The sequence below is a fragment of the Kribbella sp. NPDC050241 genome (assembly GCF_044459685.1).
Classification (GTDB): Bacteria; Actinomycetota; Actinomycetes; order Propionibacteriales; family Kribbellaceae; genus Kribbella.
The window spans coordinates 1,059,587-1,115,458 of sequence record NZ_JBITJE010000003.1; the positions used below are offsets into that span (position 1 = coordinate 1,059,587).

51 protein-coding genes, 1 tRNA gene and 3 pseudogenes (1 of these 55 running past the window's edge) are annotated in these 55,872 nt (G+C 67.6%); 31 read left to right on the plus strand and 24 right to left on the minus strand.

The genetic code is table 11. The features are described from left to right. The 7 genes from ACIBG5_RS19965 to kdpF form a co-directional block, all read right to left on the minus strand. On the minus strand, positions 1–682 hold the 5' portion of the coding sequence (locus ACIBG5_RS19965; RefSeq protein WP_396392951.1) for a hypothetical protein. It extends 161 nt beyond the left edge of the window; the window shows 682 of its 843 coding nt (coding positions 1–682); the start codon lies at positions 680–682; its stop codon lies beyond the left edge, outside the window. A gap of 84 nt (positions 683–766) precedes the next feature. Continuing rightward, positions 767–1,444, minus strand: a complete 678-nt coding sequence (locus tag ACIBG5_RS19970; protein ID WP_396392952.1) for a response regulator — start codon at positions 1,442–1,444, stop codon at positions 767–769. Continuing rightward, the gene (locus ACIBG5_RS19975) at positions 1,441–4,014 is read right to left on the minus strand and encodes a DUF4118 domain-containing protein (protein WP_396392953.1); all 2,574 of its coding nucleotides are present in this window, start codon (positions 4,012–4,014) and stop codon (positions 1,441–1,443) included. The genes ACIBG5_RS19970 and ACIBG5_RS19975 overlap by 4 nt, the downstream gene beginning before the upstream one ends. Before the next feature lie 17 nt (positions 4,015–4,031). After that, positions 4,032–4,679 (minus strand): K(+)-transporting ATPase subunit C, encoded by a 648-nt coding sequence (kdpC, locus tag ACIBG5_RS19980; protein ID WP_396392954.1) that lies wholly within the window; start codon positions 4,677–4,679, stop codon positions 4,032–4,034. A 13-nt stretch (positions 4,680–4,692) separates the two neighbouring features. Beyond that, the gene (kdpB, locus tag ACIBG5_RS19985) at positions 4,693–6,690 is read right to left on the minus strand and encodes a potassium-transporting ATPase subunit KdpB (RefSeq protein WP_396393013.1); all 1,998 of its coding nucleotides are present in this window, start codon (positions 6,688–6,690) and stop codon (positions 4,693–4,695) included. A 77-nt stretch (positions 6,691–6,767) separates the two neighbouring features. Next, the gene (kdpA, locus tag ACIBG5_RS19990) at positions 6,768–8,429 is read right to left on the minus strand and encodes a potassium-transporting ATPase subunit KdpA (RefSeq protein WP_396392955.1); all 1,662 of its coding nucleotides are present in this window, start codon (positions 8,427–8,429) and stop codon (positions 6,768–6,770) included. Next, positions 8,429–8,518 carry a K(+)-transporting ATPase subunit F gene (kdpF, locus tag ACIBG5_RS19995; protein WP_130442715.1) on the minus strand — a complete coding sequence of 30 codons (90 nt, stop codon included), beginning with the start codon at positions 8,516–8,518 and terminating at the stop codon, positions 8,429–8,431. The genes kdpA and kdpF overlap by 1 nt, the downstream gene beginning before the upstream one ends. Positions 8,519–8,828: 310 nt before the next feature. Here kdpF and ACIBG5_RS20000 point away from each other — a divergent pair, with 310 nt between their 5' ends. Further along, on the plus strand, positions 8,829–9,449 hold the full coding sequence (locus ACIBG5_RS20000; protein ID WP_396392956.1) for a hypothetical protein: 621 nt from the start codon (positions 8,829–8,831) through the stop codon (positions 9,447–9,449). Between the two features lie 45 nt (positions 9,450–9,494). Here ACIBG5_RS20000 and ACIBG5_RS20005 read toward each other — a convergent pair whose 3' ends face one another. After that, a complete protein-coding gene (locus ACIBG5_RS20005; protein WP_238164468.1) occupies positions 9,495–9,890 on the minus strand; it encodes a RidA family protein in 396 nt (131 codons plus the stop codon). 118 nt (positions 9,891–10,008) lie between these two features. On the opposite strand from ACIBG5_RS20005, the gene ACIBG5_RS20010 reads away from it, so the two are divergent. Beyond that, positions 10,009–11,121 carry a TIGR03118 family protein gene (locus ACIBG5_RS20010; protein ID WP_396392957.1) on the plus strand — a complete coding sequence of 371 codons (1,113 nt, stop codon included), beginning with the start codon at positions 10,009–10,011 and terminating at the stop codon, positions 11,119–11,121. A gap of 40 nt (positions 11,122–11,161) precedes the next feature. On the opposite strand, the gene ACIBG5_RS20015 is transcribed toward ACIBG5_RS20010, so the two are convergent. From ACIBG5_RS20015 to ACIBG5_RS20025, 3 genes are read right to left on the minus strand one after another with little or no spacing between them, the layout of a single operon-like run. Beyond that, positions 11,162–12,040, minus strand: coding sequence for a GNAT family N-acetyltransferase (locus ACIBG5_RS20015; RefSeq protein WP_396392958.1), 879 nt, complete (start codon positions 12,038–12,040; stop codon positions 11,162–11,164). 28 nt (positions 12,041–12,068) lie between these two features. Then, positions 12,069–12,632: a cysteine dioxygenase gene (locus ACIBG5_RS20020; RefSeq protein ID WP_393385213.1), complete on the minus strand. Its 564-nt coding sequence runs from the start codon at positions 12,630–12,632 to the stop codon at positions 12,069–12,071. Beyond that, the gene (locus ACIBG5_RS20025) at positions 12,629–13,546 is read right to left on the minus strand and encodes an amidohydrolase family protein (RefSeq protein WP_396392959.1); all 918 of its coding nucleotides are present in this window, start codon (positions 13,544–13,546) and stop codon (positions 12,629–12,631) included. The genes ACIBG5_RS20020 and ACIBG5_RS20025 overlap by 4 nt, the downstream gene beginning before the upstream one ends. A 115-nt stretch (positions 13,547–13,661) precedes the next feature. Between ACIBG5_RS20025 and ACIBG5_RS20030 the strand changes: the two genes are divergently transcribed. Continuing rightward, positions 13,662–14,669: a LacI family DNA-binding transcriptional regulator gene (locus ACIBG5_RS20030; RefSeq protein ID WP_393385217.1), complete on the plus strand. Its 1,008-nt coding sequence runs from the start codon at positions 13,662–13,664 to the stop codon at positions 14,667–14,669. Positions 14,670–14,738: 69 nt separating this feature from the next. Here ACIBG5_RS20030 and ACIBG5_RS20035 read toward each other — a convergent pair whose 3' ends face one another. Beyond that, positions 14,739–15,569, minus strand: a complete 831-nt coding sequence (locus ACIBG5_RS20035; RefSeq protein ID WP_396392960.1) for an SDR family NAD(P)-dependent oxidoreductase — start codon at positions 15,567–15,569, stop codon at positions 14,739–14,741. Then, entirely contained in the window at positions 15,566–16,396 is an 831-nt protein-coding gene (locus ACIBG5_RS20040) for an SDR family NAD(P)-dependent oxidoreductase (RefSeq protein WP_396392961.1), read from the minus strand. The genes ACIBG5_RS20035 and ACIBG5_RS20040 overlap by 4 nt, the downstream gene beginning before the upstream one ends. A 116-nt stretch (positions 16,397–16,512) precedes the next feature. Between ACIBG5_RS20040 and ACIBG5_RS20045 the strand changes: the two genes are divergently transcribed. After that, positions 16,513–17,055, plus strand: a complete 543-nt coding sequence (locus ACIBG5_RS20045) for a helix-turn-helix transcriptional regulator (protein WP_393385223.1) — start codon at positions 16,513–16,515, stop codon at positions 17,053–17,055. A 57-nt stretch (positions 17,056–17,112) separates the two neighbouring features. On the opposite strand, the gene ACIBG5_RS20050 is transcribed toward ACIBG5_RS20045, so the two are convergent. From ACIBG5_RS20050 to ACIBG5_RS20060, 3 genes are all read right to left on the minus strand, one after another. Continuing rightward, positions 17,113–19,974: a M36 family metallopeptidase gene (locus ACIBG5_RS20050; RefSeq protein ID WP_396392962.1), complete on the minus strand. Its 2,862-nt coding sequence runs from the start codon at positions 19,972–19,974 to the stop codon at positions 17,113–17,115. A gap of 162 nt (positions 19,975–20,136) precedes the next feature. Beyond that, positions 20,137–20,859 (minus strand): hypothetical protein, encoded by a 723-nt coding sequence (locus ACIBG5_RS20055; protein ID WP_396392963.1) that lies wholly within the window; start codon positions 20,857–20,859, stop codon positions 20,137–20,139. 37 nt (positions 20,860–20,896) lie between these two features. After that, positions 20,897–22,096: a hypothetical protein gene (locus tag ACIBG5_RS20060; protein ID WP_396392964.1), complete on the minus strand. Its 1,200-nt coding sequence runs from the start codon at positions 22,094–22,096 to the stop codon at positions 20,897–20,899. A gap of 303 nt (positions 22,097–22,399) precedes the next feature. Here ACIBG5_RS20060 and ACIBG5_RS20065 point away from each other — a divergent pair, with 303 nt between their 5' ends. The 8 genes from ACIBG5_RS20065 (at position 22,400) to ACIBG5_RS20100 (ending at position 33,807) form a co-directional block, all read left to right on the plus strand. Then, positions 22,400–23,695, plus strand: coding sequence for an ABC transporter substrate-binding protein (locus ACIBG5_RS20065; RefSeq protein ID WP_396392965.1), 1,296 nt, complete (start codon positions 22,400–22,402; stop codon positions 23,693–23,695). Next, on the plus strand, positions 23,692–24,558 hold the full coding sequence (locus ACIBG5_RS20070) for a carbohydrate ABC transporter permease (RefSeq protein WP_396392966.1): 867 nt from the start codon (positions 23,692–23,694) through the stop codon (positions 24,556–24,558). Before ACIBG5_RS20065 ends, ACIBG5_RS20070 begins: the two co-directional genes overlap by 4 nt. Continuing rightward, entirely contained in the window at positions 24,543–25,367 is an 825-nt protein-coding gene (locus ACIBG5_RS20075) for a carbohydrate ABC transporter permease (protein ID WP_396392967.1), read from the plus strand. Before ACIBG5_RS20070 ends, ACIBG5_RS20075 begins: the two co-directional genes overlap by 16 nt. Continuing rightward, positions 25,364–25,996, plus strand: coding sequence for a hypothetical protein (locus ACIBG5_RS20080; RefSeq protein WP_396392968.1), 633 nt, complete (start codon positions 25,364–25,366; stop codon positions 25,994–25,996). Before ACIBG5_RS20075 ends, ACIBG5_RS20080 begins: the two co-directional genes overlap by 4 nt. After that, complete coding sequence (locus ACIBG5_RS20085) at positions 25,980–28,463, plus strand: GH116 family glycosyl-hydrolase (protein WP_396392969.1); 2,484 nt, start codon at positions 25,980–25,982, stop codon at positions 28,461–28,463. Before ACIBG5_RS20080 ends, ACIBG5_RS20085 begins: the two co-directional genes overlap by 17 nt. Before the next feature lie 201 nt (positions 28,464–28,664). After that, the gene (locus ACIBG5_RS20090; protein ID WP_396392970.1) at positions 28,665–29,150 is read left to right on the plus strand and encodes a hypothetical protein; all 486 of its coding nucleotides are present in this window, start codon (positions 28,665–28,667) and stop codon (positions 29,148–29,150) included. 335 nt (positions 29,151–29,485) lie between these two features. Then, on the plus strand, positions 29,486–32,575 hold the full coding sequence (locus tag ACIBG5_RS20095; protein WP_396392971.1) for an AAA family ATPase: 3,090 nt from the start codon (positions 29,486–29,488) through the stop codon (positions 32,573–32,575). After that, positions 32,575–33,807, plus strand: a complete 1,233-nt coding sequence (locus tag ACIBG5_RS20100; RefSeq protein ID WP_396392972.1) for an McrC family protein — start codon at positions 32,575–32,577, stop codon at positions 33,805–33,807. The genes ACIBG5_RS20095 and ACIBG5_RS20100 overlap by 1 nt, the downstream gene beginning before the upstream one ends. A 57-nt stretch (positions 33,808–33,864) precedes the next feature. Here ACIBG5_RS20100 and ACIBG5_RS20105 read toward each other — a convergent pair. Then, positions 33,865–33,945 (minus strand): annotated as a pseudogene (locus ACIBG5_RS20105) (DUF779 domain-containing protein); the annotation flags it as partial. Between the two features lie 45 nt (positions 33,946–33,990). Continuing rightward, positions 33,991–34,211, minus strand: a pseudogene (locus ACIBG5_RS20110) (aldehyde dehydrogenase family protein); the annotation flags it as partial. A 71-nt stretch (positions 34,212–34,282) separates the two neighbouring features. On the opposite strand from ACIBG5_RS20110, the gene ACIBG5_RS20115 reads away from it, so the two are divergent. The 5 genes from ACIBG5_RS20115 (at position 34,283) to ACIBG5_RS20135 (ending at position 40,107) form a co-directional block, all read left to right on the plus strand. Continuing rightward, entirely contained in the window at positions 34,283–34,414 is a 132-nt protein-coding gene (locus tag ACIBG5_RS20115; protein ID WP_396393020.1) for a hypothetical protein, read from the plus strand. A 103-nt stretch (positions 34,415–34,517) separates the two neighbouring features. Next, positions 34,518–36,665: a (Fe-S)-binding protein gene (locus ACIBG5_RS20120; RefSeq protein ID WP_396392973.1), complete on the plus strand. Its 2,148-nt coding sequence runs from the start codon at positions 34,518–34,520 to the stop codon at positions 36,663–36,665. Between the two features lie 86 nt (positions 36,666–36,751). Beyond that, entirely contained in the window at positions 36,752–37,552 is an 801-nt protein-coding gene (locus ACIBG5_RS20125; protein WP_396392974.1) for a hypothetical protein, read from the plus strand. A gap of 120 nt (positions 37,553–37,672) precedes the next feature. Then, positions 37,673–39,256, plus strand: coding sequence for an alkaline phosphatase D family protein (locus ACIBG5_RS20130; protein WP_396392975.1), 1,584 nt, complete (start codon positions 37,673–37,675; stop codon positions 39,254–39,256). Beyond that, positions 39,253–40,107, plus strand: coding sequence for a discoidin domain-containing protein (locus ACIBG5_RS20135; RefSeq protein ID WP_396392976.1), 855 nt, complete (start codon positions 39,253–39,255; stop codon positions 40,105–40,107). Before ACIBG5_RS20130 ends, ACIBG5_RS20135 begins: the two co-directional genes overlap by 4 nt. Here the strand turns inward: ACIBG5_RS20135 and ACIBG5_RS20140 are convergent. Beyond that, a complete protein-coding gene (locus ACIBG5_RS20140; RefSeq protein ID WP_396392977.1) occupies positions 40,104–40,898 on the minus strand; it encodes an SDR family NAD(P)-dependent oxidoreductase in 795 nt (264 codons plus the stop codon). The genes ACIBG5_RS20135 and ACIBG5_RS20140 overlap by 4 nt on opposite strands. A gap of 111 nt (positions 40,899–41,009) precedes the next feature. Between ACIBG5_RS20140 and ACIBG5_RS20145 the strand changes: the two genes are divergently transcribed. The 4 genes from ACIBG5_RS20145 to ACIBG5_RS20160 all read left to right on the plus strand — a co-directional run bounded on the left by ACIBG5_RS20145 (position 41,010) and on the right by ACIBG5_RS20160 (position 44,558). Beyond that, complete coding sequence (locus ACIBG5_RS20145) at positions 41,010–41,756, plus strand: hypothetical protein (protein ID WP_396392978.1); 747 nt, start codon at positions 41,010–41,012, stop codon at positions 41,754–41,756. Further along, a complete protein-coding gene (locus ACIBG5_RS20150) occupies positions 41,753–42,583 on the plus strand; it encodes a DUF4097 family beta strand repeat-containing protein (RefSeq protein WP_396392979.1) in 831 nt (276 codons plus the stop codon). Before ACIBG5_RS20145 ends, ACIBG5_RS20150 begins: the two co-directional genes overlap by 4 nt. 88 nt (positions 42,584–42,671) lie before the next feature. After that, positions 42,672–42,914 carry a hypothetical protein gene (locus ACIBG5_RS20155; protein ID WP_396392980.1) on the plus strand — a complete coding sequence of 81 codons (243 nt, stop codon included), beginning with the start codon at positions 42,672–42,674 and terminating at the stop codon, positions 42,912–42,914. 138 nt (positions 42,915–43,052) lie between these two features. Further along, complete coding sequence (locus tag ACIBG5_RS20160; RefSeq protein ID WP_396392981.1) at positions 43,053–44,558, plus strand: hypothetical protein; 1,506 nt, start codon at positions 43,053–43,055, stop codon at positions 44,556–44,558. Positions 44,559–44,607: 49 nt separating this feature from the next. Here the strand turns inward: ACIBG5_RS20160 and dcd are convergent, their stop codons facing one another. Both dcd and ACIBG5_RS20170 read right to left on the minus strand, forming a co-directional pair. Continuing rightward, complete coding sequence (gene dcd, locus ACIBG5_RS20165) at positions 44,608–45,183, minus strand: dCTP deaminase (protein ID WP_131512032.1); 576 nt, start codon at positions 45,181–45,183, stop codon at positions 44,608–44,610. Positions 45,184–45,356: 173 nt separating this feature from the next. Next, positions 45,357–45,800, minus strand: coding sequence for a MarR family transcriptional regulator (locus ACIBG5_RS20170; protein WP_360455301.1), 444 nt, complete (start codon positions 45,798–45,800; stop codon positions 45,357–45,359). Between the two features lie 332 nt (positions 45,801–46,132). Here ACIBG5_RS20170 and ACIBG5_RS20175 point away from each other — a divergent pair. Beyond that, positions 46,133–46,206, plus strand: a tRNA-Gly gene (locus tag ACIBG5_RS20175). Positions 46,207–46,285: 79 nt separating this feature from the next. On the opposite strand, the gene ACIBG5_RS20180 is transcribed toward ACIBG5_RS20175, so the two are convergent. Genes ACIBG5_RS20180 through ACIBG5_RS20190 form a run of 3 tightly spaced genes read right to left on the minus strand, consistent with a single transcriptional unit; the run spans position 46,286 to position 48,413 of the window. Then, entirely contained in the window at positions 46,286–47,428 is a 1,143-nt protein-coding gene (locus ACIBG5_RS20180; protein WP_396392982.1) for a tyrosine-type recombinase/integrase, read from the minus strand. Beyond that, positions 47,428–47,664, minus strand: coding sequence for an excisionase family DNA-binding protein (locus ACIBG5_RS20185; protein ID WP_396392983.1), 237 nt, complete (start codon positions 47,662–47,664; stop codon positions 47,428–47,430). Before ACIBG5_RS20185 ends, ACIBG5_RS20180 begins: the two co-directional genes overlap by 1 nt. Positions 47,665–47,711: 47 nt before the next feature. Then, positions 47,712–48,413, minus strand: a complete 702-nt coding sequence (locus ACIBG5_RS20190) for a DUF3631 domain-containing protein (protein WP_396393014.1) — start codon at positions 48,411–48,413, stop codon at positions 47,712–47,714. A 208-nt stretch (positions 48,414–48,621) separates the two neighbouring features. On the opposite strand from ACIBG5_RS20190, the pseudogene ACIBG5_RS20195 reads away from it, so the two are divergent. From ACIBG5_RS20195 to ACIBG5_RS20235, 9 genes and pseudogenes are all read left to right on the plus strand, one after another. Then, positions 48,622–48,771, plus strand: a pseudogene (locus ACIBG5_RS20195) (helix-turn-helix domain-containing protein); the annotation flags it as partial. Positions 48,772–48,863: 92 nt separating this feature from the next. Beyond that, a complete protein-coding gene (locus ACIBG5_RS20200) occupies positions 48,864–49,064 on the plus strand; it encodes a hypothetical protein (RefSeq protein WP_396393021.1) in 201 nt (66 codons plus the stop codon). Positions 49,065–49,172: 108 nt separating this feature from the next. Next, positions 49,173–49,817 carry a hypothetical protein gene (locus tag ACIBG5_RS20205; RefSeq protein ID WP_396392984.1) on the plus strand — a complete coding sequence of 215 codons (645 nt, stop codon included), beginning with the start codon at positions 49,173–49,175 and terminating at the stop codon, positions 49,815–49,817. A gap of 211 nt (positions 49,818–50,028) precedes the next feature. Continuing rightward, positions 50,029–50,199, plus strand: a complete 171-nt coding sequence (locus ACIBG5_RS20210) for a hypothetical protein (protein ID WP_396392985.1) — start codon at positions 50,029–50,031, stop codon at positions 50,197–50,199. Beyond that, entirely contained in the window at positions 50,196–50,513 is a 318-nt protein-coding gene (locus ACIBG5_RS20215; RefSeq protein WP_396392986.1) for a hypothetical protein, read from the plus strand. Before ACIBG5_RS20210 ends, ACIBG5_RS20215 begins: the two co-directional genes overlap by 4 nt. 1,217 nt (positions 50,514–51,730) lie before the next feature. After that, on the plus strand, positions 51,731–52,810 hold the full coding sequence (locus tag ACIBG5_RS20220) for a hypothetical protein (protein ID WP_396392987.1): 1,080 nt from the start codon (positions 51,731–51,733) through the stop codon (positions 52,808–52,810). Between the two features lie 141 nt (positions 52,811–52,951). Further along, positions 52,952–53,260: a transposase gene (locus ACIBG5_RS20225; protein ID WP_396392988.1), complete on the plus strand. Its 309-nt coding sequence runs from the start codon at positions 52,952–52,954 to the stop codon at positions 53,258–53,260. 133 nt (positions 53,261–53,393) lie between these two features. After that, on the plus strand, positions 53,394–54,515 hold the full coding sequence (locus tag ACIBG5_RS20230) for an IS110 family transposase (RefSeq protein ID WP_396392989.1): 1,122 nt from the start codon (positions 53,394–53,396) through the stop codon (positions 54,513–54,515). A gap of 41 nt (positions 54,516–54,556) precedes the next feature. Continuing rightward, on the plus strand, positions 54,557–55,456 hold the full coding sequence (locus ACIBG5_RS20235) for an IS3 family transposase (RefSeq protein ID WP_396392990.1): 900 nt from the start codon (positions 54,557–54,559) through the stop codon (positions 55,454–55,456). Positions 55,457–55,872: the final 416 nt, after the last annotated feature.

The following is a 55,872-nucleotide window of genomic DNA, read 5'->3' on the forward strand; positions in this document are numbered from 1 at the left end:
CGTCGTCGAAGAGCGGCCGCCAGACGCTGTCGGGCGTCGGCGCCAGGTGCAGCGGAGTCACGCCGTACGACGGGTCCGCCGCGTCGGCGCGGAAGTGCTGGAGCTTCGGCAGCCACTCGCGGACGCGGTCGAGGTCGACGTCGTCGGTGTGTTCCAGGAACTCCAGCGCCTCGTGCAGCCCGTGGGCGTCCTCGGGGAGAGCGTCGGCCAGCTGGGCCGCGCACCACGCGCCTGCGTGTTCGCGCCACGGGTGCTCGAAGCCGAGCTTGTACAACCGCCCGACCAGGCCCGCCGTCGGGTTGATACTGGGCTGGTAGGTCCATTCGGACACATGCTCGGCGCGCGGATACCCCTCGATGGCCGGCGAGCAGAGCGAGACCGCGCCATCGGCGGTCGCGGTCGCGGCCAGCCAGTCGACCGCCCGGCGAACCATCTCGTCGTCCCGGGCGCCGGAGGCGAGCAAGGTGTTGAACGCCACCTCCACGTCCAGCGACAGACTGTCCGGGACCAGCTTGTCCGGCTCCAGTCCGTGGCCGAAGCCGCCGTCGGCGTTCTGGTAGCCGCGCAGTGCCTCGACCACCCCTTGCGGATCGGCGTCCTCGAAGACAGCGGCGAACAGCCGATTCTCGACCAGCCGGGCCTCCCGGCGTACGAAATCACGACCAGCGGTGAAGGTGTCCATGGCTCTACTTTCCCGCAGAACCACCCTTCGGTCTTGAATGAAACGGACATCCGCTGCACCATCAGCCGCATCAGCTGATCCCCGTCACGGCTCGAAGCGGTAGCCCATGCCTGGTTCGGTGAGGAGGTGCTTCGGGCGGGCCGGGTCGGCCTCGAGTTTGCGGCGGAGCTGGCCCATGTAGAAGCGCAGGTTGCCGCTCGCGTTCTCGTACCCGGGACCCCAGACCTCGGTCAGGAGCTGGCGTTGCGACATCAGCTTGCCGGGGTGCCGGACCAGGACCTCGAGCAGGTGCCACTCGGTCGGGGTGAGCCGGATGTCCTCACCGGTCTCCAGGGTGACGCGCTTCGCGGACAGGTCGACCCGGATCCCGCCGACGGTCACCACCGGCTGGTCCTGGGCGATGTTGCTGCGCCGCAGTACGGCGCGCATCCGGGCGAGCAACTCGTCGATGCCGAACGGCTTGGTCACATAGTCGTCCGCGCCGGCGTCCAGCGCCTCGACCTTGTCCGTGCTGTCGGTCCGGCCGGACAGCACGAGGATCGGCGCCTCGGTCCAGCCACGCAGGCCGCGAATCACGTCGACGCCGTCGAAGTCCGGCAACCCCAGGTCGAGGATGACCAGTTCCGGCGGGTGCTGCGCCGCCACCTTCAAAGCCGCCGTACCGCTGCCGGCCAGATGCACCTCATAGCCGCGGGCCTTCAGGTTGATCTGCAACGCCCGCACGATCTGCGGCTCGTCGTCAACAACAAGCACCCTGGTCATAAGGCCTCCGGCTCGGAGCGTTCGCGCGATCCGGGGATCGGCGCGTCGGCCGGCCGCAGGTTCGCGGTCGGGATCGAGACCACCATCGTCAGCCCACCACCCGGAGTGTCCTCGGGCTGCAGGGTGCCGTGCATCGCCTCGGCGAGGCCACGCGCCAGCGCCAGCCCGAGACCGACGCCGACCGTGTTGTCAGTGTCGCCCAGTCGCTGGAACGGCGCGAACACCCGGTTTCGGTCCTCGCGCGGGATGCCCGGTCCGCGGTCGATCACCCGGATCTCGACGGTGTCGCCCAGGGCACTGCCGGTGATCAGCGGCGCGCGGCCGGGCGGCGAGTACCGGATCGCGTTGGCGAGCAGGTTCGCGACGACCCGCTCCAGCAGCGCGGGGTCGGCCTCTACCAGAGGCAACGTGTGCGGGATGTCGACGGTGACCTTCTCGCTCTGGTCACCGAGCTCGGCCAGTACGCCGGGCACAATCTCGTCCAGTGCCATCGGCCGGGTGAAGACGGGCAGTACGCCGGCCTGCAAGCGACTGAGGTCGAGCAGGTTGTCCACCAGACGCGACAGGCGGTCCAGCGACTCGTCCGCCGTCTCCAGTAGCTCGGCCCGCTCCGACTCGCTCCATTCGACGTCGTCACTGCGCAGGCTCGTCACGGACGCCTTCGCCGAGGCCAGCGGGGAGCGAAGATCATGGCCGACCGCGCGCAGCAGCGCCGTACGGAGCTTGTCCGCCTCGGCCAGCGGCTTGGCCTCGGCGGCCGCGGCGCTCAACCTGGCCCGGTCGACCAGGGCGGCCGCGTGGGCGGCGAACGCACCGACCAGCCGGCGTTCGTCCGCGGCGAGTTGCCGGCCCTGCAGCACCAGGACCAGACCGTCCCGCCCCGGGATCTCGGCGTCACCGTCCTCGGGCCGGCGGCAGGTCGGCGTACCGGCCGAGGCGATCGGCCGCCAGACCTCGGTCAGCTCATCGTCGTCGACCCGCTCCATCAGGCAGGCGCTCGTCATCCCGAAGGCCTCCCGGACCCGCTCCAGCAGTGCCGGCAGCGCGGTCTCACCGCGCAGCACGGACCCGGCCAGGGTCGCCAGGGTCTCCGACTCGGCTGCCGCCCGGGCTGCCTGTCTGGTCCGGCGGGCGGCCCGGTCGACGACCGAGCTCACCATCGCCGCGACCAGCACGAAGATCGCCAGCGCGAGCACGTTGTTCAGCTCGGCGATCGTGAACGTGCGCGTCGGCGGTGTGAAGAAGTAGTTCAGTACGACGGTCCCACCCACAGCGGTCACCATGGCCGGCCACAACCCACCGACCAGCGCAACCACGATCACGGCCAGCAGAAACGCAAGCACGTTGCTGGTCAGGTTGAGGCTGTCCCCGCCGAACCCGAGCAGCAGGGCCAGCAGCGGCGGCAGTACGACGGCCAGCACGAAACCCTCGACCTTGCGCCGGGTGGACAGGCTGCCGCGCAACCGGGGCAGCCGGCCACGACCCATCTGCGAGTGGGTGACGATGTGAACGTCGATGTCCCCGGAGCCCCGGATCGTCGACGTACCGATCCCTGGACCGGTCAGCGCGCCGAACCGGGACCGGCGGCTGCCGCCGAGCACCAACTGGGTCGCGTTCTCGGCCCGGGCGAAGGTCAGCAGCGCGGCCGGTACGTCGTCGCCGACGACCTGGTGGTACGTACCACCGAGGCTCTCGACGAGAATGCGTTGCTCGGCGAGGCGTTTCGGGTCGGCGCCGGTCAGCCCGTCGGAGCGGGCGACGTGAACGGCGAGCAGGTCTCCACCGGAGGACCGGGCGGCGATGCGGGCGGCACGCCGGATCAGGGTCCCACCCTCAGGGCCGCCGGTGAGGGCGACCACGACACGTTCCCGGGCTTCCCAGGTCGAGTCGATGTCATGCTGGGCACGGTACTGCTGCAGGCCCACGTCCACCCGGTCGGCGAGCCACAACAGTGCGAGTTCGCGGAGGGCGGACAGATTGCCGACCCGGAAGTAGTTGCCCAGGGCAGCATCGATCTTGTCCGCCGAGTAGACGTTGCCATGGGCCATCCGGCGGCGAAGCGCCTCCGGCGTCATGTCGACGAGTTCGATCTGGTCGGCGGCCCGGACCACGCGGTCCGGGACCGTCTCCTGCTGCGGTACGCCGGTGATCTTCTCGACCACGTCGTTGATCGACTCGAGGTGCTGGATGTTGACGGCCGAGATCACGTCGATCCCGGCCGCGAGCAACTCGTCGATGTCCTGCCAGCGCTTCTCGTTGCGGCTGCCCGGCACGTTGGTGTGCGCCAGTTCGTCGACCAGCGCGACCTCCGGCCGCCGGGCCAGCACCGCGTCGAGGTCCATCTCGGTGAAACTGGCGCCGCGGTAGTCGATGATCCGCCGCGGCACGATCTCCAGTCCTTCGAGCATCTCCGCGGTGTGCTCGCGGCCGTGGGTCTCGACGAATCCGACCACGACATCCGTGCCCCGGGCCAGCCTGCGCTGACCCTCGCCCAGCATCTTGTAGGACTTCCCGACGCCAGGCGCGGCACCCAGGTAGATCCGCAGATGCCCACGGCCGCTCTTGCTCATACCTCCATGCTCTCAGCTCAGCCCAGCTTGGCGAGTGCGTTGTTGAGCGTGACAACCTTGACGGCCGGCTCACCCAGGAATCCGAGCGTGCGGCCCTTGGTGTTCTCCTTGACCAGTTGCTGCACCTTCGCGACGTCCAACCCGCGCTCCCGCGCGACCCGGTTCACCTGCAGAGCGGCGTACGCCGGACTGATCGACGGGTCGAGGCCGCTGGCGCTGGCCGTGACGGCGTCCGGCGGGACCTGGGACGGGTCTACGCCCTCGAGGTCCGCGACGGCCTTCTTCCGCTCCTGGACGGCGGCGAGCAGGTCGGCGTTGTTCGGTCCCAGGTTCGACCCGGAGCTGCCCATGCCGTCGTAGTCCACCGCGGACGGGCGGGTCTGGAACCACATCGGGTCGGCCTCCATCACCGGGTTGCCGTCAGCGTCGACCTCGGGCTTGCCGTCCTTGATCACCTGCTTGGTGTAGGCCTGACCGATCAGATCGGAGGCCACGTCTTTGCCGTTCACCTGGACGATCGAGCCGTTCGCGTTGCTGTGGAAGAGCGCTTGGGCCACACCGGTCATCGCCAGCGGGTACGCGATGCCGAGGATGACGGTGAAGACCAGCAGGGCCCTGATCGCGACCCCGAACTGCCGGACGGAGCCGGGGAGATTGCTTGCCATGAACAACAGCCTTTCAGCGGATTCCGGGGATCAAGGAGATCACCAGGTCGAGGAGTTTGATGCCGATGAACGGGGTGACCAGACCACCGACGCCGTACACCAGCAGGTTGCGCCGCAGCATCGCGGACGCCGAGGACGGCTTGTACTGCACGCCGCGCAGGGCGAGCGGTACGAGTGCCACGATCACCAGGGCGTTGAACACGATCGCGGAGACGATCGCGGACTGCGGCGAGTGCAGCCCCATGATGTTCAGCTTGTCCAGCCCCGGGTACGCCGCCGCGAACAGCGCGGGCAGGATGGCGAAGTACTTCGCCACGTCGTTGGCGATCGAGAACGTGGTCAGCGAACCGCGGGTGATCAGCAACTGCTTGCCGATCTCGACGATCTCGATCAGCTTGGTCGGGTTGGAGTCGAGGTCGACCATGTTGCCGGCCTCCTTGGCCGCCGACGTCCCGCTGTTCATCGCCACGCCGACGTCGGCCTGGGCGAGCGCGGGGGCGTCGTTGGTCCCGTCACCGGTCATCGCGACCAGCCGGCCACCCTCCTGCTCCTTCTTGATCAGCGCCATCTTGTCCTCGGGCGTCGCCTCGGCCAGGAAGTCGTCGACCCCGGCCTCCTCGGCGATCGCCTTCGCGGTCAACTGGTTGTCACCGGTGATCATCACGGTCCGGATGCCCATCGCGCGCATCTGGTCGAACCGCTCCCGCATGCCTTCCTTGACCACGTCCTTGAGGTGGATGACCCCGAGAGCCCGGGCCTTCCCGTTCACGCTCTCGGCGACCACGAGCGGCGTACCGCCGGAGGCCGAGATGCCGTCGACCATCTCACCGAGCTTCGGGTCGGCGGCGCCGCCGTGGCTGTGGATCCAGGCGTTCACCGCACCGGCCGCGCCCTTGCGAACCTGCCGGCCGTCCACGTCCACGCCGCTCATCCGCGTCTGTGCGGTGAACTCGACGAAGGTTGCGTGCGGCAACTCTCCGGTGTGCCGCTCGCGCAGCCCGTAGCCGGTCTTCGCCAGTACGACGATCGACCGTCCCTCCGGTGTCTCGTCGGCCAGGCTGGACAGCTGGGCCGCATCGGCCAGCTCGGTGTCGGTCACGCCCTGGACCGGGATGAACTCCGACGCCTGCCGGTTGCCCAGCGTGATGGTGCCGGTCTTGTCCAGCAGCAGCGTGTTCACGTCACCCGCGGCCTCGACCGCGCGGCCCGACATCGCCAGCACGTTGCGCTGCACCAGCCGGTCCATGCCGGCGATACCGATCGCCGACAACAGCGCTCCGATGGTGGTCGGGATCAGGGCGACCAGGAGGGCCACCAGGATCACGATGCTCAGGTTCGTGTTGGCGTAGGCGGCGAACGTCGGCAGCGTCGCCACCGCGATCAGGAAGACGATCGTCAGGCTCGCGAGCAGGATGTTCAGCGCGATCTCGTTCGGCGTCTTCTGCCGTGACGCGCCCTCGACCAGCGCGATCATCCGGTCGATGAAGCTCTCACCAGGCTTGGTGGTGATCTGCACGACGATCCGGTCCGACAGCACCTTTGTGCCGCCGGTGACCGCACTGCGGTCGCCGCCGGACTCACGGATGACCGGGGCCGACTCGCCAGTGATGGCCGACTCGTCAACGCTGGCCACGCCTTCGATCACGTCACCGTCGCCAGGGATGATTTGCCCTGCCTCGACGACCACCCGGTCGCCCAGTTGCAGCGCGGTGGCCGGGATCTCTTCTTCACCGGCGTCGGTGAGGCGTCGTGCGGTGGTCTCGGTCTTCGCCCGCCGCAGGGTCTCCGCCTGGGCCTTGCCGCGGCCTTCGGCCACCGCCTCGGCCAGGTTCGCGAACACGACGGTCAGCCAGAGCCAGACCACGATCCACCAGACGAAGATGCTGGGATCGGTGAAGGCCTTGATCGTCGAGGCGGCCGCGCCGACCTCGACCACGAACATCACCGGGTTCTTCACCATCACCCGCGGATCGAGCTTGCGCAGCGCGTCCGGTAGCGAGGTCAGGAGCATCTTGGGGTCGAACGCACCTGAGGGTGCCTTCTTCGCCACCTTCTCCGGGGTCGGAGGAGGAGTCGTCACTAGCGTGGTCACAGTCCCTCCGCGAGGGGTCCGAGGGTGAGAGCGGGGAAGTAGGTCAGGCCGGTGACGATCAGGACGACTCCGACCAGCATCGTCACGAACAGCGCCTTGTGAGTCGGCAGCGTGCCCTGGGTCACCGGGACGGGCTGCTGCTGGGCGAAGGAGCCGGCCAAGGCCAGCACGATCACGATCGGCACGAAGCGGCCGAGCAGCATCACGAGCCCGAGGGCGGTGTTGTAGAAGGGGATGTTGGCGCTGATGCCCGCGAACGCGCTGCCGTTGTTGTTACCGGCCGAAGTGAAGGCGTACAGCACTTCGGAGAAGCCGTGTGGGCTGTCGGCGTTGAGGATCGACGCGCGCGCTGTCGCCAGGCCCATCGCGATCGAGGCACCGACCAGGACACACGTCGGTGTGGCCAGGATGTACAGCGAGACCAGCTTCATCTCGCGGCCGGTGATCTTCTTCTTCAGGTACTCCGGGGTCCGGCCGACCATCAGTCCGGCGACGAAGACCGTGAGGACGGCGAGCACGAGAATGCCGTACAGACCGGTGCCCGTGCCGCCGGGCGTCACTTCTCCCAGCATCATGTGGAACAGCGGTACGCCGCCGCCGAGCGGGGTGAACGAGTCGTGCATCGAGTTCACCGCGCCAGTCGACGTACCGGTGGTGGAGACGGCGAACAGTGACGACGCCCACTCGCCGAACCGGGTCTCCTTGCCCTCCATCGCCGCTCCGGCCGCCTGGGTCGCAACACCCGCGCCCTGGTTCTCGAAGAACGTCGCGAGGAAGACGAAGGCCGCCCAGATGGTGGTCATCACGCCGAGGATCGCGTAGCCCTGCCGCTTGTCCTTCACCATCAGGCCGAACGTCCGGGTCAGGGCGACCGGGATCACCAGCAGCAGGAAGATCTCGAACAGGTCCGACAACCCGTTCGGGTTCTCGAACGGGTGGGAGGAGTTGGCGTTGTAGTAGCCACCGCCGTTGGTACCGAGCTCCTTGATCACTTCCTGGCTCGCCACCGGGCCGCCGGGGATGGTCTGTGTCTGGCCGACGACCGAGGTGACCTCGTGGCCGCCGGAGAAGTTCTGCACGACGCCCATCGCAACGAGCAGCAGGCCACCGAGGACGGCGATCGGCAGCAGCACCCGGATCACGGTCCGGGTCAGGTCGACCCAGAAGTTGCCGAGCCGGTCGGTCTTGGACCGGGCGAAGCCACGGATCACGGCGATCGCGACGGTGATACCGACCGCCGCGGACAGGAAGTTCTGGACCGCGAGGCCGGCGAACTGGACCAGGTGGCCCATCGTGACCTCGGGAACGTAGGACTGCCAGTTGGTGTTCGAGACGAAGGACGCGGCGGTGTTGAACGCCAGTCCCGACTCGACGCCGGGCAGCCCGTTGGACAGCGGCAGGTGGGACTGCAGCCGCTGGATCAGGTAGAGCAGGATCACGCTGACGGCGGAGAACGCGACCACCGACCGCGCATAGACCGCCCAGGTCTGCTCAGCCTTGGCGTCGACGCCGAACAGTTTGTACGCGCCACGCTCGAACCTGGAGTCCTTGTCGCTCGTGTAGACGCGAGCCATGTAGCCACCCAGTGGCCGGTAGACAGCCGCCAGGCACAGGATGAGGAAGCCGACCTGCAACAGGCCGGCTGCAGTGTCGGACATCAGAACCTCTCGGGGAAGATCAGGGCGGCGACCAGGTAGAGGACCAGGGCCGCGGCGACCACCAGGCCGGCGATGTTCTCGGCGCTCACAGCTTCTCCACTCCACGCAGCGCGTACCAGATGGCCGCGAAGACGACGACGGTGACGGCGAGATAGATGACGTCAGACATGACGGCGCCGCCTCACAGCTAAAGTGCTCATGAAGCCACTGCACACCGCTCGTTGCCGGCTCAGGAGTGTTCTCGCAGGCCTCTCACACCCGCTCTGACAGCTCTCACAGGCTTCTCACAGGAACGTATTCCGGACCGGACTTCGCCCGTGGCCGTTCTGTCCGCATACTTACGCCTGGCAATCCCAGATCCAGGCACAGCCCCACGCACAGACAAGGGAAGAACAGCACGTGACTGAAGTCGACATCACCGCCCCCGCAGAGCAGTTCTTCTCCGCGCAGACCCGGGAGGCGCTGGCCGAGGCGAGCCGCCGGCTGGCCGAGCGCCTCCAGGCCCACACCGACGCCCTGCTCGCGATGACCGGCGCCGAGGAGCAGTCCGCGCTCTACGAGCAGAACGCCGCCCTCGAGGAACTCGTCGAGGGCTGGAACGACGCAGTCTTCGAGCACACCGGTACGGCGCCACTGCTGTTGGAGGACTCGGTCGACGACGAGGACGACGAGGCCGAGCAGGATCAGGTGATCAGCGTGGTGTCGCGGTTCGACCTGCGCGTGGTCGACCTGGACGCGCTGCTCGACGCCGGCCGGGCGGCCCAGGAACGGCACCCGGCCGAGGTGGACGACGGCGGCGAGGACGAGCCGGTGGACTCGGCCGAGCAGGCGATCTACGAGATCAGCCGCGAGGTCGGCGAGGCCTGGTTCGAGCTCCCCGGCATCGAGATGGTCGCCGGCGCCCGCGCGTACGTCGTACCCGAGCTCCCGTTCGAGCCGCTGGACGCCGACGCCGAGGACGTCGTCACCGAACTCATCGCCCCCAACGGCGTAGCGACCCACGCCGAGACCTGGGCCTAGCCGAGCAGCTCCTGTCTGACGGTCCGCGCGACCGTCAGACAGGAACTAGGCCATCGCGATCGCGTCGATCTCGAGGAGCCAGTTCTCGGAGTAGATGTCGCAGATGATCACGGTCAGCGCGGGTGCGTGCTGACCGAGGACCTCCTCGCGAATCTTCGAGTTGAGCGCCCGGAACTGCCGGTCGGACAGGTAGGTCGTCACCTTCACCAGGTTCAGCACTCCCATGCCCGCCTCGGCGAGGACCGAGAGCACGTTGCGCCAGACCATCCGGCACTGCGCCTCGAAACTCTCCGGCACTCGGCCGTGCTCGTTGCCCCACGGCACCTGACCGCTGACGAACACCGTCCGCTCGGCCCCACCGACGACCACGCCGTGCGTGTAGTTCCCCGTCGCCGGCGGCAGGATCGCCGGGTTCAACTGCTGGATCGCAAGCTCCGCCACAGTTTCCTTCCCCCTCCCACGTTGCTGCTTGCCCATGTCTACCCTGCGCCGGACTGAACCGCCTAGCCCATCGGGCCGTATCGATGGTGTTCCGCACCTCAACCGACAGGAAAGTGACATGTCGCTTCGCCCGAAGGGCCGTCCACTCGCTGTTGCGACCGCGTTCATCGGTGGTCTCGCGCTGGTCGCCCCAGCGACCGCCAGTGCGCACCAAGACCATCACGAATCCTCGGGGCATCTCGCCGTACAGCAGGTGAACCTCGCCTCCGACCTCCCCGGCAAGGCCGTGTTGACCGACCCGGACCTGGTCAACCCGTGGGGCCTCTCACTCGGCGCGACGACGCCGCTGTGGGTGTCCAACCAGGGGACGTCGAGCTCCACGCTCTACTCGTCCGCGCCGGGCTCGACCACGATCAGCAAGGTGCCCACCGTCCGGGTGACGGTGCCGTTGCCGACCGGCCAGGTCTCGAACCCGGGCACCGGCTTCGTCCTCAGCAACGGGACCGTCAGCGCTCCGGCCCGGTTCATGTTCGCGACCCTCACCGGCCAGATCGCCGCCTGGGGCCCGCCGGTCAGCCCGACGATCGGTGCGGCGCAGATCGTCGCCACCACCCCGGGCGCCGCCTACACCGGGCTGGCCATCGCGACGGCAAGCACCGGTGACCAGCTGTACGCCGCCAACTTCGCGCAGGGCCGGATCGACGTGTTCGACAACGCCTTCAACCCGGTCAAGTTGCCGTGGTGGGCGTTCCGTGACCGCTCGCTGCCGAAGGGTTACGCGCCCTTCAACGTGCAGACGCTGAACGGGAAGATCTTCGTCGCCTACGCCAAGCCCGACCCGACGACCGGCCGCAGCGTCGCCGGCCGCGGGCTCGGCTTCGTCGACCAGTACACGGTGGACGGCAAGTTCGTCAGTCGCGTCGCCTCCCGCGACTCGCTGAACGCGCCGTGGGGCCTCGCGCTGGCTCCGGCCGCCTGGGGTCAGCCGGCCGGCACGCTTCTGGTCGGCAACTTCGGCGACGGCCGCATCAACATCCTGCAGCCGAAGTCGCACGGTCGCTACGAGTCCGACGGCCAGGTCCGCACCCCCGGCGGCAAGACGCTCGCGATCGACGGCCTCTGGGCTCTGCTCCAGGGCACCGCGACCACCGGCGGCACCGACGCCCTCTGGTTCTCCGCGGGTCTCGACCAGGAGACCCACGGCCTGATCGGCGTACTCCGCAAGCCGTAGTCCACCTGGTGTCCGGGGAGATCGGGGCCTCCCCGGACACTCAGGTCTTGAGCGACTTCTCGAACCAGTGATGGGCGTACGGCTCCGCGTTGAACGCGGACACCTCCTGATAGCCCGACGCGCGATACAGACCGATCGCCTCGGTCAGCGAACGATTGGTCTCCAGCCGTACGACGTTCGCACCGCGGGCGACTGCCTCACGTTCGAGCTCGGTGAGCAGCCTGCGTCCGAGCCCCAGACCGCGGGCATCGCGGGAAACCCACATCCGCTTGATCTCCGCGGGCTCCTCACCGTGCAGCTTCAACGCGCCGCAGCCGACTGGCTCCGCATGCAGCGTCGCGACCAGCAGCAGGCCGGCCGGCAACGTCAGCTCGGAGTCCTCCGCCGAAATGCTGTGCGCGTGGTCGAACCCGTTGTCGAACCGCTCGCCCAACTCGTCGAAGTACGAGCGCAGGCACAGCTGTGCCTCCGGCCGCCGCGGATCGACGATGCCGACGTCTACCATCGACGCGGTCAGCAGCCGTGACACATCGTCCATCGCGGCGACGAGCCGATCCCGCTGGCGCTCACTCAACGGCGCCAGGATCGACCCGGCCAACTCGTCGGACCGCCGGTCCAGCAGCCGCCGCTCCTTCGCACCCGTCCTGGTCAGCCGTGCGATCCGCACGCGCGCGTCCGCACCGCTCTGCTCGACCCGGACCAGCCCGTCCTCCTCGAGCGACCGCAGCAACCGGCTGAGGTACCCGGAGTCGAGGCCGAGCCGCGTCCGCAGCGCCCGTACGTCGCACCCGTCCGCGCCGATCTCCCACAACACCCGGGCCTGCCCGAGCGGACGGTCCCGGGACAGGTAGGCGTCGTTGAGCGCGCCGACGCGCTCGGTGACGATCCGGTTGAACCTTCTGACCGCGGCGATCTCCATTCTCTGACTTTAGTCAGAGAATGATGTCTCAGTCGAGCGGCCGGAGTTCGTCGGCGTAGGACACGGAGATGCGGCGGAGTACGCCGTCCTTGACCGAGTACTGACCCATGCGCCACAGCGGCGGGCTGTAGGCGTGGACGGTGATGCTGCCCTTGTCCAGGCCGGTGAGACGGTGGATGTGGTCCGGGCCGAAGCCGTAGACGTCGCCGGCCGTCACTTCGGTCTCGACCGAATCGGTGCCGATCGCGAGGTTGTGCTCGACCAGCGTGCCCTTCGCCACCGCGACCGCGCCGGACGAGACGTCGTGATCGTGCCAGCCGGTGTCGTTGACCGGCGTCCAGCAGATCAGCCAGACGTCGACGTTCGCGTCCCGATGCAGGGAGGCGAACACGCGCTCCTCGTCGCTGTAGGCGACCTTGTCCTCCCACAGGTGCGGCTGCGCGGCAACCGACGCGGCCAGCTCGGACAACTCTGCGGCATCCAGGTCGCGGCCCGGAAGGTTGTCCAGCGACAGACAGTTGTTGAGATCCACAAGCCGGCTGGGCTGGCGCGCCGGGACGTTCGGAACGTCGGTGATCGGCTGAGCAGTCACTGCACTCCCCTCTCAGGAGATGGTTGCCCGGCCCCGGGGTTGACGCCATACAGGAGCCGGTGTGGGTTGGCGTGGCGGATCACCGCGGTCGCGGCATCGCCTTGGCGGAGGTCGGTGATCCCGGCGTACGGCCGGTCGGTGCCGTGCACGACCTGGTCGATGCCGAGGACCCGCGCGACCGCGTCGATCCCCTGCGGGCCGTAGCTCGAGGTGTCGACGTACAGGTTGGGGTCGATGGTGCCGAGCCGGCCGCCGCGGGCGGCCAGCCGTTCGTGGTGCACGGGGGCGAGTCCGGCCGCGGCCACGAAGCACAACCGCAACCGCGGGTGCTGGTGGCGGCCGCCGTACGCGTGCCAGGCCCACCATGCGGCCTGGAGTTGACCGGCGTAGTCGACGACGGGCGCCCACCACCCGGGCACCTCGCAGTCGGTCCGGGCCGTGCCCGGGTGGATCAGGATCGGCTTGTCCGACCGCTCGGCGACAGCGAGCAACTCGCCGACCTCGGCCCACCCGGCCGGTGTCGCGAGCACATGCGCCGGCAACTGCAGTCCGAGGAAACCGTCGGCCAGCAGTACGCCGAGGCCGTCGACGTCAGGCTTGATCAAACTCACCGAAGCCCAGGCCCTGAAGGGCTCCGGCAGCGCGGCCGAACCCGCATGCCAGGCGTCGAGCAGCGCGTTGTCGCGGAGCTGCTCGATACCGAGCGGGCTCGACAGCGACACTGCCGCAAGCGTCGTACCCGTGTCCTGCTCGAGGGCGACCCGCTTGTCCACCGCGTGCGCGGCCGGATCGACCTCGTACGGCGCTTCGGACGCGGTGTGCAGCGTCCAGCCGTCGAGGTACGGCGGCTCGGAGCGAGCCCGGAGGCGGTCGACGAACTCGGCCGGCCAGAGGTGCTGATGAACGTCGATCATCGGCTTCCCCTCCGGCGGTTTGATCAGATTGAAGCGCTTCAGGACTCTTAGAGTGAAGCGCTTCAATACGACACTTGTCAAGTTTCTGTCCGCCGGGCCGTCTAGGGTGCTGATCATGTCCGGAACCGGCCGCAGGCCAACCCTCAAGGACATCGCCGCAGAGACCGGCCTGTCGATGGCGGCTGTGTCCTACGCGCTGCGCGGCCTGCACGGCACTCCCGAGACCAGACAGCGGGTTCAGGACGCCGCCGACCGACTCGGCTACCAGGCCGACCCGGTGGCGCGGGCGCTCGCGTCCGGCCGGAGCGGTTCGATCGGCGTACTGTGCGCGTCGCTCGAGGACCTGTGGCAGCAGCGGCTCGCCGCCGCGCTCGGCCGGGAGCTGCTCGCCCCGGACCGGAACGCCTGGATCATCGACTCCGCCGGCGACGCGGATCGCCAGCTCGAGCTCGCCCAGCATCTGGTCGACCACCGCGCCGACGCGATCGTGGTGATCCCGATCAACCCGGCCGCCAAGGGCTGGGCCGCGATCGCGCAGCAGGCGCCGGTGATCGCGATCGGCGACGCACTGCCCGGCGCGAAGGCGAAGTCCGAGGTGGTGTTCGACAACGAGACCGGCGTCAGCATCGCGCTCGGCCGGCTGGCGGAGGCCGGCCACCGACGCGTCGCGGTCCTCAGCCCGACCCGCCGGTTCGAGGTCGAGCGGCCGGCCGAGGAGATCGCTCAGCGCATCGGCGTGAACCTCAAACTGAAGGTCCGCATCCTGCAGTGCCCACACGACTTGGCCGGCGCGACCGAGGTCGCCCGCGAGCTGCTCACCAGCAGCAACCGGCCGACCGGCATCCTCGCGCTGGCGGACTCGATGGCCTTCGGCGTGTACGCTGCCAGCCGCGAGCTCGGCCTCCGCGTCCCGGAGGACTTGTCCCTGCTCGGGTACGACGACCAGCCGATGTCGCAGCTGCTCACACCGCCACTGTCCACGTTCCACTGGCCGCTCGCCGAGCTGGTCGCGGACGTCGTCGCCCGCGTCACTTCCGCGGTCGACACCAACCGCCGTGTCCGCCGGACGACTGTGGCCCCGACCCTGATCGAGCGCGGCTCGGTCGCCGCGCCGCCCACCTGAGCGACGCGACGACCTGCCGGCTGCGATCTCCACGCGCTCGAAACTAGACTAATTCACTGCACTTACTGTTCATCGTCCACGATGTGGGAAGGCAGCGGCATGCGGCCGTAGTCCCTCAGTTGTGGCCCAGACGCGCCGCGCCAGGTCTTCGTCGTACGAGATCGCTGACGACCGCACCGACCGGAACCGGTCGTAGTACCCGGTCGGCGCCTCGGGACCGACGGCCAGCCGCACGACCGGCTCGGCACCGCGCCGCGCGGACAGGGCGAAGGCCTGCACGGCCGCGACCTGCAGCCGCGGGAACTGCCGCCCGAGATCCGTCCGAACCACACCCGGATGTACGGCGACCACACTCAAGTCCGGTCGGCGGCGCTGCAACTCGTACGTGAACAGGAGATTGGCCAACTTCGTCCTGCTGTAGGTGAGGAACGGATCGAACTCCGTCGGCCCGTCCGCCAGCCGCCGCGGATCGATCCGGACCGCACCACCGCGCATCGGCGACCGATGCCCCTCGGAGTTCACGTTCACGATCCGGCCACCCGACGGAAGCAGCGGCAGCAGCAGCGCGGTCGTCGACCACGGCGCCAGGTGATGGACGGCGAGGTTCAGTTCGATGCCCTCGGCATTGACCTGACGGCCGGGCGTCATCACCCCGGCGTTGTTCACCAGTACGTCGATCCGCCCGGTCTCGGCCGTGATCGCCGCAGTCGCCTGTTCGACGCCGGCCCGCACCGACATGTCCGCCGTGATGACGGTTGCCTGCGGCAATCGCTTGGTCAGATCGGTGGCGCGAGCCGGGTCGCGCCCGACCAGGAACAGCCGATGACCACCGGCCGCCAACTGCTCGGCTGCTCGCCGCCCCAGCCCCGAGGTGGCACCGACAAGGACGACGACGCTCATGCCTTGATCCCCTTCAATCCAAGGGCATTGCTCAGCACTCGCTCCCTCAGTCCGACCGGCAACCTAGTGAGGATCGCCGCCAGCGTGCGTGCGTCACCGACCGTGTAGCGACGCTTGGGCCGCGGCGCCTCGACGGCGCGAACGATGACCTCGGCAACCTTCTCCGCCGGGCCGGGCTTGAAGCGTGCGCTCGCCTTCTCATAGGCGGCCAGATGGGCGCCGTACAGCGCCACCCGGTCGCCGTCCGTCCGCTCCAGCGCCTCCTGCGCGGCGGCCCCCGCCTTGGTGAAGATCGCGGATTCGGTCGATCCCGGCTCGATTACCACGACCGGGATGTTCCACGCGGCAAGCTCGAGTCGGAGTGCGTTCGAGAGTGCCTCCAGTCCCGCCTTGCTGGCCGACAGTGCACCGAGCAGCGGCATCGCGACCCGGCCGGTCGGCGCACTCACGTTGATGATCCGGCCCGCTCCGGCGCGGACCAACGGCAGGAACTCGCGAACGACGGACGCCGGGCCGAGCGTGTTCACCTCGAACTGCCGTCGCCATTCGTCGGCCGGCACCAGCTCGATCGGCCCCTGCACGATCACTCCGGCGTTGTTGATGACCGCCCGCAGGCCGCCGACCTCCCCCGCCACCTGCTTGGCCGCGGCCGCGACACTCTCCGGATCCGCCACATCCAGCGTGACCTCCCGGACTCCCTCACCGAATCCGGCCCGCCCGCGCACCCCGGCGTACACGGTGAAGCCGCGGCGACCGAGCAACTCGACCGTCGCCGCTCCGATGCCGCCGGTCGAGCCGGTGATGAGTACTGCACGACTGTCAGACATTCCGACTCCCTCACGATCAGTTGGCCCCCAGGACATGTCCCTAGGGACATATGAGAGCATGCACATGTCCCCGGGGACATGTCAAGATGTTCCGACGAGATCGAAGGAGGCGCGCCATGTCGTTGCGGCACGGGCTGCTCGGGCTGCTCGCCGAGGGGCCGGCCAGCGGGTACGACCTGGCCCGGCGGTTCACCGAGGTCCTGGGCTCGATCTGGCCGGCACAGCACCCGAAGATCTACGCCGAGCTCGGCAAGCTCGCGGGCGAAGGCCTGGTCGAGGTCGAGAGCGAGGGACCGCGCCGGCGGAAGGCGTACCGGATCACCGACGCCGGGCTGGCGGAGGTCAAGCGCTGGCTGACCGAGGTCGAGGTCGACCACACCATGCGGTTGCAGCCGTTGCTCAGGTCACTGTTCTTCTGGCTGATGGACGCCGACGACCTGCAACGTCACCTCGAGTCCGAGGCACGGTTCTACTCCGAACTGGCCGAGCAGTACCGCCAGTACGCCGCGGCCAAGGACCGCGGCGACTTCGGCTACAGCCCGCAGACCCAGTCGATGCGCGTCACCGTCGAAGCCGGCATCCGCCTGTACTCCGCTCTGGCCGAATGGGCCGAGTGGGCCCAGACGGTCCCACCCGCGAAGCCGTCGAAGGACCACTGAGAACGCCGGAAGGCCGGCCGAGCGGGATGCTCGACCGGCCTTCGCGGGTGGTGCGGGTTACTTCGTACCGAAGACCTGGAGCTCGGTCATGTCGGTGAACTGGCAACCGCTGAAGGCGCCGTCCGGGCAGTTCGTGGCGAAGTCCGGGACCTGCGGGCTGAGCATCCAGAACCGCACGTACTGAACTCCGGTCGCGTTGCCGCTCGGGGCGAGCAGGTTGTACTTCGCCCGGTTGGCCGCGGTGAAGCTCCCCTCCTGGGCGGTGGCCCAGGTGGTGCCGTCGACCGAGGTCTCGATCCGGTACTGACCGGTCGACGCGCTGCCCGCGTCACCACAGGTGTTCGACGGGTCGACGTTGAAGCCGCTGATGTTCACCGCGGCCGGCAGCTTGATGTCGATGTGCTTCGGCACCATCACGTTCGTGGGCGTGCCGTTGTCGTCACCGGTGGTGCTGCCCCAGCCGGTGCCCTGCGCGTTGTCGATCGCGAACGCCGGGCCACACTGCGGGGTGAAGTCCGGACCGTTGAAGTCGACCACCGAACCGCCGCCCGAGGACGCGGCCCAGTTGCGGCGCGGAGCGAAGTTCGACTTCGAGCCGCTCTTGGAGACCGTTGCCGACTGCACCAGCAGTTCGTAGCCCGGAGCGGACATGACGACCTTCGGGTAGGTCCCCGGCGCGACACCGGTGATCTGGTACTCGCCCTTCGAGTTGGTCGAGGCGGCGTAGTCGCCGGCGTAGCCGGAGGAGTGACCGCCGACGTAGACCAGCGCGCCGACCACCGGAGCACCGGTGTCCTTGTCCAGAACCGTGCCGCTGAGCGTCGTGGTCGCGCCTGTCGGCGGCTTGTGGAAGTCCTCCGCCGGGAACGAGTCGCCGCCGTCGATGACGCCGGCGTACCAGCCCATGCCGCGGTTGGCGAAGACGGTCCAGATCGTGTCGGCGTTCTTGCCGCCGCTGGCGACCAGGTCGGCCTGCACGATCGCGTTGCGCATGTCCAGCATCGTCGGGTCGGCCGGCGACAGCTCCATCGCCCGGGTGATCAGGCTGACCGCGTAGCTACGGCCGAAGCGCTCGCGCAGGTCCCACAGCGTCTGCGCCCACACCTCGCCGGAGGCGTGCACCTCGGGCGTACCGCCGATGGTCGGGAAGTCGCCGTAGGTGTAGCCACCCTTCGAGCCGTCCGGCTGGATGCAGTTCGGGCTGACGGCCTTCACGCGGCAGTCGATCGCCTGGGTGCGGAACAGTTCACCAGCCGCGACGTACTTGCCCTCGAGGACCTCACCGGGAGCGGTGGTGTCCTTCTCCAGGCCGTGCGAGACCAGGTAGTCCATCGCGTAGAAGTCGCTCCACGCCTCGCCCATCGAGCCGGCCTGGATGCTGTTCAGCGTCGAGTTGCCGGTGGCGTCGACGACCAGGCGGTTGGACAGACCATGGGTGTACTCGTGGTACAGCACGCTCGCGTCGTTCGCACCGCTGGCCGGCACGAACGGGTCCTGCGCGTCCGTCGTCCCCGGGAAGTGCCACAGGTACATCTGCATGGTCGGCGAGATGCCGTCCGGCGGGGTCGACATGTTCGCGTTGTCGATGTGGTTCGCGTCGGGTCCGCCGTTGGCAGCGGTCGCGGCGCCGTCCAGCGCGTTCAGGTGAACCGGGTCGCCGCCCGCGGTGTCGAACGAACCGGCCGCCGGGGTGAAGCTGATCGGCGGCTTGGCCAGCCAGTCGTGGAAGTTGCTGGCCAGGTAGAACGCGTTGGTGACGTCCTGGTTCATGTTCGTCTTCCAGGAGTCCGGCTTGGCCGGGTCCCAGGTGCAGACGAACGACGCCGAGCACAACGAGGAGGCGCTGGTCTGGAACGGCACCAGCTTGTACTCGGCGCCGGTCTTGGTGCCCGGCACCTTGACCGTCTCACCGGCGTTCGGCTGGTTGTCGTCGTTCACGTCCGCGAAGGCGGCCACCGACGTACCGTCGAGCAGGGTCTTCGCGTTCTTCGGCAGCCACTTGTTGAAGATCAGGTTCTCGACCCGCTGCGTGCCGCCCTTCGCGGCGCCCGGGTAGTTGTCCTGCACCAGCGCGTCGCCGTTGCCCTCGCTGACCAGGTCCTTGCGGTAGAGCAGGGCGCCGGTCTGGGCGTCGATGACGTGGCTGTAGATCTTCATGCCGCCGGCGTTGACGTAGGTCAGCCAGCCCTTGCGCAGCCCGTCGGCGGTGTGGAACCACACCTGCTTGGCGGTGTCGCCGTTGCTCCAGGTGGTCGCCGTACCGGCGGACTTCGCGGTCGCGGACTTCGCCGTACCGCCCATGTCCTCGGCGGCGGCGGTGCGGGCCGCGGCGGCGGACACCTTCGGCGCGGCCGCGGCAGACCGGGCCTGAGCCTGGCTGGCCAGTCCGGCGACCGGCGCACCCATCAGCGAGATCAGCTCACCGTGCTTGGTGACGTTGGCCTTCAGGCCGTTGCCGAACACCTCGACGCCGTCGACCGTCTGGATCCACGAGATGTGGTGGGTACCGAGGTCGTCGACGTAGTCCTTGCGGAGCTTGAACGTGCCGAGGTCCGCGGCGGAGAGCTTGAAGACCTCGGAGTGCGCCTTCACGTAGCCCAGCGCGACGTTGGTCGCCTTCTTCGCGCTCTTGCCGGTCAGGAAGCCGTTCAGCTTGGAGACCTGGGCCGGGGTCCCGGTGTTCGGGTCCAGCTCGACGACACCCTGGGGACCGAGCGAGTTGCGGAACTTCTCCGACGCCGCCGACTCCTGGCCCGCGACCTTGGCGGAGCGGGTGGCGGTGGTCTTGGCGTTCGGGGTCCGCGCGTCGTAGTTGCCCTTCCGTTCCTTGCCCGTGGTGTTCTCGGCCTGGGCGGCCTTGCCCTTGCCCTCATTGGGGCCGGCCGTCTGCGCGGCCGTGGCGCCGCCAGCGGCGGTCACGGCCAGCACAGTGGCGGCGGAGACCGCGGTGACTGCCAAGAGCCCCCGCCGTCTGCGTGATGTGGTCACAACAACGCTCCATCAAAAGTGTCTGCGCGGGTCGCCCTCCACGATCCGTCCGCGCCTGACCTTAAGCCTGGCGGACAGTCCGGGGAAGAGATTTCACCGGATTCGCGTGGAGACGAGGGTTGTCCTTCGTGCACGGAACAGTACTAGGAGCGACAGTGAAATCGTCGCACCCAGCCAGCAAGCGGTTGCGATGAGTGTCGCGCCACCGGGATGGGCGATCGATTCGCCGCGTTCGGCCTGCCAGGTGACCAGCCAGATCAGGCCGGCGTACGACGCCGCGGCGACCGCGACGAGGGCAGTACGGGCACCCTCGGGACGCAGCGCCGGAAAGCGGCGGGCGAGTAGAACGAGGCCCAGGGCAACCAACGGGATCGCCTGCAGTGCGTGCACACCGAGGAAGTGACCGATCCTCAGATCGCCACCCTGCGTGCTCCATCCGGTGATCGGCAACCCAGGGCGGCCGTCGTCGACGCCGACGCCGTGCGAACCGAGTTGCAACTGCTGACCGGCCGCAGCCGCTTCGCGTTCCTGTGAGGGGGTGACGCGGAACATCAGATTGCCGAGCATCATGCCGGCCAGCGTCGTACCGAGGGCAAGCCGGATGCTCCAGCGCAACGCCCGGTCGCCGGGCTTGTCGAACAGCAGCTGGATCGCGATCACCAGGACGGCGGCCCAGACCAGATAGATCGTGCTCGCCATGATGTTGTGGATCAACTGGTCGGCCGGTGTCGACACGTTGAAGTGCAGTTGCCGGCCGCGGACCACGACCTGTCCGATGATGAGGACCATCTCGGCCGCGACGCCCGTCAGCCCCACTGCGGGGGTGGACCTGAGCCCACCCCCGCCCGGTCGATCAGAAGGCCCCTGCGCCGTTCGGCGTACCGAGACCGGTCGGGCCGTCCCAGCCGGTGCGAGCGTTGCACCACTGGGTCGTCGGGCAGCTGCCGTTGCTGCCGCTGGTCACGTCGAACAGCGAGCCCGGGTGGGCGTACGGCAGCGCGTTCGCGTAACCGCTCGTGGTGCCGGACAACGCGTAGACCGCGGCGATGATCGGGGCGGCCTCACTCGTGCCACCGAACTGCGCCCACGTCGAGGCCGTCTTGCTGGTCGGGTAGTAGATCGCCATCCCGCCCTTGCCCGGGTCTGCGGCCGCGGACACGTCCGCCATCGCCCGCTTCGAGCAGCCGGTGCCGAACGACGCGGCGGCACTCAGCGCGGTGTTGTACGAGGAGCAGCCCGAACCGGCGCCTGCCCACACGGTCTCGCTCCAGCCCCGCGAGTTGCTTGCGGCAACAAGCGACGTACCGCCGACGGCCGTCGTGTACGACGACGAGGCCGGGTAGCTGCCGCCCTGGTACCCGTCGTCACCGGTGGACGCGGTGACCGCGATGCCCGGGTGGTTGTAGTACTGACCGTAGCTGGCGTCGGAGGCGTCGCCACCGCCGTAGCTGTTGGAGATGGCAACGACTCCGGCCTGCTTGGAGGCGGTGACGACCGCGGCGCCGAGATTGGCGAAGCTCGCGGACTTGGCCTGGACGACGACGATCTTGGCGTCCGGAGCGGCGGCCGAGACCGCATCGACGTCGAGCGCCTGCTCACCGGCCCAGCCCGCGTTGAACCTGGGCAGCGAGGTGCCGCCGTTCTGGTCGATGATCCGCAGGCACCCGTTTGCCGTCGTACATGCGGACAGGCCGAACTGGGACCGGTAGACGCCGAGGTCGCGTTCCAGGTTCGGGTAGCCGTAGGCGTCCACGATCGCGACCGTGCGGCCGCCGGCGCTCAGGCCGTTGATCTTGTACGCGTCCCGCAGGCCGGACGGCGTGAGTCCGGTCGCCGGGGGCGCCGTGGAGGTCGGTGCGACACCTGCGGCGTCGACCAGCTTGAGCGCGTGGCAGCTCGCGGTGTGCGTGGCCTTGGCGGCCGAGCAGACCTTGACGGCATGCTTTCCGACGGTGGACGGCGTGGTGGGGGCCGCGACGGCCCCTTGTGCTGTCAGCCCTGCGACGGCCAATGCGCCGGCCCCCAGGGCGGATACGAGAATCCGTTGCCTCAACAGAACTCCTCGAGCTGGGCAGGCCTCCGCCCGTGATTCCGTTCGGCGGGGGCGGAGGCCGGCGTTGGTGGGTTCCGGAATCGTCTGCCCGGGCAACGATCGCGGGCCAGCGATCGGACCCACGACAAATGTCATGGATTCAACCGCGCAGAGCTGAGTTTTCCTTGTCCTGACGGGAAGTTCCGCGGTGGGGTGGCGGCGAAGGATTCCCCCTGACTTTTCCGCGGCCCGCCCTTGACACGGTTTCGGCCGTCGGGCCTATGCTGTCGAGAAATCGATTTCCCGCCCCCAGGAGGCGCTCCGATGGACCAGTCCCTGCTCAGCCGGCGACGTTTCCTCCAGGCGACCGGCGGTACGGCGCTCGCCGCCGCGCTGGCCGGCTGCGGAGGAAGTGACGGCGGCGGTGGATCGAGCACCAAGGAGCTGTCGTTCGTCTACATGGGGACGGCCGAACAGCAGGCCACCTGGAACAAGCTGTTCGCGAAGTTCAGCGAGAAGCACCCCGAGATCAAGCTCAAGGCCGAGGGCATCCCGCTCTCGAACTGGGGCGACTTCTTCAACAAACTCTCCACCCGGCTGGCCGGCGGCCAGGTGCCGGACGTGATCCAGGTGGCCACCGAGGGCCAGCGGCTGTTCGCGTCCAAGGGCCTGCTCGCTCCGCTCGACGACTACATCAGCAAGGACAAGTCGACGATCGACGAGTACTACGCCGACATGGACCCGAACCTGATCGAGTGGAACAAGAAGTACAGCTCCACCGACGGCAAGACCTACTACCTGCCGGGCGAGTTCAACACCATGTGCATGTGGTACTCCAAGGACCTGTTCGCGAAGGCCGGCGTACCTGAGCCGACGGCGAAATGGACCTGGGACGACTTCCGGCACGCGTGTGAGCAGATCAAGGCGAAGACCGGGGCGTTCGGGTACGCCGCAGGCCCGGAGTACTTCGCGGCGATCATGCCGTGGCTGCTCACCAACGGGACGAGCAGCTTCAGTGACGACTGGTCCAAGCCGACGTACAACGACGCGAAAGCGATCGAAGCGGCCGAGTTCAACCGGGCCTTGGTCGCCGACAAGCTGTCACCTCCGCCTGGTGGGACGTTCGACGCGACGACCGCAGCGGCGCAGGGCAAGCTGGCGATGTTCGGCGGCGGGCGCTGGCCGATCATCAGCATCCGCAACCTGAAGGCGACCGCGAAGATGGGCATCGTGCCCTGGCCGACCAAGGTCGAGCAGGGCTCACCGGTGGGCTGGAACGGCTACCCGATCATGAAGGCGTCGAAGAAGAAGGACGACGCCTGGACCTTCATCAAGTTCCTCATCTCCACCGAGGGCTCGTCGTTCTTCGCGCAACTCGGCGGCACCATCGTCCCGGCCCGCAAGTCGATCGCGAACAGCCAGTCCTTCCTCACCGACGCGCCGAAGGGGACGGAGTACCTCTACCAGGCGCTCAGCTACGCCACCCCGATCCCGTCGCCGGACAAGGGCGCCGCGGTTCAGAAGGCGGTCGAGGACGGCTGGAAGCAGGTACTGACCGGGAACGCGTCGCCGACCGACGCGCTCGGCAAGGCGCAGACCGCGCTCGAAGGACTCGTTTGAAACCTCAGCGGCGAGACTGGTTACCGGGCTATCTGTTCATCAGTCCCGCCGTACTGCTCTTTCTCGTCTTCGTCGCCGCGCCCCTGGTCGCCGCGTTCGGTCTGAGCTTGTTCCATTGGGATTTGCTGAGTACGCCGGAATTCGCCGGGCTGGACAATTTCCGCCAGCTCGTCACCGACGGTGCGACGGTCCGGGCCGTGGTCAACACGTTCGTGTTCGCGATCTCCTCGGTGATCACGCACATCGGCATCGGCATGCTGCTCGCGCTCGGCGTACACCGAACGATGACCCACGGAACGAAGTACTTCGTCCGGACGGCGTTCTTCTTCCCGTTCCTGGTCTCGTGGGCCGCGGTCGCGTTGATCTGGAAATACGTTCTGGATCCGACCTTCGGTCTCGCGAACCACTACCTCTCGGCGACGACCAACTGGCTGGCGTCGCCGACCTGGGCGCTGCCGACGCTGATCGTGGTCGACTGGTGGCACACCATCGGCTACACGTTCATCATCCTGCTGGCCGGCCTGCAGACCGTGCCGGCCCAGCTGCACGAGGCTGCCCGGGTGGACGGCGCGAACGCGTGGTGGCGGTTCTGGAGCGTCACGCTGCCGGTGATGTCGCCGACCATCTTCTTCGCCACCGTGATCACGTTCATCGGCGCGTTCCAGATCTTCGACCCGATGGTGATCATGACGCAGGGCGGCCCGGACGGCGCGACCCGCAGCATCGTGCAGTACACCTACGAGAAGGGCTTCCAGTCCTTCGAGATCGGGTACGCCGCCGCCCTCTCGCTGGTGCTGTTCGTGGTGATCATGATCGTCACCGGGCTCCAGTTCCGGCTGAGCCGGCGGTGGGTGCACCTGTGAAGGGCCGGCTGCTCGACCTCGTCCTGGTGCTCGGCGGGCTGCTGATGATCGCGCCGCTGGTCTGGCTGATCATCACCGCACTGGCCGAACCGATCAACGCGTTCCAGTTGCCGCCACAGTGGATCCCGCACCCGCCGACACTGCAGAACTTCCAGCAGGTGCCGGAGCTGATCCCGTTCGCGCAGATGGCCTGGAACAGCCTGCAGATCGCGGTGATCACGACCGCTGGTGCGCTGCTGACCAGTGCGCTGGCCGCATACGCCTTCTCGCGGTTGCGGTTCCCGGGCCGGGACCAGATCTTCTCGGTGCTGCTGGCGGCGCTCGTCGTACCGGTGCAGCTGACCGTCGTACCGATCTTCATCATGATGCGCTGGTTGCATCTGGTCGACACGGCGGTGGCGATCTGGCTGCCGGCGTTGGTGAACGTGTTCGGGATCTTCTTCCTGCGCCAGTACATCGCGTCGATCCCCCGCGAGCTCGACGAGGCCGCGATCATGGACGGCGCGAGCCACTTCTGGATCCTGTTCCGGGTGATCCTGCCGCTGGCCCGGCCGGGCCTGACCGCGCTCGGGATCTTCGTCTTCGAGGCGTCCTGGAACAACTTCTTCTGGCCGTACATCTTCCTGTCGTCACCGGAGAAGATGACGCTGCCGGTCGGCCTCGTCTCGCTGCAGGGCGCGATGGGCGGCGGCCCGGCCGTGGTGCTGTTCGCGGCCATCACTTTGGTGGTGCTGCCGATCCTCGTGCTGTTCCTGATCTTCCAGCGCTCGTTCATCGCCTCCATCGCGACCACCGGCCTGCGCACATGACCGACCACCTGACTGCCGCCTTTCGCGCCCTCTGGCACGAACTGCCTTTCATCACCGCCGCCGGAGTCATGGTCTGTACGGCGTCCGGGCTCGTGGTGCTGCTGATGCCTGGGCTCTCACCAGCCAGCGTGCTGCTTGGCGCTGTGCTGGTCGGACCAGTCTGGGCGGCGGTCGTAGCCACTGCCGACTCAGTGGTCCGGGACGGCCGTGGCGGAGTGTTCCTCCTATTGCGCAACCTGAAGCACCACGTCGTCGCGGGTCTCGAGGTCGGACTGATCCCGGCCGCCGTCGGCGCCCTTGCGCTGCTCAACCGGCAGCTGTACAACGGTCCAATCTTCGCGATCCCCTTGGCCGTCAGCGGTTGTGCGACCGTCCTCGCCGTGCTCGCCTCGTGCTACGCGTTCAGCCTCCGCGTCACCGGTCGGCTGCGAGGCAAGGCGTTGTGGTTCACCGCCCTGAGCCTGGTCGCACGTGCACCACTTGTCCCACTCGGCGTTCTCGCACTGGCTTTTGTCGCGCTGCTGCTCGGTACGTCGGTGACCGCCTCACTGCTTCTGCTTACCCCCGGCCCGGTGGCGTTGTTCGCCTCCGCAGGTACATGGACGGAGAATCATGCGCTACACCGGTGACAAACTTCGGCACTTCGCACTGCCCTTGGGCGGTCTGGGCACCGGCACGCTCGCCCTGGCCGGCAACGGTGCGCTGCGGCAGTGGCAGCTGCACAACATCGGCAACCACGAGGGACATGTCCCGGACAGCTTCTTCGCGCTGCGGCTCTCGCGAGTCGAGCCGCCGGTGGACGAGATCCGTGTGCTGCAAGGGCCTTCGTTGAGTCCCTCCGACACCCCGTTGGTCACCGACGACGTCGTACCGGCGGGCGAGGCCCGGCTGCAGGAGTTGCTCCGGCCGTTCGGCGAGCCGACGGTCACCGCCACCTACCCCGGCGCCCGTGTCGACTTCGACACCGACCTACCGATCTCCGTCAGCATGGACGCGTTCAATCCACTGGTGCCGTCGGACGCCGAGGCGAGCTCTCAGCCCGTGGCCGCGTTCACGTTCACGCTGCACAACCCCGGAGACATCGCAGTGCACGGCAAGCTCGCCGGCGCCTTGCAGAACTCGGTCGGCTGGGACGGCGTCACGCCGATCGACGGTGTCGCCAACAGCCTGTACGGCGGCAACACCAACCGGGTCCGGCGGCACGACGACTGGACCTCGCTGGTCATGGAGAACACCAGACTGCCCGCGGACCACCCCGGCGCGGGACAACTGGTGCTCACCACCGACGGCGCCGGCGCACTGACCTGCGCACAGTGGTCCCGGCCCGGGGAATTCGTTGCCTTCCTCAACGGTCCCGCGACGCTGGTCAGCGGGGCCAGTGCGCCCGGGACGACGTGGAACGGCGGACTGGCCGTGCCGTTCCACCTCGACCCGGGTGAGACGACGCAGGTTCGGTTCCTGATCGCGTGGCACTTCCCGAACCGATATGTCGACTTCAATCAGTTCGGCCCGCGGCACGACTACGGCCACAGCCGCTTCTGGCTCGGCAACGCGTACACCCGTCGTACGCCGGACGCCGTCGCCGTGGCCGAGTCGTTCATCGCCCGCTGGCCATCGCTGCAGGCACTCAGTACTGCCTGGGCCGACGCCTTCGAGGCGAGCACGCTGCCTGGTGAGGCGGGATCACGGCTCGCCGCGCTGGCTGCCGACGTACGCAGCCCCACTGTCTTCCAGACCGCCGAGGGAACCGTGCTGGGCTTCGAGGGTGTGCTCGGCGCGTCCACGGTGATGTGGGGCGGCCGGTACGGCGGGTCCTGCCCACTCAACTGCACCCACGTCTGGAACTACGAGCAGACGCTGTCCCGGCTGTTCCCGGCGCTGGAGCGGAACATGCGGCACACGGAGTACGACGTGATGCAGGCACCCGAGGGGTACATCCCGCACCGGGTGATCGCACCGACGTACCACCGGCAACTGTGGGACGTGGTGATCGGCGGTCCGGAGGAGCCGGCCCTCGACGGCATGCTCGGCAACGTGCTGAAGACGTACCGGGAAGTGCGGCACGGGGCAGGAGTCGAGTGGCTACGGGACCGCTGGCCGAACGTCCAGCGACTGCTCACTCACATCCGCACCAAGTGGGACGCGGACGGCACCGGCGTACTGCGTGGCATCCAGCCGAGCACGCACGACATCGACCTGTGTGGCGTCAACTCGTTCATGGGCACGCTGTGGCTGGCCGCACTGCGCGCGGCCGAGGAGATGGCGCTGCTGCTGGGTGAGGACGCGAAGGAGTACCGCACGCTCTTCGAGGCCGGGAGTGCGGCGTACGACGAACTCCTCTACACCGGCGAGTACTACCGGCAGATCCTGTCGCCGGAGGAGAAGCCGGACTTCCAGTGGGGGGACGGGTGCCTTGCGGACCAGCTGATCGGGCAGTGGTGGGCGCACCAGCTCGACCTGGGCTACCTGCTGCCGAAGGACCACGTGAAGACCGCGCTGCGCAACGTACTGCGGCACAACCTGCGCACCGGCTTCGCCGACTTCGACCACCCGTACCGCGTCTTCGCCGACGAGGACGACACCGGTCTCCTCATGTGCACCTGGCCACACGGCGGCCGCCCCGACATCCCGACCCGCTACTGCGACGAGGTCTGGACCGGCTCCGAATACCAGGTAGCCGCCCACTGCCTCTACGAAGGCCTGATCGACGAGGGCATGTCCATCCTGCAAGGCCTCTGGACCCGCTACGACGGCACCCGCCGCAACCCCTTCAACCCCATCGAATGCGGCGACCACTACATCCGCAACGCCGCCGGCTGGTCCGTCCTGGAGGCCCTCACCGGCTACCGCTACAACGCCCTCACCGCCACCCTCACGTTCGCCCCACTCGACATCGCCCGCACCAACAGCGACTGGACCATCCCCTTCGTCACCCCCACCGGCTGGGGCGTAGCCACCAAGTCCGGCCCCACCCTCACCCTCACCTGCCACACCGGCACCATCAACGTCCAAACCCTGCGGGTCGACGGCACCACGCTCCCCCTCGAGCACCCCGTCCTCCCCGGAAAACCCCTCACGCTCCCCCTCCAGCCCTAACCCCCCACTCTGGGCACGCACCAACCAAGTTCCCACCCTCTAAATGGTCGACCCGTGCATAAGTCGCGCGCTGGAGTCGCCCTGGACCTCGGTCATAGGTTGGCCGTCGTAGCAGGGCTCAGTGGTCGAACGGCGCACAAAGTGACGCGGTGGACGTCGGGGAGTGGGAACTGCAGGGGTACGACGTTTACCGTCGACTGTATGTCGTTGGTGGAACGGGCAGTGGCTCTGCAGGGCGAGGCTCGGCAACTGGCGGATCGGCTCGACCTGCCGACCGCATTCCCCTGGCGCGCGGTGGTCATCGGCAGTGCGCTGTCAGGGTTGATGGTGGTACGCGACCTCGACGTCATGTTCGACGCACCCGACGCCACGGCCTCCCGAGTCCTCGAAGGTCTGGCGATCCTTGCGCGACGTGTAGAGCTGCGCAGCGTCGACTTCCGTGACGAGCGGGATGACCGCCGGCCGACCCCGGCGATCACCGATGAGCGCTTCTACGCGGTCCTGCACACGGACAGCTGGAAGATCGACCTGACCTTCTGGCTGCACGTCGTCGATCGTCCGCATGTCGGGGACGCCCAGCGACTGCGGAACTGCACGGCCGAGCAGCGCCATACCATCCTGCGGTTGAAGCAGGAGTGTCCGGAGGCGGACAGCTCAGCCGTCTATAGCGCCGTACTCGGGGATTGAAGAGCGCCGGCCATCGATGTCTATGTCATCCCCACCACCTTTGGACACTGACCTGGCTTCGCTCGTTGAAATGCACTCATGACCAGAGTCAAAGGCGCCGTCAGGTGCTCGATCGCCACTATGGTCGTTGTGGCTTCGTTGGGGGGCAGAAATGGCAGTGAGGGGTGGACATGACTGACGTCGAGGCGGGTAAAGCTGCAGATCGAAACGATGGGATACGCCGTGGACTGCTGACACGCACCATCTACGAAGTCCTGGCGTCGGGTGCAGGTCCGATGCGCAGTCCGGAGGTCTTGGCGCAGGTCGCCGAGCTCATGGACTTCAACGAGCGGGAAATGAGCACCAACGCAAGCGGCCAGGTCCGCTGGCGCACGGCTGCCAACGCCGCGATGTCCTGGTCCGCTTTTGGCGGATGGCTGACACGGGACGACAACCGGGCCTATTCCCTTACCGACAGCGGGGCGGAGGCGCTCGGTGAACTGTCGCCCGACGAACTGTGGCTCGAGGTCACGCGTCGCTACCACGCGTCCAAACGTGAAGGTGCGGTGCAAGGCGTCGGATGGGAGCCGTTTCTCCGGTGGGCCCGCGAGCTCGTCGCGGACGTCGACCTAGACGCAGAAGAGCGCGACTACAAACTGAAGGCGGCGGAGAAGTGGGCCGCGGCAGGCGCCGCGTGCGCGGCCGGCAGCGCCGACTGGGCGGAGCGGCTCAGACAGGCGGCCGCAGCAGGGAATTTTGTTGATCAGTTCGCCCAGACATGGCTGCGCAACCGCATCCAGGATCACCCCGATGAGGTCCGGGCAGCGTTCGGGCAGCTGCACACGTCCGGCGTGGTCGATGCCATCGACGCCTTCGGGGAGGAGCTCGGCAGCTGGGGCGCGTACGTCAGCCCGGGCGATCGAACGGTCTTCGCGTCGTGCCTGCTGCTCGGGGTCGACCTGACCTCGTTCCCGCCGTACCGACCAGCTCTCGGAACAGGCTGGGCAGCGCGGGTTGGCGAGACTCCCGGAACGTCACCTGGCGAGCGCTATTCGGCGCTGCTGTCGCTGTGCGACGGCGTGCTCGAGAGGTGGGGGGACGAGCATCCTCGGCTCCGGGACCGACTGGATGCCCAAGGCCTCGCTTGGTTGGTCCTGAAGTGGACGCCACCGGATCCCTGGCCGCCGATGAAACGTGCCGAGCTGCAGCACTGGCGCGAGGGCAGCGCTGGCGAGGTTCGCGTCGATCGCGGTGCCGGGGTCAGCCCCATCATGGAGAGTGCGGCCTGGGACGTGTTGTCCGCCGGCCTGCGAGGCGAGACCTCGGCGCTCGTCAGCGGAGTCCGGAGCTGGTCCGTAGAGGCCGCGGAGGAGCTGGCCGACCGCTTGACGAGGGGCGAGGGTGGTCTGCGCTTCTTCGAGCGGCTGGTCCAGCAACTCGAGGGCGCAACTGACGAGGTGCTGTGCCTCGCTGCCGAGTTTCTCTACATCAGGGACGCACCGCTGGACGATATGAGGGCCTCGACCAAAGCCGACCGCATCGGCGCCATCATCGCGTCGATGTCAGGCGCACCCGGATTGCCCGAGCCACTCGTGGCCGCGCTGGACGACGGCCACGCATTCGCCGGCGGACAGGGGTATCACATCAAGGCGCCCGAGCACCTGCAATGGCTCTGCCGGTTCGTGCTCCACTGGCTCGAGCAACCCCCGGAGGTCGTCGACGAGGCGCTGCGGGACCCCTTCGCCTTCCGCGAGGTGACAACCGGCGTACCGGAAGACTCACCATCCATTCGGTACGCCGTCGAGTACCTCGCGTGGCCCGGTCTGTTCCCGTCGATCGTCAGCGCCGACCATCGCCGACGGATCCGTCGCGGCCTGATCGCCGATCTCGGGAAGCCGGGCGGCGACCACGACGACGAGGTCACCCGCGACCTGGTCGCCCTCCGGACGCTGCACGAACGGAAGAACAAGAACTTCCACTCCTGGTACGACCCGCCCTATGTCAACCGGTGGCGGCCCGGTTCGTCCGCCGGACCGCGGGCCTGGCTCATCCGCACAGACACACCGAACGACGTCACCAGGTGGCTCGAGAAGAGTTGTATCGATCTGCGGGACGAAGCCGGGCTCGCGCTGACCCCCGACATGACCGCCAGGGATGTCGCGCGCCTCGTGAGCGACGGCTACGCACACCTCGCGCCGTCCCAGCGCGAAGAGCTGGCCGCGGCCCTTCATTCGTTCCTCGAAGGCGTGCGGCCGCAGGACCTGGTGGTCGCCCTGACGGACGAGCAGCTCATGATCGGCACGGTTGACGAGGCTTCGCCGAACGACGAACCGTCGTCGCCGCTGACCCGCCCAGTTCTCTGGTCTGCGTCGCGGAGACCGCTGGAGACGCTCCCGGCCAAACTTACCGCCGCCCTGGAACAAGAGGGCCACGTCGTTGATCTCACCGCGGTGAGGGATCTGTTGACCGCGCTCCTGGACGACGAAACCGTCAGGCCGGAGCCCCGCGGGCCGCAGGTAGTCGAGCGAGTGCTGCTTCCGGCCGTGTCCCAGGACCTGGCGGACGAGTTGTACATGCCGGTCGCGCCACTCCAGGAGCTCGTCGAGCTACTCAACCGGCGTCGGCAGCTGATCGTCTACGGCCCGCCCGGCACCGGCAAGACCTACGTGGCCAAGAAACTCGCCGAACGGCTTGCAGGGGCTCAGGATCCCAGCAGGGTCCGACTCGTGCAGTTTCATCCTTCTTACGCGTACGAGGACTTCTTCGAGGGGTTCCGACCTGTCGAGGGAGCCGGCAACCAGCCCTTCGCCCTGCGGGACGGACCGCTGAAGCTGATGGCGGCCGAGGCAGCCAAGGTGGAGAACCGGGACAAGGCCTACGTGCTCATCATCGACGAGCTCAACCGCGCGAACCTGCCGAAGGTCTTCGGCGAGCTCTACTTCCTGCTGGAGTACCGCGAGGAGACCGTGCGGCTGCAATACCGGCCCGACAGACCGTTCAGCCTTCCCGACAACATGTTCATCATCGGCACCATGAATACCGCGGACCGCTCGATCGCCCTTGTCGACGCAGCGATCCGGCGCCGGTTCCCGTTCTACGAGATGCACCCGCGACGGGAGCCGGTGAGTGGGGTTCTTGCCGCATTCGCGAAGCGTCAGCAGTTGACCGACGACCGGGTCGAGCTTCTCGCGGAGCTCAATCTGGCGATGGGACAACCCGGCCATGACCTGCACATCGGTCCGTCGTACCTGATGCGGGACGGGCTGGATGCGCCCGGAGCACTGGACCTGGTCTGGCGCTACGACATCCTGCCGCTGCTCCACGAGCACTTCTACGGCAGCAAGTCCCCGGAGGTGATCGACCAGGAGTTCGGGCTCGCGGCGCTGCGGAGACGGATCGCGCAACGCGCCAGGACGGACGGAGCCCCGGACGACGCGGACGCCTGATGAGTTTCAGGTACGAATCGCTCGATGAGCTCGATGCGGACGGCATCGAGGTCCAGCTGGACGCCGCCCAGGCGGTCCTGCTCGAGCGATCAGAGCTCGTCGACGTCCGGCGCGTGGACGTCGGGACGTACCGGCTGTTGCCGAACGGCCGGGTCGGAGCCGTGCGCTTCGATGACCTCCAGATCGAGGTGACTCCGAAACAGAAACTGGGAGTGGCGCATCTGATCTTCCTCCTCGGCTACGCCAAGAATCCGGGCTTCCGGCCGGAGACGGTAACGGCCGAGACGTACGGCGACCTGTGGCCGGCGATGGCCAAGTCACTCATCGCGTCAGTCGAGCAAGCGCTGACGATGGGGCTGCTGCAGGGCTACCGCACCGAGCAGGAGGCTCTGCAGACAGTTCGCGGACGCATCGCCTTCGAGGACCAGCTGCGTCGTCGGCCCGGGTATTTCTTACCGATCGAGGTGCGGTACGACGAGTTCAGCCCCGACATCGCTGAGAACCAGATCCTGCTGGCCGCGATCTACCTGATGCTCGGCGTACCCCGCTTGCAGCCGGAGACTCGACGGCGGCTGCTCCACCTCGCGGCGAGATTCGCGGGGGTGACCCGGCTGTTGCCGGGTAGGCCCGCTCCGTCGTGGCAGCCCTCGCGACTCAACGATCGATACCAGTCCGCCCTGGGCCTGGCAGAGATCCTGCTGCGCCACAGCTCGACTCGGGTATCGGCAGCAGGTGTCGAGATGTCGGCCTTCGTCGTCGTCATGTGGGAGGTCTTCGAAGACTTCGTCACGGTCGCCCTGAAGGAGGCCTTGGCCGGCTACCCCGGCTACCTGGAGAGTCAGCTGGCCGCCTATCTGACTGGCGATGGAGACTGGACCACAGGACGGACCGGAGGCAGCGGCGACTCCCCTGGCGATGTGTTCATGCAGATCGACGTCGTACATCGGGACGAGGCCGGCAACCCCGACGTCGTCTTCGACGCCAAGTACAAACTCGCCTCGAGCGCAGGGACGAATGCTAACCCCGACCACTACCAAATGCTCGCCTACTGCACATCCCTGCAGGTTCCAGTGGCCTGGCTGATCTATGCCGGTGGCGGAAACGACATCCGGCGCAGAATCAAGAACGCAGAGGTCGAGGTCGTCGCGGCGCCGATCAACCTGCGCCAATCGCCACATGAGATCTTGGCGCGTATCCGCCAGATCGCTCTCGCCGCCGTACGCGGGAAATAAAAGAGCGCCGGCCGTCCGGCAACGCCACCGGACGGCCGGGGCCCGGTTAGAGGAGGCCTAGGACTCCTGGTCGGTGAAGAGACGGGAGCGGATCAGGAAGCGGACGCCCTCCGCGGCCTCCACCGAGAAGCCGCCGCCGCGGCCCTAGACCACGTCGACGGTGAGCCGCGTGTGCTTCCAGTTCTTGTAGCCGCCGAACGCCGCGTGCGCCGGGTAGGCGTGGTAGCAGTTCGTCCAGACCCGGCCGGCCTGGATCTCCCGCCCGGCCCGAAGATCTCCTCCTGGAAGATCCGCATCTTGTTGTCGCCCTCGAAGATGGTCGGCTGGATGTAGTACCCGCCGGCCAGGTCGCCGTCGAGCTCCACCTTCGCGCCACCGGTGACGACCTTGGCGCCCTCCGCCCGCGCGGACGCGTCGCCGAGGAACTCGACGCCACCTTCCGCCGGCCGTCCTCGATGCCGAAGATCCCGAGCTGGTGTGGCGCTTCGCCCAGACGCCGACCGGCGCCGAGGACCAGGAGATCTTCGAAACCCTCGACGCCGGTCTCCCGCCGGACGATCCACGGCGCCCGGCCGTCGCCGGCCGGCTGGAACGGCTGGTCGGTTAGAGCCGGCCGGAGCTCTGTATCGGTGAGGGCACAATCACATCTTTGGCGTGACGAGCCCGACACCGACATGACTCGCGGGTAACCAACCAATAACATCGCTGGTATGCAGATCCTCGCCATCGTCGTCTCGCTCGCGGTCACTGCGGTCGGGGTCGCGTTGTTCGGCAAGACGATCGGGCACATGGTGTCCGTCATCAAGCTCGGCCAGCCGGCCGGGCGGACCGACAATCCGGGGCAGCGCACCACCACACTGGTCAAGGAGTCGCTCGGTCATACCCGGATGCTGCAGTGGAGCCACATCGGCGTACTGCACTGGTTCGTCGCGTTCGGCTTCATCGGACTGTTCCTCACCCTGGTGACCGCGTTCGGCCAGTTGTTCGACCCGCACTACGCGCTGCCGGTGATCGGCCACTGGTTCGTCTTCGAGTGGGTCAGCGAGTTCCTCACCTGGACCGGCCTGGTCTCGATCATCGGGCTGATGGCGATCCGGCTGCGCAACCTGCCGAAGGGCGAGAAGGGTCGCTACAGCCGGTTCTTCGGCTCCACCGCCTGGCAGGCGTACTACGTCGAGTACACGATCCTCGGCGTACTGATCTGCATCCTGTTGCTGCGCGGTCTGGAGTACGAGCTGGGCGCGGGCAGCAAGTTCCACTTCCCCAGCACGTTCTTCGTCGGCCAGGCACTCTTCGGCGGACTGAGCGAGTCCGCGTTGGAGAACACGGTCTACCTGGTCGCGATGATCAAGATCCTGATCTCGTTCGCCTGGATGATCACGATCTCGCTGAACGCCACCATGGGGGTCGCCTGGCACCGGTTCACCGCCTGGCCGAACATCTGGTTCAAGCGCAAGGCCGACGGCGGTACGGCGCTCGGCGCCCTGCAGCCGATCATGGTCAACGGCGCGCCGATCGATTTCGAGAACATCGAGGAGCTCGACGAGGACGCGGCCCTCGGTGTCGGCAAGGTCGAGGACTTCACCTGGAAGGGTCTGCTCGACTTCACCACCTGCACGGAGTGCGGCCGGTGCCAGTCGCAGTGCCCGGCCTGGAACACCGAGAAGCCGTTGTCGCCGAAGCTGATCATGATGGGCCTGCGCGAACACGCTTACGCCAAAGCGCCGTACCTGCTGGCGTCGTCCGACGACGAGCGCAAGTCGCTGCCCGAGCTGGTGCTGGCGGAGCAGGACAAGCCGTTGGTCGGTCCCGCTGACGTCGCGGTCATCGACGAGGACGCGCTGTGGGCGTGTACGTCGTGCGGTGCGTGCGTGCAGCAGTGCCCGGTCGACATCGAGCACGTGGACGCGATCATGGACATGCGCCGGTACCAGGTGCTGATCGAGTCGTCGTTCCCGTCCGAGCTCAACGGCCTCTTCAGGGGCCTGGAGAACAAGGGCAACCCGTGGAACATGAACCCGTCCGGCCGGATGGACTGGGCCAAGGGCCTGCCGTTCGAGGTCAAGCAGGTGGGTGCCGACGTCGAGACGCTGGACGAGGTCGAGTACTTGTTCTGGGTCGGCTGCGCGGGCGCGTTCGAGGACCGCGCGAAGAAGACCACGCAGGCGGTCGCCGAGTTGCTGAACATCGCCGGCGTCAGCTTCGCCGTACTGGGCGACGGCGAGACCTGCACCGGTGACCCGGCCCGGCGGTCCGGCAACGAGTTCGTCTTCCAGCAGCTGGCGATGCAGAACGCGGAGGTGTTCAAGGAGACCGGCGCGAAGAAGGTCGTCTCCACCTGCGCGCACTGCTTCAACACGCTGAAGAACGAGTACTCCCAGCTCGGTGTCGAGCTCGACGTCATCCACCACACCCAGCTGCTGAACCGCCTGGTCCGCGAGGGCAAGCTGACCCCGGTCGCGCCCGCCGACAGCACCCTCAACGGCGAGAAGATCACCTACCACGACCCGTGCTATCTCGGCCGCCACAACCAGGTGTACGACGCCCCGCGCGAACTGCTCGACATCATCCCGGGCGCGGAGTACGCCGAGATGCCGCGGAACAAGACCAAGTCGTTCTGCTGCGGCGCCGGCGGTGCCCGGATGTGGATGGAGGAGAAGATCGGCAGCCGGATCAACCTGAACCGGACCACCGAGGCGGTCGGCACGGGCGCGGACAAGATCGCCACCGGCTGCCCGTTCTGCCGGGTGATGCTGTCCGACGGCCTCACCGCCCAGCAGGCCGACGGCACCGCCCGCGAGTCCGTCGAGGTCCAGGACGTCGCCCAACTGCTCCTTGCCTCGGTCAAGCGCGGCTGACTGCAGGTAGCTGCAAATAACTTCCCTCGCAGGTGGTGCGGGCCGTAGGATCCGGTGCTCGCATCACCTGGGGAGGAAGCAGAATCATGAAGTTTCGTGCCGCTGCGGCCACGGTTGCCACGCTGCCACTGGCCCTCGGCCTGGCCGCCTGCGGCAACAACGACAAGCCCGAAGCCGGCCGCGACTGGGGCAAGATGCCCGCCGCGACGCCGACGGCCGCCACCACCGCCGAGTCGCTCAAGCAGGCGCCGGTGGTGCACCTGAACACGGCCAGCTTCCTGCCGGCCATGAAGAAGGGGATGGCGGGAAAGAACTCGGTCCGGACCACCCTGCGCATGGTCGCCGGAGGCCAGACGATGACCGTCACCGGCGTCCAGACGATGAATCCGGTCGCCATGCAACTGGACATGAAGGGCGCCGCGTTCGACGGCAGGATGAAGATGATCCTGGTCAAGGACATCGCGTACCTGTCGACGAGTGACCTGCCCGCGGGCAAGTACGTCAAGGTCGACCCGGACTCGAACGACCCGATGGCGGCGACCCTCGGCTCGATGCTGGACGAACTCGACCCGACCAAGACCTTCGACGCGTTCGACGCCGGCCTCCGGCGGGCGCAGTACATCAAGACCGAGACCCTCGACGGACGCAAGGTCGACCGATACGCCGTCACGGTGGACGTCGCCGCCGCGATGAAGGCTCAGGGCGAGAAGGTCGTAGCCGGAATGCCGAAGAGCCTCGTCTACACGATCTGGATGGGCTCGGCCGACCGCCTGATGTACAAAGTCGTGTTCGAGATGCAGGGCGTCAGCGCGACGATGACGGCCTCGGACTGGGGCAAACCCGTCACCATCAAGGCACCGGCGGCAAAGAACATCGTTCGTCGCTGAGGCCGGATCCGGTCAGATCACATTCGTCGGTGAGAACTTCTCGTAACCTCATGTTATCCAGGTAGAAACTTACCTGTTCCAGAAGTGATCACCGACGGATGATCGGGTGGGCTGGTGCCGATGAGCTTGCGTGTGGGTAGTACTCGACGAACCTTTCTGACCTTGACCGGAGCGGCGGCCGGACTGGCGCTGACCGGCAGTCTTCCCGAGATCGGGAGCGCCATGGCCGGCGCCACCGGCCGCACCGACCGGCGAGATCCGTTCACTCTCGGCATCGCCTCGGGTGATCCGCTGCCGGACGGGGTGGTGATCTGGACCCGGCTCGCGCCGGACCCGCTCGCGCCGTTCGGCGGGATGGATCGCCGCCCGGTCGAGGTCCAGTGGCAGGTCGCGGAGGACGAGCATTTCCGCCGGATCGTGCGTCATGGCACGACCCAGGCGCGACCCGAGGCGAGTCACTCGGTGCACGTCGACGTACGAGGGCTGCGTCCCTGGCGGCACTACTGGTACCGCTTCCGCGTGAACGGACAGTTCAGCCCGGTCGGCCGGACCAAGACCGCACCGCCGGCGGACGCGAACCTGTCCAGCCTGTCGCTGGCCTTCGCGTCCTGCCAGGCGATCTGGGAAGGCTGGTACACCGCGTACGCCGACATGGCCAAGCGGGACCACGACGTGGTGTTCTTCCTCGGCGACTACATCTACGAGTTCGGCATCGACCGGGGCATCCGGCCGGACTCGAACGAGCCCTACATCACGCAGCAGTGCGTGACGCTGGACGAGTACCGCCAGCGGTACGCGGCGTACAAGCTGGACCCGGACCTGCAGCAGGCCCACGCGGTCGCGCCGTGGATCGTCACGCTGGACGACCACGAGGTGGTCGACAACTGGGCCGACGAGGCGCACCCGAGCGCACCGCCCGCGCAGTTCCTGGTACGTCGCGCCAACGCCTTCCGTGCGTACTGGGAACACATGCCGCTCCGGCTCGCGCAGCCGCCGAAGGGCCCGGACATGCAGCTCTACCGGCGGTTCCAGTTCGGCCGGCTCGCGGAGTTCAGCGTGCTCGACACGCGGCAGTACCGCTCGGACCAGGCGTACGGCGACGGCACCAAGGCGCCCGGTCCGGAGACCAAGGACCCGGCCCGCACGATCACCGGTGCCGCGCAGGAGAAGTGGCTGCTCGACGGCTGGACCGCCTCGCGTTCGCGCTGGAACGTGATGGCGCACCAGACCGCGATCGCCCGCCTCGACACCAAGGACGGCCCGGACGTCCTGGTCCCGATGGACACCTGGGACGGCTACGAAGCCTCCCGCGACCGGGTCCTCGGTGGCGCCGCACAACGCAAGGTTCGCAACCTGGTCTCGATCGCCGGCGACCTGCACCGCAGCGTCGCGTCGGACCTCAAGCTCGACTTCACCGATCCGGCGTCCGCAACCGTCGGCGCCGAGTTCGTCGGTACGTCGATCACGTCCGGGATCGACGGCATGGACCTCGACCCAGGCGGCGCGACCCTGCTCAAGGAGAACCCGCACATGAAATACGGGAACTTCCAGCGCGGGTACGTGAGCTGCAGCATCACCCCACAGCGCTGGATCTCCGACTACCGCGTCGTCGACAAGGTCAGCGTCCAGAACGGCGCCGTCAGCACCCGCGCCAAACTCTTCGTCGAGGACGGCCGCCCAGGCATCTCGGAGGTGCAGGCATGAGCATTCGCTGGCAGCCGGCCATCGCCTTCGGAGCCGTGGCGGCGGCAACCCTGATCACGTCCAGCTCGATGCCCCAGGCAACAACCGGTGTACAGGTCAGCACCGATCCGCAGCAGTTGAGCGTGGTCGGCCTGCCCTGCTTTCCCGGCAACCTGACACTGACCATGACCAATACCGGCCGCGAGGATCGCTACGCCGACCTCACCCTGGACCCGTCTGGGCCACTGCAACTGTCCCGGGAACTGTTCTCGTCCTGGCTCCCGGCCGTTGACCCCGACCAGCCGGTGTCCGCACCGGTGGAGGTCCGCGTCCCGCGTGACACCAAGCCCGGCAGCTACACGATCGACCTCGAGGTCGACAAGTCGCGGCTGACCGTCCCGGTCACGGTAAATCCCCTGCCCTCGAAGGACCCCGGCAGCAACGTCGCGCTGGGCGAGCAGGCCGCCGCGTCGTCGACGCACGGCAACTTCACGCTCTGCGGCGCGGTCGACGGCGACAAGGACTCCGAACACTGGGACACCCTGACCGGCTGGAACGACGGCACTCGCGCGGCGTTCCCCGACAACTACGACGTCGCGCTGGCCACGCCGACCACGATCAACCGGGTCGAGCTCTACACGCTCGACTCGGCCAAGTATCCGGCGCTGACCAACGGGTTGCGGGACTGGGACGTCCAGGTCCGCAGCGGCAGCGGTGACTGGCAGACCGTCGCCCAGGTCCGGGGCAACACCGCCGGGCACGTGACGTCGACGTTCGATCCGGTCCAGGCGGACGCCGTACGCATCCTCTGCCTGGACAGCAACGACCACGCCTACTCCCGCATCGTCGAACTCGAGACCTACGGGAGCTAGTGCAGATACGACGCTCCATTGAAATCCAGGACGGAGCCGCTGGACCAGGTGGCCTGCGGGGACGCGAGCCAGTAGATCGCGTCGGCCACCTCCTCGGCGGTGGCGACGCGGTCGAACGGGCTCTGCGCCCGGATCGCGTCGCCGCCGGGACCGGCCAGGAACGACTCGGTCATGTCTGTGGCGATGAATCCGGGCGCAATTGACGTCACGGTGATGTCATGTGGCGCCAGCGATACCGCCAGCGACTGGCCGAGAGCGTGCAGTCCGGCCTTCGCAGCGCCGTACGCGGGCACGTCAGGCTCGCCTCGGTAGGCGCCGCGTGACCCGACGTTGACAATCGCGCCCCGCCGGCCGCCCTCCACGGGCTCCTTGTCCAGCATCTGCCGGGCCACGCACCAGGTCACGTGCGCCGCCCCTTCCAGATTCACCGCGAGAGTACGACGCCAGGCCGCGACCCACTCGTCGTACGGCGTCTCCGCGAGCGGATGCCCGATCCGGCGCGACCCCGCGACCGGCTCGTCGACGAACAACGCCGCGTTGTTCACCAGTACGTCGATCCGGCCGAGCACAGCGGCCGATTCGTCAACCAGGGAAGGGATTGCGGCCGAGTAACCGAGATCCGCGGTGACTACCGCATGGCCGCTGCCGGGGAGCCCGGCACGCACCTCCTCGGCCCGGTCGACCGCACCTCGGCAATGCAGGACGACCCGGTCGCCGGCCCGTGCGAACGCCCGCGCGGCCGCAGCGCCGACACCCCTGGACGCGCCTGTGACGAGTACTCCTCTGGACACTGTTCCTCCCTGTCTCCGACTGGCCCACATTCTGCCCTGGCGCCACAATGACGACGCCATGACATCAGAAGGGGTTGACAGTGACGTCACGATGACGCCATAGTTCATCGCATGGAACTTGACCACTATCTCGAATCGGTCCGGCGGAGCGTGGAGAACGCCACCGCCCTGGCCGACGATCAAACTCGCTCCGTGGCACAGCGCCTCGGGGCCACGCTGGATGACGCGGGCCGCCTGGCCCTCATCTCAGCCCTGTCCGATGCCGCCGGGGAGATCAGCCGCGAGCTGTCCCCCGGTTCGGTCGAGCTCCGGATGGCCGGTGGCCGTCCCGAGTTCGTGGTCACGCCGGCTCCGAGCCAGCTGACCGGACCCGACGAGGCGGACGACGACACCGACGACGACACCGAGACCGAGGCCACCGACCAGGTGACCCTGGACGCCGACGAGCCGACCGCGCGGATCACGCTGCGACTGCCGATGTCGGTGAAGAACAAGGTGGACGAGGCCGCCGCGGCCGAGGGCATCTCCTCGAACGCGTGGCTGATGCGCACCGTGATGACCGAGCTGGGCGACCGGAACCGCCGTGGCAACCGCCCGCCCCGTCCCCCGCGCCCGCCGCGTGGTGTGTTCGGCCCGGAGGGCCCTCTCGGTCCGAACGGGCCGCTCGGACCCGACGGAGTCTTCGGACCGGACGGTGTGTTCGGCCCCGGTGGCCCCTTCGGCGAGGAAGGCGTCTTCGGACCCGAGCGCAGCCGGCGCGGCCGCGACCGCAACCGTGACGACCGTGACCGGGACAAGGAGCGCCGTCGCCGTGGCGGCCACGGCCCGGGCCAGCGGATGACGGGGTGGGCCCAGTGAGCGGCTTCAGCCAGCAACTCGTCGAGGACGCGACCAAGATCGAGAAGCTCCGGATCGAGATCGGCTCCGGCCTGGTCGAGATCGTGCCGGCCGACGGCACCGAGACGATGGTCTCGCTCGAGGTCGACAGCGGCACCGAGGACGACGTGGTCGTCGCGGTCCGCGACGGCGAGCTGATCGTCGAGGGCCCGCGCAACGTCCGCCGCGGACCGGAGATCCAGGTCCGGATCGCCACGCCGGCGACTATGGAAGCCCGGATCAAGACCGGCTCCGGTGACATCAGCTCGCGGGCGCCGCTGGCCACCGCGCGACTGTCGACCGGTTCCGGCGACGTCCGGCTCGACCGGGTCGAGGGTGACCTCGCGGTGAACACCGGCAGCGGCGATGTCCGGGCCGAGTACGTCGCGGGCGCCGTCCGGGGCAGCACCGGCTCCGGCGCGATCACCATCGGCGAGGCCGGCGACGCGGTCGGGCTGAGCACCGGCTCCGGCGACGTCCGGGTCGGCGACGTGGCCGGACCCGCCAGCGTCAAGGTCGGCTCGGGTGACATCACCATCGAACGGATCCGCGACCACTCGGTCGCCACCTCCGGCTCCGGCGACGTCACGGTCGAGATCGCCGACGCGCCGAGCATCCGGGCCGAGACGGCCCGCGGTGACGTCCACATCGGAGTACTCGACGGCGTCCCGACGTACCTGGACCTGAAGACGGTCACCGGACGGATCCGGTGCGATCTGGAGCCGAGCGACAAGCCGGCCGAGGGCGACCGCGCACTGATACTGCGGGCCCGCACTGTCTCCGGCGACATCACCGTCACCAAGGTCTGACACCCATCACCCAGGAGGTCCCGTCGGCAACGGCCCGGCGGGACCTGGGCGAAGCATTGCCGAAAACCATCCAGAGGGGAGCAGGACGATGATCACCGAACACCAAGAGGTAGCCCGCCACCGCGTCAACGAGCAGTTGCGCGCCGCCGAGGTCCGCGCCGAGCGGCACGGACGCAAGGCCACCCGGACCAGCGGACCCCGCTACGAACTGGCCGGCGTACTGCGCCGGATCGCCGACCGCCTGGACCCGCAGCGCCGCCTCGACTCGCAGCGCCGCCTGGCCGAGCCGCAGCCCGGCCACCGCGGTACCGGCCTGTCGGTCGTCCGATGACCGGCTCGCCGATCAACGGCGCGGCGGCCGCACTTTGCAACTTGCTGCAACGTCTGGGTTTGGTGACGGTTCGGACCTGCGGACGCTGCTAGCGTTCACGCCGTCACTCTTGGTTCACAACTGGGGAGAGAAACAACGATGTTGCGTCCGTTGATCACCGCAACCGCTGCGGTCGTACTGCTGGCCGGCTGCAGCGGCGGTGACGACAAGGCATCCGATTCCACCGCGGACGACGGCGGTCAGTCGGCATCGAGTCCGGCAACACCCGAGGTCCCTTCGTTCGACCCACCCAAGGCTTTCTCCCCGGTCGCCGGGCTCGCCGAGCCGCAGGTGCCGGGGGACAACGACTACACGGTCCAGGCCGGCATCGTCGGCCAGACCTCGCTCTACGCGGGAGCCAACGGCATCACCGGCGTCAACGTGACCGGTGCCCACTCCTGGCAGGTCCTGTCCAAGGAAGACACGACCACCACGACCTCCGACTCCAGCAGCCCGATGGCTCTGCAGCTCGACGGCAAGGAAGTCATCGGGGTCGTCTACGTCCAGCGGGTCCAGGGCAGTGGCACGCAGAAGGCCCACGGCCAGGTCCTCTTCCAGTGGATCGATCCGACTGAGGGCAAGGTCATCACCTCGATCCCCGTCGACCTCACGCCGCTCCTCGGCCCCGACAACGGCGGCAAGGACATCGTCAGCCAGACGTACGACGCCGCGACCGGACAGATCGCCGTCGCCGTCTCGGCCGGCTCCGCGGAGAACGCGAAGAAGGCCGGCACCTTCACTGTTTTCGCCGACCCGAAGGCGAAGAAGTCGACGGTGACGCCGTTCTTCGCCGTCGCCGGCCTGCTCGACGGGAAGATGGCCGGCGCCGTCGGCGACGGGCAGGAGGGCGCGACCGACCTGACCATCGCGACCGCCGACGCCACCACCGGCAAGGTCACCAAGAAGACGCCCGTGAAGGCGAACTACCTCCGGCCGGCCGGCTTCGGCGCCAAGCGTGCGTACCTGTCCGGCTCGGTGTACGTCCCGGCCCCGCCCGGCAAGCTGGACGGCTACTACGCGTCGAGCGTGTACTCCGTCGACATCGCCGGCGGCACCTTCACCACGCTGACGTCGACGCTGAAGGACGACATGAGCTCGGTCTCCTACGAGTGCCGGGGTGACCAGAAGAACTCGGTCGTCTGCAGCGGCTCGCGCCAACTGGAGTCGGTCGAGATCATCGGCTTCGACGACAGCACCGGCAAGAAGGTCTGGGGCTACACGAACGAGTCGGCCAGTCGCGTCGTACCGAGTGTCACCACCGTCTTCCACGGCGTGGTGTACGCCCAAGCCGAGAAGGACGCCGTACTGATGGACGCCGCCACCGGTCAGGACATCGCCTCGCCGACCCCGACGCCCGGCGACGGCGGGACGCCCTCCGACGGTGCAACGCCGTCGGCCAACGGGACGCCGTCGGAGTCGACACCCACGGAGAGCTCGTCGTCCTCGGACAACATCGGCGGCTTCGGCGACACCACCTTGCTGTACGGCGAGCCGAAGTCGCCCAGCATGGTCTCGACGTACGGAAGCGTTTACCTGCTCGAGCCGGGCGACAAGGCCCCGATGTCGACCGAGACGGTGCTGGTCGTCCAGAAGGCGATCGGCTGACTCCAGCGGACCGGGAGGCCCCGACCAGCTGGTCGGGGCCTTCGTCTGTCTAGACGTCGGTGCGGTGGAAGTTCTGGTACGACCGCGACGGCGTCGGGCCGCGCTGGCCCTGATAGCGGGAGCCGTACTTCGCCGAGCCGTACGGGTGCTCGGCCGGGGACGACAGCCGGAAGAAGCACAACTGGCCGATCTTCATCCCGGGCCAGAGCTTGATCGGCAGTGTCGCCACGTTCGACAGCTCCAGCGTCACGTGCCCGGAGAAGCCCGGGTCGATGAACCCGGCGGTGGAGTGGGTGAGCAGCCCGAGCCGGCCCAGCGAGGACTTGCCCTCCAGCCGCGCCGCCACGTCGTCGGGCAGCGTCACCAGCTCGTACGTCGATCCCAGCACGAACTCACCGGGATGCAGGATGAAGGGCTCCTCGCCGTCGGGTTCGACCAGCCGGGTCAGGTCGGGCTGTTCCTCGGCGGGGTCGATGTGCGGGTACCTGTGGTTCTCGAACACCCGGAAGAACCGGTCCAGCCGCACGTCGACACTCGACGGCTGCACCATCGCAGCATCGAACGGATCCAGCTGGACCCGCTTCGCGTCGAGCTCGGCCAAGATGTCACGGTCGGAGAGCAGCACGACAGGAACTTAGCAGCGTGCTGCGTCTCCGCCCAGTTCTGCCGGCCCGTTCGGGTGCCTGGTGGCGGATCGTCCGGAGCCCTCAGCTCCCCGGCGTGACCTCACCACCAGACCGTCCCAGCGATGGTTCCGGCACCGTTGCGGCGCACCGAAACCCGGGCCTCAGGCAACGATCAGTCGGCCAGCTTGTTGAACTTCGACACCTGGGTGGCGAAGGTCTTCACCTGCGCCGGCGACCAGTCCTTCAGCAGATCCTCGATCACCTTGTGCCGCTTCTTCCGGGCCGCCGTCAGCTTCCGCTTACCGGCCGCGGTCAGGGTCAGCAGAGTCGCCCGCGCGTCCGACTTGTCGGCGGCCCGCTTCAGCAGGCCCTCCTCCTCCAGTCGTGCGCAGGCCCGGCTGACCGGGCCCTTGTCCACCTCGAGCGCCGCTACCAGGTCGGCCATCCGCACCGGCGCCAACTCCTCGACGTGGTTCAGCAACGCGTACTGCGCCGGCTCCAGGTCCGGGTGCGCCTCGTCGGACAGCTTCCGCTGCAGGCTGCGCAGCCGCCGCGCCAACGTGACGAGCTCGTTCTCCAGGTTCTCCAGCGCGTCACTCGTGTCTGTTGCCACCATTCACCCCTTCATCCAGTTGCCCCGCAACCATCTTGTCCGGTCCCGAGGACCGTGTCCTCACGTTGCGTCAAATGTTGCCCCCGGCAACGCGTTCTAATCTGCCAGAAGATGACCGAACTGCCCAGTCCTGAGCGTGCCCTTTGTGGAAAACTCCCCAAGAACCCCTGGCGCAAACCGCCCGCACGCGTCTTTTCGATGCACCGGGCATCGTCTTCGTCCCGTTCGGTTGACCCGGCAGCAACCAGCGGGTCAGCCGCGCCGGACCCGGCGTGCCCGCGGTCCGCCCGATCGGCTATGCTCTTCTCCGCCTGCTGGTCCCACCACCAGGCAGTGCGGGTGTAGTTCAATGGCAGAACATCAGCTTCCCAAGCTGACAGTGCGGGTTCGATTCCCGTCACCCGCTCCAGATCAAAACCCCAGGTCAAAGGCAAGTTTCTGACCTGGGGTTTCGTCATCTCAGAGACCAGCTACCGCCGTCGTGCCCGTTACGTGCCCGATGCCACCGCGAGACCGTCGTCCGGGTCGTCCCGCAAACCTTCCGCGACAAGTTCTGACATTCCCCGAGCGACGCCCCGGTGTCGTTCGTCATTCGTGTGCAGGTAGATAAGTGCTGCCCGACTGCTGGCGTGACCCATGCGCTCCATCAGCTCTCGCAACGTCGCGCCGGACTCGGCTGCCCAGGTGTTGCCGGTGTGCCGCAGGTCGTGGAAGTGCACGCGGCCAGTCAGACCGGCTCCCTTGAGTCCCTTCCTCCAGTTCCGCTGGAACGTTGACCTGCGCAACTGTGCGCCCTTCGCTCCGGTGAAAACGAACGCTTCAGGCGTTCGTTTCACGTAGATGTCGAATTGCACCCGCAGGTCCTGCATGACGACCTCCGGGAGGTACACCGTCCGTCGTCCGGCAGGTGTCTTCGGTGGACTGATCTGCAATTCGCCGGTCGGCAGCTCGACGGCCGCCTGCCGAATCCTCAGCACTCCGCTGACCAGATCGACGTGTCGCCTTTGCAGCGCGGCCAGCTCACCCCAACGCAGACTGCCCAGCGCGGCCACCAGAATCAGTGCGCGGAACCTCGGGTGCATCGCATCTGCCAACTTGTAGACCTCGCCAACGGTCAGCACCGGCCGTTCCGGACTGCGCTCCACAGCAGCTCCCTTGATGTAGCACGGGTTGGTTCTGATGAGTCGGTCTTCGACTGCGGTCGAGAGAATCGACCGCAGCAGCCGGTACGCCTTGGCGGCAGGAACTGGCCCAAGGCCGCCGTCCAGTAGTGATTGCCGCCAGCCCCGCAGCATCGGCGCGGAGAGCTCACGAAGCGGCTTCGTGCCCAGTGCCGGCGCAATGTGGTTCCGCAGCAGACCGCCGTACAGAACGAGCGTCTTCGACCGGAGTCCGGGCCGCTCGCGGATCCACTTCTGCGCGTAGTCCCCCAGCGGGATCTCACCTGCATCCGGATCGATCCACTCGTTCTGAGCCAGCTCGGCTTCCTTCAGCGTCAGCCACCGAGCAGCCTCCGTCTTGCTCGCGAATGTGTTCGGAGCGGGCCGGTCGATTCCATCCGGGCCGGGGTACCGCGCCTGGAACCGGCCGGACGGCAGCTTGCGGACACGTCCAAATCGTCTCTTCGTCATCAGGCGGCGGTCCTTTCGCGAGCGACACGAATGGGCTCGACGGTGTTCTGTTCGATCAACTCGCGAATCGCAGACTCAGGGATGCGCACCATCCGGCCGATGCGCAGGAACCGGATCCGGCGCTCGGAGATGAAGCGGCGGGGAAACCGGACTCCGCTGCTGTTGAAGGTGCCGAGCATGACCGCTGCCTCTTGCACGTCGAGCAGCCGGTCACTGTCACTCGTCGGGGTGGTCAACGTCGTTCTCCTCGGGGGTGTTGGAGCTGTCAGTTGGTCGCGTCTCCCTATGCGCAGTCGGCTCGGTCGTTGTCCTCAGCAAGGGCCGGAACAGCCCTCGGGACCCAAGGCGTACCAGCCGTACCAGCCTCGTTTTCGCTGGTCAGGGGCGAGGAGGCTTGGGTGGTTGGTACGGCTTGAGCCGTACCAGTGGTGGAAGCCTCATCGGGTCTGACCTGGGATGTTGAGGCTGGTACGGCTGGTACGGCTTCCCCAGCGGCCGGTTTTGGCTCGGGGCAGTAGCGGTTCCATGCGTCGGCGAAATCGCTGCGGTGGTAGCCCTTGGCCTGGCCGGTCGGGAACCGGATGGTGTCGCTGCGGATCTCGAAGTCGCGCAGCAGGTTGCCCATGCGCATGGCGGTGAGTCCGGTCGCGCCCATCGTCGCCCAGGGCGCTTCGGCGTCGCTGCGGAGCCGGTCCAGCAGGATCTGTGTGGGCAGTGCGTCGGCGTCCTGGAACGCGGTCCGGCAGTCGGCCAGCAGCCGAGTGGGGATGGAACCTTCGTCGCCCGCGTCGCGGTCGCTGGTGAGCGCTACGGCGGCCTTCCGGGCGGCGCGTGGCCAGTTGCCGCCTGCCAGGTCGGCAATGGCGATCATCGGTTCCCAGGTGTCGGCTGCGCGGTCTTCCAACGGCATGTCCGGCGTGGCGTTCCGCAGGTGCTTGACGTGGCCGGTGAGCCATTGGTTGAGGCGCTGGCGCAGTTCGTCCAGCTCGGGACCGTCCCGGCCGACGCGGTACGGCGCGACCTTCTCGCCGGGCGCGGCGACGCATGCGGCAGGACGCCGGCGGCACCATCCTCGCCGTCCCGATCCTCCCGGCTCAGAGTGGTGCCATCACCGTTAAGTGCCGTCGTGCGGAATTCCGCCTGGTGGTAGCCCGCAGTTAGTCGTAGTCGATCATGGGGAGATGCTGGGGAACATGGCCGAAACGTCGGCGACTGGTGCAAGGATCGCCCTACTCCGTAAGCATCGCCAGTTGACGCAACACGGGCTCGCCTCGATGGCGAACGTCTCCTACAGCCTCCTGACGAAGGTCGAGAGCGGCAGCCGTCCCGCTAGTGAGGGATTCGTGGCGCGTGCGCGCGAGCGCTCGGTGTCGAAATCTCTGTCCTGCTTGTCGACTCGGGCCCTGAGACTCCACAGGACCAGAGGTTGGGCAAGATGCTCGGGCGGGTACGCACGCAGCTCGACTTGTACGACCTGGACCCGGACGAGACCATCACCCCGCGGCCTCTGCACGTTCTGCGCGAAGCGGTGCGAGGTGCCAACATCGTCGGCCAGGCCGCCCGGTACGAATCGATGGCACCGGTTCTGCCCGGCCTGTACGCCGAGTTGCACACTGCCGCGAACACCTGGACCTGAACCGATCGAGCCGATGCCTGGGGCTTGCTGGCCGAGGCGTACCGCTGCGCACACACGGTGGGCATAGCAGCCGGCTATCCGGACCTCTCTCTGATAGCTCTCAACCGCATGGACTGGGCCGCTCTACAGGCAGGCGATCGGGCACCGGCTCTCCGTGCGGCTCGCGAGTACCTGCGCATCACGGCGTACCTGCGCCGTCATGACTACGAGACCGGCTGGCACCTCAACAACGCCGGCCGAGCCCACCCCGAGGGGACCGACCCGAAGACGCCTGGAGCCCTGATCGCCTCGGGGCAGTTGAACCTTGGTGCGGCTGTCCTGTCGGCACGCACGGGCGACGCGTCCGCAGTCCGTGACTACCTCAATGAGGCCGAGCGTTACGCCGACCAGACGGGCGAAGACCTCGAAACCTTCTGGTTCGGCTTCGGCCCGACCAACGTCGCCGTCCGCCGAGTCATCACAATGATCGAGCTCGGCGACTACTCCCACACCATCCACTTCGGCGAGTTCATCCATTTCCCCCGCGGATGGCTCCCGACCCGGATCGGACACCACCACTTCGACCTGGCCCGCGCCTACCAGCGCCTGAATCTGCCCGAGCAGTCACTTCGCCATCTGCAGATCGCCCGTCAGGTCGCACCAGGCCAAGCCCGCCGGCACCCGCTGGTCCGCGGAGTCGTGCTGGACCTCCTCCAGACCTCACGGCACCCGTCCGAATCGCTTACCCGGTACGCCGCCAGGATCGGCCTCTGACAGGCCACGGAGACTTTCACAAGCTGTGAAAGTTGCCGCCTTTACACGTAGCCACGATTGATCACGTAGCGCACTGAAGCCGCTACCGAAGCTCACGCTTCGCCCTCAACAAACGGGTGCAGATCATGCTTACGGCGTTCGCGACCCTCCTTCTTGCCAGTGCCGTCCTGGACGGAGCCCTCCTCACGTTTCTGATGCGGAGTAGAGGCCAATGAGCGCGCCGGCCACTGAGCAGTCGCCATGCCGGGTCTGTGTCTGGTTCGGCGAGCACCTGGTGATTGACCACATCTCCGAACCGGCGTTCGTGGACCGCTTCGAGGACGCCATGCGCCGCCGGTTCGCCAGCCTCCACGTCACCAGCGAGGAGGCAACCGACCAATGACCGACAAACCGGCCGCCGTCGCCTACGCCAACGCAAGTCTCCTCATGACTCACTCGGAGCTAGAGCGAGTCCGGATGGACGTGAGCCGGTTCGCGAGCGAGTGGGGCTATGCACTGGCCTGCGTTCACGTCGAGGAACCGGCGACAAGCCCCGACGCCTTCAACGGTCTCGTGCAGCAAGTCACCGCGCTCGACATCACCACGGTCCTGGTTCCGAGCCTCCACCACTTCGCCGGCATCGGCAGCCCAGTCGAAGTGAAGAACCGACTCGAACACCTCATCGGCGGCCGAGTCATCCCCACCACCTCCCCCTGACAGGCGAGGCCGGCGTGCTGACCCCCGCATCCGCGCCGGTCGCCCCCACCACCCCGCGCCCTTGCCCAGGATCCTCTACACACCTCTGGGCAAGGGCGCGGCCATTCCCACACCCGAACGAACGGACAGGCGATGCCGAAAACAACCGGCCATCGCGACAGATCTGCCCCACCTGCAAGGGCAAGTCGTTCACTGTCGTACAGAAACCCGCATCAAGAACGGCAAGGTAGTCACCGAGCCCGAACACGAGCCCTGCGCCGCATGCGGGGGTACAGGATGGACGAACAGTTAACCCGCAGACCATCTCCGCCAGCTCGACTCAGCGTCCGACTCGGGCGGGCGTCGTCGTGCGGGTCTGTCTATCACTCTGACTGACGGGCAAGTGGACCTGCCTGTCTCGACGGCAAGCAGGCTGGGGGTCAGGCGTGGTCAGCGTGTCTTCCGCGAGTTAGCGACGGCGAGGCGTCACCCTTACAGGTGTGCCCGATCGCCGGGCACCGTCGCGTCATATTTGGCTGCGGCGCTGGCAACCTCGTGTTGGAGGACCGTGTCAGAGAAAAACCGCAAGCCGCCTGGTAAGAAACGGCGGCACAGAAAGCGGCGGAGGCCGCTGGGTAGGACGCTGGAGGCCCGCATCCATGTGATGTTGGAGTTGCGTACCCGGGTCAAGCTTTGGCCGGCAAGTTCCCGGGTACACGCCGTACTCCACCTCACGTCGCTCGCGTACCTGTTCTTCCAGCTGAAGAACCACTAGGCGCTTGAGGCTGCAGGCCATCTGTTTACTTGGTCTGCAGCCTCAAGCGTATACCTGCTTAGCGTCCACAGGCAGTAAAGGCAGAGGGCGTGTCATCACACCTGTACCAGCGGGAAACCATACGAGGCCGCTCAGGCTCAGTCATTTCTTGACCGGCGGGCATCAGTCGCCGGAGGACACGACGCCGACAGTTGTGTGATCCGCCAACAGATCCGCGACACATTTCCGTCAGATGATGCGCGACAGGCTAGACGTCTGGCGACCAACCGAGGACGGCCGACCAACGCACGGAACTGCCGAGATCAGTCAGGGGCGCGTTAGTCCTCGAACTCCCAGTTACCAAGGCGGTGATGCGTTCGCCTACTTGATCCCACGACTCCACCCACTGTGACGCACGCAGCCAGATCAGCGTTCGCGAGTCCGCGCGGCTCGGCCCGATAGCGAGTAGGGCGAGTAGGGCAGGATGATTCGGGTGCACCTTGTTGAGCTAACTTCCGCCGAGATTCCTCCGCTGCGTGAGGCCATGGGAGACGTCCAGGCCGCCGTCGCAACGTATTACGCCGAGACTGCTCGCGGCGGGGACCTCGGCATCGCCGTCCGTGGGTTCCTGGCGAGTGCGCAGGTGGTCAACGACTTGCTCACGAACCAGGCGACAGACGCCGCGGCCTACAAAGCTCTGTTCGTGCAAAGGACTGCGCCCTCACCGGCCGCGCTGGCGGTGATCGATGCCGTCAAGTACGCGCGCAACGTCGCCCAGCACGTTCTACACATCGTGCGTCCGAGCGACGACACCGTTCTGATTGGCGGTCAGCTCGGTCTCCGGATCTACGCGGTATGGGACAAGGTGCCGCAGGCCGCGCATGACCGACTGACCAACAGGCGCACCCAGGCCTTGAAAGCGTGCTACGACTCAGTACTCCTCGGCAGGGAGGTCGTCGGGACGATGATGGACACTCTGCGCTTCTACCAGGCCGTCAACCCTGCCATCGTCCATCGAGATACCCGGGGCGAATGGACCGGGTTCCCGCTCATGAGCCAGCAGGGCGTGATCGACCCCTTGCACCCCGAGGAGCCAGCCGAGCTTGAGGCCGCCTGGAACTGGCTGGACGGTCGGATTCCCAACGGTGACGCGCGAGTAGTGTGCGGCCAAGTCACGTTTGCAGGCGTCCGCTACCTCTGCGGATTCACCTTCATCGGCCGCCACTCCTTCACGCCGTTCGCTGAGACGGTACGACAGGTCGAGCGTGACCTCGCATCGGGAGCGCCGTACCTTCACGGAGATGTGTGGGCCAACGTCGACGAGGTTACGCGGCTGTTCCCGCACGCCCAGGGGGCAGTCTTGTTTAGCCGTAACGAACTCAACTCCTGGGCTTCGCCGATCACCGAGTTGGAACGTGGAGCTGACTGGTGCCTGCGGGACGACACCGAGGTCTGGCTTGGTGTAGTTCGCACCGAGCAGCTCAATGCGGGCTTCCCGCTGCCGGTGGCCTATGGAGTCCGAAGAGCGCGCCGGTTGAACGCGTGCGTTCCGCCGAGCGTCTAATGCACCCGACCCTCGTCCGGATCAGCCGCAATCCGCGCTTCGGCTGTCGCACATCACCTGGCGGACGACCGTTGCACTGGGCCCGACCCGTTTTGACGGACATCCGAGATCAGGAGCTTGTGCTCCGGAAGGATGTTCATCATGGAGTCCATGGGCAAGAAGAAGCCGCGGTCTCGTCGTTCGTTCACGCGTGAGTTCAAGGCGGAGATCGTGGAGCTGTGTCAGCGCGGTGACCGCGCGGTGGGGCAGGTCGCGAAGGACTTCGATCTGACCGAGACCGCGGTGCGGGAGTGGTTGAAGCAGGCCGAGCGCGATGCCGGCACCGGCGACGGTGGGTTGACCACGAGCGAGCGAGAAGAGCTCAACCAGTTACGGCGGGAGGCTCGGCGGCTCCGCGAGGATGTCGAGATCCTCAAGCGGGCCACGGCTTTCTTCGCGTCAATGCCATGATCGTTGGGCCCGGCGGGGTTCGCTCGTTTCTTCGCTGCCTCGCAGGTCGATGGCTTGTCCTCGATGTGCGGCTCTGCCGGGCGCCCAGGGCGCGTGGGGATGTGGCTTGATAGGAGCCTGCCATCGTGCTCGATTGAGGCGTGCCCGCCTCGCGCGATCCTGGGGATCCTTCCTGTTCTCGACATTTTGGAGTTCCTTCGGCATGGTCATGATCGGTACCGATTCCCACAAGCGGACCCACACTGTGGTCGCGGTCGACGACGTCGGTCGGCGCCTGGGCGTGAAGACCGTCCGCACCAACGGCGAGGGCCATTTGGAGTTGGTCCGCTGGTCGGCCCAGTTCGACGACGTCGCCTTCGCGCTGGAGGATTGCCGTCATCTGACCCGCCGCCTGGAGGCAGACCTGCTCGCGGCCGGCTGCCGGGTCGTGCGGGTTCCGACCAAGCTGATGGCCGGCGCCCGCCGCTCGGCCAGGCAGCCGGGCAAGTCGGACCCGATTGACGCCGAGGCGGTCGCGGTGGCTGCGCTGCGCCATCCGGACCTTCCGGTCGCTGCGCTGGATGGTCCGGCGCGGGAGGTGAAGTTGCTGTCGGACCACCGCCATGACCTGGTTGTCCAGCGCACTCGGATCGCCTCGCAGATCCGCTGGTACCTGCACGAACTCGACCCCGACCTGGTCATTCCTTCCCGTGGTCTCAAGCGCCACGGTGTCGTCGCCGAGCTGCTAGTGGAGTTGGACCGATTCGACGGTGTGGTCGCGCGCTTGGCCCGCAACCTGCTGAGCCGGTGCGACGAGCTGAACCACCAGATCAACCCGCTCGAGGCCGAACTGCGCAAGCTGGTCCGTGCCATCGCCCCAAGCCTGCTGGACATCCCGGGATGCGGGGTGCTCTCGGCCGCGGTGATCATCGGCGAAACCGCAGGCGTGCAACGGTTCCGCGACAAGGACGCGTTCGCCCGCTTCACCGGCACCGCGCCCGTCCCGGTCTGGTCTGGCGCCAGCAAGGGCAAGGTCCGGCTCAACCGCGGCGGCAACCGGGCGATGAACTGTGCCCTGCACATGATCGCGGTCACCCAGGCCCGCGGCATCGGCCCTGGCCGGGACTACCTCGCCAAGCAGGCAGCCCGCGGCAAGGACAAGACAGCCGCCCTGCGGCTGCTGCGCCGCCGGCTGTCCGACGCCGTCTTCACCGCCCTGCGCACCGACCAGCAACACGGCACTCAGACCATCTCTCCGGTGGCCATCGCGGCCTGACCAGCCAGAGCCGCTTGACATAGGAGCATCAAGGAGACCCGGTGAACTGCTACCCGTTCATCGAGGCGGAGAAGCAGGGTGACCACAGCGTGAAGCGGGCGTGTGAGTTGCTGCAGGTCTCCCGTTCCGCCTACTACGCCGACCGCACCGGCGGCCCCTCGGTGCGCGAGCAGCGCGACGCCGAACTGACCGGCAAGATCGTCGAGATCCACGACGACTCCCGCCTGACCTACGGCTCGCCGCGGATCCACCACGAACTCCGAGCCCAAGGCGAGCGGTGCTCCCGCAAACGGGTCGCCCGGCTGATGCGGGCCGCCGGCCGATACGGGCGAACCCCACGAAGATGGAAGAAGACGACCATCGCCGACCCGACCGCCGAACAACGCCCGGACCTGATCGGCCGCGACTTCGGCATCGACCTCGACCAGCCCGCGGCGCTGGACACCCGCTGGTGCGGCGACATCACCTACATCCACACCTGGCAAGGCTGGCTCTACCTGGCCACCGTGATCGACCTCGCATCTCGCCGGGTCGTCGGCTGGGCGACAGCCGACCACCTGCGGACCGATCTGGTCGCCGAGGCTCTGTCCGACGCGGTGAACCGGCGCCGTCCCGCGGCCGGCGTGGTCTTTCACTCCGACCGCGGCTGCCAATACACATCGAGCCAGTACGCCAACCTGGCAAGGGATCTGGGCGTGACACTGTCGGTCGGACGCAGGGGCCAGTGCTGGGACAACGCCGTGGCCGAGTCCTTCTTCGCCACCGTCAAGACCGAGCTCATCCACCGCCACACCTGGCCGACCCACCAGGCCGCGACCAGCGCGCTCTTCGACTACATCGAAGGCTGGTACAACACCCGCCGACGCCACTCCACCCTCGGCTACCACAGCCCAACGCAGTACGAATCCACCACCATGGTCACGGCCGAGCAGATAGCCTGACCACCTCACATCAACCCTGTCCGTCGAGACGGGTCAAGCCCACACATCACCCGACGGAGGACACGACGCCGACAGTTGTACTTGCCGGGTTGACCTCTTGAGAATCAAGGCGCGGCGCAAGCGGCGCGCAGCGCGGCCCGGGCTTACGACCTCCGGCCGACGCCCTCCACCGCGCGCACCATCTGCGGGCGACCGATCCTGAACCGCTCAAACCCACCAAACAGGTCGCCACTGGCGGCGTCAGCGAAGGCCAGCGGGTTGGCCCCGTCCTCCTGGTCGCTCGATTGTCCGGTCAGACCGACGCGCCTCAAGAGCGCCGTCGGCGTCCCTACGGGATCGGCAAGCCGACTCTTGACCCACGACGCTCTGCCCTCGGGTTGCAGCTATCAGACCTCCGATGTGGCTAGGAGGCAATC

Excerpts from the sequence above, each read along its gene's own strand:
- ACIBG5_RS20015 (WP_396392958.1), bottom strand. The coding sequence starts at position 12,040 with ATGGAGATCGCCGCGGTCAGAAGGTTCAACCGGATCGTCACCGAGCGC.
- ACIBG5_RS20085 (WP_396392969.1), top strand. The coding sequence starts at position 25,980 with ATGCGCTACACCGGTGACAAACTTCGGCACTTCGCACTGCCCTTGGGC.
- ACIBG5_RS20160 (WP_396392981.1), top strand. The coding sequence starts at position 43,053 with ATGTTGCGTCCGTTGATCACCGCAACCGCTGCGGTCGTACTGCTGGCC.
- ACIBG5_RS20010 (WP_396392957.1), top strand. The coding sequence starts at position 10,009 with ATGTCGCTTCGCCCGAAGGGCCGTCCACTCGCTGTTGCGACCGCGTTC.
- ACIBG5_RS20120 (WP_396392973.1), top strand. The coding sequence starts at position 34,518 with ATGCAGATCCTCGCCATCGTCGTCTCGCTCGCGGTCACTGCGGTCGGG.
- ACIBG5_RS20155 (WP_396392980.1), top strand. The coding sequence starts at position 42,672 with ATGATCACCGAACACCAAGAGGTAGCCCGCCACCGCGTCAACGAGCAG.
- ACIBG5_RS20180 (WP_396392982.1), bottom strand. The coding sequence starts at position 47,428 with ATGACGAAGAGACGATTTGGACGTGTCCGCAAGCTGCCGTCCGGCCGG.
- kdpA (WP_396392955.1), bottom strand. The coding sequence starts at position 8,429 with ATGTCCGACACTGCAGCCGGCCTGTTGCAGGTCGGCTTCCTCATCCTG.
- ACIBG5_RS20200 (WP_396393021.1), top strand. The coding sequence starts at position 48,864 with ATGCTCGGGCGGGTACGCACGCAGCTCGACTTGTACGACCTGGACCCG.
- ACIBG5_RS20220 (WP_396392987.1), top strand. The coding sequence starts at position 51,731 with ATGATTCGGGTGCACCTTGTTGAGCTAACTTCCGCCGAGATTCCTCCG.
- ACIBG5_RS20065 (WP_396392965.1), top strand. The coding sequence starts at position 22,400 with ATGGACCAGTCCCTGCTCAGCCGGCGACGTTTCCTCCAGGCGACCGGC.
- ACIBG5_RS20125 (WP_396392974.1), top strand. The coding sequence starts at position 36,752 with ATGAAGTTTCGTGCCGCTGCGGCCACGGTTGCCACGCTGCCACTGGCC.
- ACIBG5_RS20145 (WP_396392978.1), top strand. The coding sequence starts at position 41,010 with ATGGAACTTGACCACTATCTCGAATCGGTCCGGCGGAGCGTGGAGAAC.
- ACIBG5_RS20035 (WP_396392960.1), bottom strand. The coding sequence starts at position 15,569 with ATGAGCGTCGTCGTCCTTGTCGGTGCCACCTCGGGGCTGGGGCGGCGA.
- ACIBG5_RS19975 (WP_396392953.1), bottom strand. The coding sequence starts at position 4,014 with ATGAGCAAGAGCGGCCGTGGGCATCTGCGGATCTACCTGGGTGCCGCG.
- kdpC (WP_396392954.1), bottom strand. The coding sequence starts at position 4,679 with ATGGCAAGCAATCTCCCCGGCTCCGTCCGGCAGTTCGGGGTCGCGATC.
- ACIBG5_RS20170 (WP_360455301.1), bottom strand. The coding sequence starts at position 45,800 with ATGGTGGCAACAGACACGAGTGACGCGCTGGAGAACCTGGAGAACGAG.
- ACIBG5_RS20100 (WP_396392972.1), top strand. The coding sequence starts at position 32,575 with ATGAGTTTCAGGTACGAATCGCTCGATGAGCTCGATGCGGACGGCATC.
- ACIBG5_RS20225 (WP_396392988.1), top strand. The coding sequence starts at position 52,952 with ATGGAGTCCATGGGCAAGAAGAAGCCGCGGTCTCGTCGTTCGTTCACG.
- ACIBG5_RS20030 (WP_393385217.1), top strand. The coding sequence starts at position 13,662 with ATGTCCGGAACCGGCCGCAGGCCAACCCTCAAGGACATCGCCGCAGAG.
- ACIBG5_RS20205 (WP_396392984.1), top strand. The coding sequence starts at position 49,173 with ATGGACTGGGCCGCTCTACAGGCAGGCGATCGGGCACCGGCTCTCCGT.
- ACIBG5_RS20080 (WP_396392968.1), top strand. The coding sequence starts at position 25,364 with ATGACCGACCACCTGACTGCCGCCTTTCGCGCCCTCTGGCACGAACTG.
- ACIBG5_RS19970 (WP_396392952.1), bottom strand. The coding sequence starts at position 1,444 with ATGACCAGGGTGCTTGTTGTTGACGACGAGCCGCAGATCGTGCGGGCG.
- ACIBG5_RS20045 (WP_393385223.1), top strand. The coding sequence starts at position 16,513 with ATGTCGTTGCGGCACGGGCTGCTCGGGCTGCTCGCCGAGGGGCCGGCC.
- ACIBG5_RS20210 (WP_396392985.1), top strand. The coding sequence starts at position 50,029 with ATGAGCGCGCCGGCCACTGAGCAGTCGCCATGCCGGGTCTGTGTCTGG.
- ACIBG5_RS20130 (WP_396392975.1), top strand. The coding sequence starts at position 37,673 with ATGAGCTTGCGTGTGGGTAGTACTCGACGAACCTTTCTGACCTTGACC.
- ACIBG5_RS20025 (WP_396392959.1), bottom strand. The coding sequence starts at position 13,546 with ATGATCGACGTTCATCAGCACCTCTGGCCGGCCGAGTTCGTCGACCGC.
- ACIBG5_RS20095 (WP_396392971.1), top strand. The coding sequence starts at position 29,486 with ATGAGCACCAACGCAAGCGGCCAGGTCCGCTGGCGCACGGCTGCCAAC.
- ACIBG5_RS20215 (WP_396392986.1), top strand. The coding sequence starts at position 50,196 with ATGACCGACAAACCGGCCGCCGTCGCCTACGCCAACGCAAGTCTCCTC.
- ACIBG5_RS20040 (WP_396392961.1), bottom strand. The coding sequence starts at position 16,396 with ATGTCTGACAGTCGTGCAGTACTCATCACCGGCTCGACCGGCGGCATC.
- kdpB (WP_396393013.1), bottom strand. The coding sequence starts at position 6,690 with ATGCTCCTGACCTCGCTACCGGACGCGCTGCGCAAGCTCGATCCGCGG.
- ACIBG5_RS20090 (WP_396392970.1), top strand. The coding sequence starts at position 28,665 with ATGTCGTTGGTGGAACGGGCAGTGGCTCTGCAGGGCGAGGCTCGGCAA.
- ACIBG5_RS20135 (WP_396392976.1), top strand. The coding sequence starts at position 39,253 with ATGAGCATTCGCTGGCAGCCGGCCATCGCCTTCGGAGCCGTGGCGGCG.